The 42,964-nt window shown below is 66.4% G+C and carries 37 protein-coding genes and 1 riboswitch (1 of these 38 only partly in view); of the genes, 24 read left to right on the plus strand and 13 right to left on the minus strand.

What is annotated here, in order from left to right; all coding sequences use genetic code 11:
* Positions 1-198 carry the beginning of a RidA family protein gene (locus PSELUDRAFT_RS00265; protein ID WP_088964957.1) on the minus strand. 294 nt of this gene lie to the left of the window's left edge, so 198 of the gene's 492 nt are visible here — the first part of the coding sequence; the start codon lies at positions 196-198; the stop codon falls past the left edge of the window.
* An 11-nt stretch (positions 199-209) separates the two neighbouring features.
* Positions 210-1,448, minus strand: a complete 1,239-nt coding sequence (locus PSELUDRAFT_RS00270; protein ID WP_088964958.1) for an MFS transporter — start codon at positions 1,446-1,448, stop codon at positions 210-212.
* Between the two features lie 115 nt (positions 1,449-1,563).
* Here PSELUDRAFT_RS00270 and PSELUDRAFT_RS00275 point away from each other — a divergent pair, with 115 nt between their 5' ends.
* The 4 genes from PSELUDRAFT_RS00275 to PSELUDRAFT_RS00290 all read left to right on the plus strand — a co-directional run bounded on the left by PSELUDRAFT_RS00275 (position 1,564) and on the right by PSELUDRAFT_RS00290 (position 4,986).
* The gene (locus tag PSELUDRAFT_RS00275) at positions 1,564-2,463 is read left to right on the plus strand and encodes a LysR substrate-binding domain-containing protein (RefSeq protein ID WP_088964959.1); all 900 of its coding nucleotides are present in this window, start codon (positions 1,564-1,566) and stop codon (positions 2,461-2,463) included.
* 33 nt (positions 2,464-2,496) lie between these two features.
* The gene (locus tag PSELUDRAFT_RS00280) at positions 2,497-3,558 is read left to right on the plus strand and encodes a PLP-dependent cysteine synthase family protein (RefSeq protein WP_088964960.1); all 1,062 of its coding nucleotides are present in this window, start codon (positions 2,497-2,499) and stop codon (positions 3,556-3,558) included.
* 196 nt (positions 3,559-3,754) lie between these two features.
* The gene (locus tag PSELUDRAFT_RS00285; RefSeq protein WP_088964961.1) at positions 3,755-4,444 is read left to right on the plus strand and encodes an ABC transporter substrate-binding protein; all 690 of its coding nucleotides are present in this window, start codon (positions 3,755-3,757) and stop codon (positions 4,442-4,444) included.
* Between the two features lie 290 nt (positions 4,445-4,734).
* Positions 4,735-4,986 carry a hypothetical protein gene (locus PSELUDRAFT_RS00290; RefSeq protein ID WP_088964962.1) on the plus strand — a complete coding sequence of 84 codons (252 nt, stop codon included), beginning with the start codon at positions 4,735-4,737 and terminating at the stop codon, positions 4,984-4,986.
* Positions 4,987-5,058: 72 nt separating this feature from the next.
* Here PSELUDRAFT_RS00290 and PSELUDRAFT_RS00295 read toward each other — a convergent pair whose 3' ends face one another.
* Both PSELUDRAFT_RS00295 and PSELUDRAFT_RS00300 read right to left on the minus strand, forming a co-directional pair.
* Positions 5,059-7,938: an adenosylcobalamin-dependent ribonucleoside-diphosphate reductase gene (locus PSELUDRAFT_RS00295; protein WP_088964963.1), complete on the minus strand. Its 2,880-nt coding sequence runs from the start codon at positions 7,936-7,938 to the stop codon at positions 5,059-5,061.
* Positions 7,939-8,244: 306 nt separating this feature from the next.
* The gene (locus PSELUDRAFT_RS00300; RefSeq protein WP_088964964.1) at positions 8,245-11,529 is read right to left on the minus strand and encodes a DUF748 domain-containing protein; all 3,285 of its coding nucleotides are present in this window, start codon (positions 11,527-11,529) and stop codon (positions 8,245-8,247) included.
* Between the two features lie 192 nt (positions 11,530-11,721).
* Between PSELUDRAFT_RS00300 and PSELUDRAFT_RS19110 the strand changes: the two genes are divergently transcribed.
* The 6 genes from PSELUDRAFT_RS19110 to PSELUDRAFT_RS00325 all read left to right on the plus strand — a co-directional run bounded on the left by PSELUDRAFT_RS19110 (position 11,722) and on the right by PSELUDRAFT_RS00325 (position 16,712).
* Positions 11,722-11,883: a hypothetical protein gene (locus PSELUDRAFT_RS19110; protein ID WP_157724975.1), complete on the plus strand. Its 162-nt coding sequence runs from the start codon at positions 11,722-11,724 to the stop codon at positions 11,881-11,883.
* Between the two features lie 13 nt (positions 11,884-11,896).
* Positions 11,897-13,237 (plus strand): glutamine synthetase family protein, encoded by a 1,341-nt coding sequence (locus PSELUDRAFT_RS00305; protein ID WP_088964965.1) that lies wholly within the window; start codon positions 11,897-11,899, stop codon positions 13,235-13,237.
* A 115-nt stretch (positions 13,238-13,352) separates the two neighbouring features.
* The gene (locus tag PSELUDRAFT_RS00310) at positions 13,353-14,039 is read left to right on the plus strand and encodes a ParB-like protein (RefSeq protein ID WP_088964966.1); all 687 of its coding nucleotides are present in this window, start codon (positions 13,353-13,355) and stop codon (positions 14,037-14,039) included.
* Between the two features lie 59 nt (positions 14,040-14,098).
* Complete coding sequence (earP, locus tag PSELUDRAFT_RS00315) at positions 14,099-15,250, plus strand: elongation factor P maturation arginine rhamnosyltransferase EarP (protein ID WP_088964967.1); 1,152 nt, start codon at positions 14,099-14,101, stop codon at positions 15,248-15,250.
* Positions 15,251-15,308: 58 nt separating this feature from the next.
* The gene (gene efp / locus PSELUDRAFT_RS00320) at positions 15,309-15,872 is read left to right on the plus strand and encodes an elongation factor P (protein WP_088964968.1); all 564 of its coding nucleotides are present in this window, start codon (positions 15,309-15,311) and stop codon (positions 15,870-15,872) included.
* Between the two features lie 99 nt (positions 15,873-15,971).
* Positions 15,972-16,146: riboswitch (yybP-ykoY riboswitch) on the plus strand.
* Between the two features lie 5 nt (positions 16,147-16,151).
* Complete coding sequence (locus PSELUDRAFT_RS00325; protein WP_179947563.1) at positions 16,152-16,712, plus strand: TMEM165/GDT1 family protein; 561 nt, start codon at positions 16,152-16,154, stop codon at positions 16,710-16,712.
* A 61-nt stretch (positions 16,713-16,773) separates the two neighbouring features.
* On the opposite strand, the gene PSELUDRAFT_RS00330 is transcribed toward PSELUDRAFT_RS00325, so the two are convergent.
* The 8 genes from PSELUDRAFT_RS00330 to PSELUDRAFT_RS00365 form a co-directional block, all read right to left on the minus strand.
* Complete coding sequence (locus tag PSELUDRAFT_RS00330) at positions 16,774-18,585, minus strand: methyl-accepting chemotaxis protein (RefSeq protein ID WP_088964970.1); 1,812 nt, start codon at positions 18,583-18,585, stop codon at positions 16,774-16,776.
* 112 nt (positions 18,586-18,697) lie between these two features.
* The gene (locus tag PSELUDRAFT_RS00335; protein ID WP_197693912.1) at positions 18,698-19,297 is read right to left on the minus strand and encodes a methyltransferase domain-containing protein; all 600 of its coding nucleotides are present in this window, start codon (positions 19,295-19,297) and stop codon (positions 18,698-18,700) included.
* A gap of 86 nt (positions 19,298-19,383) precedes the next feature.
* The gene (locus PSELUDRAFT_RS00340) at positions 19,384-19,785 is read right to left on the minus strand and encodes a DUF1289 domain-containing protein (protein ID WP_088964972.1); all 402 of its coding nucleotides are present in this window, start codon (positions 19,783-19,785) and stop codon (positions 19,384-19,386) included.
* Positions 19,786-19,857: 72 nt separating this feature from the next.
* Positions 19,858-20,718 (minus strand): YgcG family protein, encoded by an 861-nt coding sequence (locus PSELUDRAFT_RS00345; RefSeq protein ID WP_088964973.1) that lies wholly within the window; start codon positions 20,716-20,718, stop codon positions 19,858-19,860.
* Complete coding sequence (locus tag PSELUDRAFT_RS00350; protein WP_088964974.1) at positions 20,715-21,311, minus strand: LemA family protein; 597 nt, start codon at positions 21,309-21,311, stop codon at positions 20,715-20,717. The genes PSELUDRAFT_RS00345 and PSELUDRAFT_RS00350 overlap by 4 nt, the downstream gene beginning before the upstream one ends.
* A gap of 89 nt (positions 21,312-21,400) precedes the next feature.
* Positions 21,401-22,054 (minus strand): response regulator transcription factor, encoded by a 654-nt coding sequence (locus tag PSELUDRAFT_RS00355; RefSeq protein WP_088964975.1) that lies wholly within the window; start codon positions 22,052-22,054, stop codon positions 21,401-21,403.
* Between the two features lie 107 nt (positions 22,055-22,161).
* Entirely contained in the window at positions 22,162-22,482 is a 321-nt protein-coding gene (locus PSELUDRAFT_RS00360) for a c-type cytochrome (RefSeq protein WP_088964976.1), read from the minus strand.
* Positions 22,483-22,537: 55 nt separating this feature from the next.
* Positions 22,538-24,310, minus strand: coding sequence for a PQQ-dependent methanol/ethanol family dehydrogenase (locus PSELUDRAFT_RS00365; RefSeq protein WP_088964977.1), 1,773 nt, complete (start codon positions 24,308-24,310; stop codon positions 22,538-22,540).
* 218 nt (positions 24,311-24,528) lie between these two features.
* Between PSELUDRAFT_RS00365 and PSELUDRAFT_RS00370 the strand changes: the two genes are divergently transcribed.
* From PSELUDRAFT_RS00370 to PSELUDRAFT_RS00385, 4 genes are read left to right on the plus strand one after another with little or no spacing between them, the layout of a single operon-like run.
* Positions 24,529-25,704, plus strand: coding sequence for an ABC transporter substrate-binding protein (locus tag PSELUDRAFT_RS00370; RefSeq protein ID WP_088968330.1), 1,176 nt, complete (start codon positions 24,529-24,531; stop codon positions 25,702-25,704).
* Positions 25,705-25,758: 54 nt separating this feature from the next.
* Positions 25,759-26,727, plus strand: a complete 969-nt coding sequence (locus tag PSELUDRAFT_RS00375) for a YVTN family beta-propeller repeat protein (RefSeq protein WP_088964978.1) — start codon at positions 25,759-25,761, stop codon at positions 26,725-26,727.
* Entirely contained in the window at positions 26,724-27,449 is a 726-nt protein-coding gene (locus PSELUDRAFT_RS00380) for an ATP-binding cassette domain-containing protein (protein WP_088964979.1), read from the plus strand. Before PSELUDRAFT_RS00375 ends, PSELUDRAFT_RS00380 begins: the two co-directional genes overlap by 4 nt.
* Positions 27,446-28,219, plus strand: a complete 774-nt coding sequence (locus PSELUDRAFT_RS00385) for an ABC transporter permease (protein ID WP_179947564.1) — start codon at positions 27,446-27,448, stop codon at positions 28,217-28,219. The genes PSELUDRAFT_RS00380 and PSELUDRAFT_RS00385 overlap by 4 nt, the downstream gene beginning before the upstream one ends.
* Before the next feature lie 158 nt (positions 28,220-28,377).
* Here PSELUDRAFT_RS00385 and PSELUDRAFT_RS00390 read toward each other — a convergent pair whose 3' ends face one another.
* On the minus strand, positions 28,378-28,926 hold the full coding sequence (locus tag PSELUDRAFT_RS00390) for a PQQ-dependent catabolism-associated CXXCW motif protein (protein ID WP_088964981.1): 549 nt from the start codon (positions 28,924-28,926) through the stop codon (positions 28,378-28,380).
* Positions 28,927-29,071: 145 nt separating this feature from the next.
* Here PSELUDRAFT_RS00390 and nosP point away from each other — a divergent pair, with 145 nt between their 5' ends.
* The 10 genes from nosP to PSELUDRAFT_RS19550 form a co-directional block, all read left to right on the plus strand.
* Entirely contained in the window at positions 29,072-30,229 is a 1,158-nt protein-coding gene (gene nosP / locus PSELUDRAFT_RS00395; RefSeq protein ID WP_088964982.1) for a nitric oxide-sensing protein NosP, read from the plus strand.
* Positions 30,222-32,771, plus strand: a complete 2,550-nt coding sequence (locus tag PSELUDRAFT_RS00400) for a NahK/ErcS family hybrid sensor histidine kinase/response regulator (RefSeq protein WP_088964983.1) — start codon at positions 30,222-30,224, stop codon at positions 32,769-32,771. The genes nosP and PSELUDRAFT_RS00400 overlap by 8 nt, the downstream gene beginning before the upstream one ends.
* Before the next feature lie 175 nt (positions 32,772-32,946).
* Positions 32,947-33,732, plus strand: a complete 786-nt coding sequence (locus tag PSELUDRAFT_RS00405; protein WP_088964984.1) for a hypothetical protein — start codon at positions 32,947-32,949, stop codon at positions 33,730-33,732.
* A 293-nt stretch (positions 33,733-34,025) separates the two neighbouring features.
* Positions 34,026-35,546, plus strand: a complete 1,521-nt coding sequence (gene adh, locus PSELUDRAFT_RS00410; RefSeq protein ID WP_088968331.1) for an aldehyde dehydrogenase — start codon at positions 34,026-34,028, stop codon at positions 35,544-35,546.
* A 283-nt stretch (positions 35,547-35,829) separates the two neighbouring features.
* Entirely contained in the window at positions 35,830-36,219 is a 390-nt protein-coding gene (locus PSELUDRAFT_RS00415) for a DUF779 domain-containing protein (RefSeq protein WP_088964985.1), read from the plus strand.
* Positions 36,216-36,650: a cytochrome c-550 PedF gene (gene pedF, locus PSELUDRAFT_RS00420; protein WP_088964986.1), complete on the plus strand. Its 435-nt coding sequence runs from the start codon at positions 36,216-36,218 to the stop codon at positions 36,648-36,650. The genes PSELUDRAFT_RS00415 and pedF overlap by 4 nt, the downstream gene beginning before the upstream one ends.
* A gap of 4 nt (positions 36,651-36,654) precedes the next feature.
* Positions 36,655-37,482 carry an ABC transporter substrate-binding protein gene (locus PSELUDRAFT_RS00425; RefSeq protein ID WP_088964987.1) on the plus strand — a complete coding sequence of 276 codons (828 nt, stop codon included), beginning with the start codon at positions 36,655-36,657 and terminating at the stop codon, positions 37,480-37,482.
* Between the two features lie 2 nt (positions 37,483-37,484).
* A complete protein-coding gene (locus PSELUDRAFT_RS00430) occupies positions 37,485-38,258 on the plus strand; it encodes a quinoprotein dehydrogenase-associated SoxYZ-like carrier (RefSeq protein ID WP_088964988.1) in 774 nt (257 codons plus the stop codon).
* Positions 38,255-39,190, plus strand: coding sequence for a quinoprotein relay system zinc metallohydrolase 1 (locus PSELUDRAFT_RS00435; protein ID WP_088964989.1), 936 nt, complete (start codon positions 38,255-38,257; stop codon positions 39,188-39,190). The genes PSELUDRAFT_RS00430 and PSELUDRAFT_RS00435 overlap by 4 nt, the downstream gene beginning before the upstream one ends.
* 312 nt (positions 39,191-39,502) lie before the next feature.
* A partial coding sequence (locus PSELUDRAFT_RS19550; protein ID WP_162291233.1) for a retention module-containing protein occupies positions 39,503-42,964 on the plus strand: 3,462 nt, incomplete at its 3' end.

Consider the following 42,964-nt stretch of genomic DNA (forward strand, 5'->3'; position numbering starts at 1 on the left):
GGCTGCCTCTTCGCTGCAGTCGTCGCCCACCTTCCCGGTGACTACCACCGTGTCCCCCACCCGCGGCACCTGGCCACTGATGAAGACTTCGTTGTCATAGCGCAGCACCGGTGTGTACTGGCCGCCGATCTTCAGTGTTTCGGCCGGGTCCAGCCCGACTTCCGCGCAATATGCGGCCAACGTTTGCTGTTGTGACATATCCCTCCCCATTAAACAGTTCGCGGCAGCGGCTCCACCCGGCGCAGCTGCCAGGTAAGCCACAGGCACAGCGCCAGCAGCGCGGCGATCAGGCCGGCCACACCCAGCCAGCCGTCCAGCCGCCACATCAGGCCGGAGCCGGAGCCGATCAGTGCCGAGCCCACGTAGTATGAGGTGAGATAGAACGCCGAGGCCAGGCCGCGAGCGTGGCTGGCCCTGCGGCCAACCCAGCTGGCCGCCACCGCGTGGGCGGCAAAGAAGCCGAAGGTGAACAGGCCGACGCCGATCACCACCAGCCACAGGCTGTTGGCCAGCGTCAGCGCCAGTGCCGGCAGCATCAGCGCCACCATCTTCCACAGCACCTCGCGGCGGCCCAGGCGGTCGGCCATGCGCCCGGCAATGGTCGAGGCGGCCATGCCCACCACGTACAGCAGGAAGATCAGGCCGATCACACTCTGGCTCAGCGAGAACGGCGCTGCCTGCAGGCGGAAACCCAGGTAGTTGTACAGGCTGACAAAGCCGCCCATCAGCATGAAACCCAGCACGAACAGCCGCGCCAGCCCGGCATCGCGCCAGTGGCTGCGGCTGTCGGCCAGCACGCTGGCCAGCGATACCGGCCGCGGCACGAAGCGGCGCGATTCCGGCAGCAGTTTCCAGAACAGCAAGGCGGTCAGCGTGCCCAGCACTGCCTGCGCCAGCATGCCGTTCTGCAGCCCGGCGGCATCGGCCACCACCGCGGCCAGGTAGCGGCCGCTCATGCCGCCCAGCGCATTGCCGGCGATATACAGCCCCACCGAACGCCCCAGCGACTCCGGCTCCAGCTCCTCCGACAGATAGGACAGCGCCAGCGCCGGCAGGCCGGCCATCACCACGCCGAACAGCCCGCGCCACAGCAGCAGCCAGCCGTAGCTGTTGCTGAATGCCGCAAACCACGACAGCAGCACGCCCAGGAACAGCGACACCACCATCATGCGGGTGCGGCCGAAGCGTTCCGCCAGCAGGCTGGCCGGAATCAGCATCAGCGCCATCGGCAGCGTGGCCACCGACAGCACGCCGCTGGAAGCCGCCGGCGACAGGCCGTAGTGCGCAGCCAGCATCGGCATCAGCGGCTGCACGCCGTACAGCAGGGAGAAGGTGGCAAAGCCACCGGTGGCGGCAGCCCAGGTGGCGCGCCACCAGGCGCTGGAGCCACCGGAGTGCGGTTGGGCGGAAAGGTTGGCCGCAGGGGCGGCACAGCTGGCAGTAGACATCGCGTCTCGGTCTGGTGCAGTGGGTACCTTGCCAGACTAGGCTCGCCAGATGGCAACGTCCAATATATATTTACTTGGCAATTAAGACGAAATTCATATCAATCAGGATTACCCCATGGAACTGCGTCACCTGCGCTACTTCGTTGCCGTGGCCGAAGAGCTGCACTTCACCCGTGCCGCCGAACGGCTGCACATCGCCCAGCCGCCGCTGAGCCAGCAGATCCGTGCACTGGAGCAGGAACTGGGCGTGCAGCTGCTGGAGCGCCACCAGCGCGCGGTGCGGCTCACCGCCGCCGGCGAGCGCTTTCTGCAACGCGCCCGCGCGCTGCTGGCCGACAGCCGCCAGGCCGCCGACGAAGCGCGGCGCGTGGCGCGCGGCGAGCTGGGCGAGCTGCGCATCGGCTTCACTTCCTCGCTGCCGCTGATGTCGGTGCTGCCGGCCACCCTGTTGCAGTTCCGCCAGGCGCGGCCGGATGTCACCCTGCACTTTCACGAGCTGTTCACCCGCGAGCAGTTCCAGCAGCTGCGCCAGCGCAAGCTGGACGTGGGTGTGGTGCGCTTCAACCGCGACGAGGACACCCCGGGGCTGGAAGTGCGCGCAGTGCGCCGCGACCGGCTGTGCGTGGTGCTGCCGGCCGGCCACCCGTTGGCCGCACGCGATGCGCTGCGCATCGCCGAGCTGGCCGCCGAACGGGTGATAGGCTACCCGGCCGGCAACGGCAACTGGCTGAACAATCGCCTGCACAGCCTGGCGCGGCAGAACGGCTTCGAATGGCAGGTGCACCAGCTGGCCGGCGAAGCCACCACCCAGATCGGCCTGGTGGCCGCCGGCCTCGGCATCGCCGTGCTGCCGGCGCCGCTGCAGTGCGTGCAGCTGCCGCAGATACGCTATGTGCCGCTTACCGACGAGGATGCCTACATGACACTGGCGGTGGCGTGGCGAAGCGGGGACAATTCTCCGCTGGTCGCCGCCTTCGTCAGCACGCTGCTGGCGGTGGGACAACAGGCTCCGTAAGGCACGAGACAACACAGAACAAAAGGAAACACCATGCGCACCTGGCTGATGGAGGCCGTCCGCAAGATCGAGGCCGATTTCAACCGCTCCAGCGACACCCACCTGATTCCGCTGCAGATCCCCGGCGCGCCGGGCATCCAGCTGTATTTCAAGGACGAATCCACCCACCCCACCGGCAGCCTGAAACACCGGCTGGCGCGCTCGCTGTTCCTGTACGCGCTGTCCAACGGCTGGATCCGCGAAGGCACCCCGGTAATCGAGGCCTCCAGCGGCAGCACCGCGGTGTCGGAAGCCTACTTCGCCCGCCTGCTGGGCCTGCCCTTCATCGCGGTGATGCCGGCCAGCACCTCCAGCGAGAAGGTCCGCGCCATTGAGTTCTACGGCGGCCGCTGCCACCTGGTGAACGACCCGGCCACCATCTACGACGAATCCATGCGCCTGGCGCGCGAACTGAACGGCCACTACATGGACCAGTTCACCTACGCCGAGCGCGCCACCGACTGGCGCGGCAACAACAATATCGCCGACACCATCTTCAAACAGATGCAGCTGGAACCCCACCCGGAGCCCACCTGGATCATCAACGGCGCCGGCACCGGCGGCACCAGCGCCACCATCGGCCGCTACGTGCGCTACCAGCAGAAAAACACCAAGGTATGCGTGGTGGACCCGGAAAACTCGGCGTTCTACACCAGCTATGAAAGCGGCGACGCCGACTGCACCTGCGAAGGCGGCTCCGGGGTGGAAGGCATCGGCCGCCCGCGGGTGGAGCCGTCGTTCATCCCCAGCGTGATCGACCGCATGATCCGCGTGCCCAACGTGGCCAGCTACGCCGCCATCCACTTCCTGGAAGAAGTGCTGGGCCGCAAGTGCGGCGGCTCCACCGGCACCAACTTCTACGGCGTGTGCGTGCTGATGGACGAGATGCTGCGCCGTGGCGAGAGCGGCAGCATCGTCACCCTGATCTGCGACGACGGCAACCGCTACCTGAACAGCTACTACGACGCCGGCTGGCTGGCCGCCGGCGGCTACGACATTCAGCCGTGGCTGCAGCGCTACCGCCAGTTCTTCGACCACGGCCAGTGGCAGGGCTGAGCGCCACGGGCGGCAAACCGGTCTAACGGGGGCCTAGAAACCCTGATTTCCAAGCAACACAGTATCGCGACGCAAGCGGGAGTTTTTCGAAGTTCCCAACGGTGTGCCGCCAGCGCGAATGCCTGTAGCATGGACAGTGGCTGGCAGCCCGGGCATCGCCCCACCCGGGCCAGCCGCCGCCTGTCGAGGATGAGGAATGCTGCGCCGTCTGCTTGCCACGCTATGCCTGTTCGCTTGCCTGCTTACGGCGTCTGCCCTGGCGCAGACGCCACAGCTGCGTGTCGCCATCGACGCCAACAATCCGCCCTTCATGTACGCCGACAGCAGCGGCCGCCCGGCCGGCATCTACGCCAAGCAGCTGCAAACGCTGGCACGCCGCAGCGGCATTGTCATCAGCGTCGAAGCCATGCCGTGGAAACGCGCGCTGGCCTACCTGGCGCTGGGCACCCACGGCGTGGCCGGCATCTACAGCAACCCGGAGCGGCAAAAGCGCTATCTCTACAGCCAGCCGCTGTACAACGAGGTGCTGGCGGTGTACGGCCGCAAGGCGGACCACCGCGCGCGCTACAGCGATGTCAGCACCTTCGGCGGCCTGCGCGTGGGCGTGTTGTCCGGCTGGTTCTATTCCGAGGCGTTCAGCCATGCGCGTGCGCAGGGCTGGCTGCAGGCCGACGAGGCCAGCCGTGATGCGCAGAACGTGGAAAAACTCAGGCTGGGCCGGCTGGACTACCTGATCGGCATTCGCGAAAGCATCGCGCCGCTGATGGGCGACCAGCTGGAAGAACTGGGCGTCTTCTCCGTCAACCACACCTACCTGGCGCTGCCACGCACTGCGGCCAACCAGCAGCTGTTGCTGCGCATCAACCAGGCGCTGACGCCCCCGTAAGCGCCGCTCCACCGCCCGCCGTCACCAAGCACACACAAGCTTAATAATCCTTAGCAGCATTCAACTAGGGATAGTCGCCCGCTTCGCTTATGCTCGTAGTGCCTGCGCCATCGGTTGTGCAGTCCGCCTGCCAGGCGGCCGCGCTGCCGGGCATGGCGGCAACAAGCGGCACCCTTGCTGTCGCCACCCCACCCGCCAACCCGGTTTACAGTCACTGCCCCGCTCGCCAGGCACCAGATAACTCGACATGCCCATCCCACCGGTGGTGCATGCCTGTACGGAGAAGAAGCATGAAAGCCCTGTTGTTTGCCCTGATTGCCGCCGGCAGCCTGTCCGCCTGTGTGGTGGAACCCGCTCGGGTACAACTGCGCTCACCCGTCGTGCTGGAACCACCACGCATCGTGCTGCCGGTCTATGAGTACGAAGGCGACTACTATCGCCACCACCACTGGCGTGGCGACGATGACGAACGTGGTCACTACTATTACGATGACCGCGGCGGCTTCTGCCCGCCCGGCCAGGGTATGAAGGGCCGCTGCTGAGTCTGTGCGGCAGTTGGCCGCAAGCAGCAAAAAGCCGCCCCTTGGGGCGGCTTTGTCATATGGCAAACCTGCTCAGCCGCAGGCGCCCACGTGGCCGCAGGCGGTGCAGAACTCGCAGCCGTCCTTCTTGATCAGCGCGCGGTTGCCGCATTCCGGGCAGGCCTTGCCGGCCATCGGCGCCGCTGCCACGTTCACCACCGCGCTTTCAAACAGATCGCCCTGCTCCGGCACCATCACCCCCATTTCCTCCACCGGCACGCCGTCCTCGCTGAGGATGCCCAGCATGGCATAGCGATGGATTACCAGCCGCGCGAGGTAGGCCTCGGTGGACGGCCAGCTCTGCGATTTGTCGCTGCCCGGGGTGCGGGCGAAGAAGTCGGCCTGCGGCTCGGCATAGCTCAGCAGCTTGCGTAGCTTCATGCCTATCCACGCCGGGTCGATCACCCGCATGTCGAGGCTGAGCATCTTGCACAGCCCGTCCAGCTCGCGCGGGTAGTGGCCGGCCAGCCACAGCGAGTACGGCCGGCGCTGGCCGTTGGGCAGCACCAGTTCCTTCACGAACAGCACGAAGTCGTCGCCAGTCTGCGGGTTGTTCACATCCACCGACCAACTGATAGTGCCGTCGGTGCCGGATTTCGGCTCCTTGCGCGCGAACAGTGCGTCCATCACCGGAGTGGCGTCGCCGTCGGCCAGGCTCAGCGCGCCCAATTGCTCGACGCGGAATTTCACCACCCGGCCCAGCGCGGCGGCAGCGGCGCTGCTGCCCACCGGGCCGTCCCCCAGCTCGGCGCGGTAGTGGCGGTCGCCGCGGGTGGCGGCCAGCGCGTCCAGCTTGGCGGCCAGCCAGGCGCGGTCGCGGCAGCGCATGTCCATCGACAGCGTCTTGGCAATCGCCCCCAGGCCGCGCGGCACGTCGCCGTTGACCCAGCATTCGAACGGCAGCGGCGCTTCGCCCGGCTGCTGGCCTTCGATATGGCCGACCATCACCGCGAAGTCGCCCTCCTCGCCTTCCACCATAAAGGTCCACGACGGGTTGCCGTGCTTGAGCTTGGGGCGGTGCGGCCACTTCAGGCTGGCCAGCGCCGGGCTGGGTGCGGTGTTCAGCGTGATGCGGCGGTCCGGGTCGTTCTGGTTGCCCAGGTCCTGCGGCAGCTGCTGGCTGGGCGCAGGGTTGGCCGCAGGCGTCGGCTCCACCGACAGCACCGAGCCCAGCACGCTGTTGGGGCGATAGGTGGTGATGCCCTTCAGCCCGGCGCGCCAGGCCTCCAGGTACAGGCTTTCGAAGTCGGCGAACGGGTAATCGGCCGGCACGTTCACGGTCTTGGAGATGGCGGTATCCACGTACGGCGCCACCGCCGCCACCATGCGCATGTGGTCCAGCGCACTCATCTGCAGCGCGCTGACGAAGTAATCCGGCAGCGCATTGGTGTCGCCGCCCTGCATGCGGTACACGCGGTAGGCGTGGTCTTCCACCAGGTATTCCTGCTGCGTGCCGTCCGCCATGCGCTTCTTGCGGGTGTAGTACCAGCTGAACGGCGGCTCGATGCCGTTGGAGGCATTGTCGGCGAAGGCCAGCGAGATGGTGCCGGTAGGCGCAATGGACAGCAGGTGCGAGTTGCGGATGCCGTGCTTGCGGATGCGCGCCTTGAGCTTGTCCGGCAGGCGGCTGGCGCAGTGCGGCGCCGCCAGGTATTTGTCGGCATCGAACAGCGGGAAGGCGCCCTTCTCGATGGCCAGGTCCACCGAGGCATCGTAGGCGGCATCGCGCATGTGTTCGGAGATGCTTGCGGCCAACCTGCGGCCCTGTTCGCTGTCGTAGCGCACCTTGAGCATGATCAGCGCATCGCCCAGGCCGGTGAAGCCGAGGCCGACGCGGCGCTTGTTCTGCGCCTCGCGCAGCTGCTCCTGCAGCGGCCACACGGTGAGGTCCAGCACGTTGTCCAGCATGCGGATCGACGTGCGCACCACCTTCTCGAACGCCTTGTAGTCGAAGCTCGGCGCCTCGCCGAACGGCTGGCGCACAAATTTGCACAGGTTGATGGAGCCCAGGTCGCAGCAGCCGTAGTCCGGCAGCGGCTGTTCGCCGCAGGGGTTGGTGGACTCGATCACCTCGCAGTAGGACAGGTTGTTGTCGGCGTTGATCTTGCTCATGAACAGCACGCCCGGCTCGGCGTGGTCATAGGTGGAGTGCATGATCTGCTGCCACAGCTCGCGGGCGCGCAGCTTGCGGTACACCCACAGCCCGTCGTCACGCTGGTAGCTGCCGGGGAAGGCGTCGGACGCCGGCGCCACCGCATGGGTCAGCTCCCAGTCGCCATCGGCATCCACTGCCTGCATGAAGGCGTCGGACACACCCACCGAGATATTGAAGTTGGCCAGGTCGCCCTGGTCCTTGGCGTGGATGAAGGCTTCGATGTCCGGGTGGCTCACGTCCAGCACGCCCATCTGCGCGCCGCGGCGCGCGCCGGCGGATTCCACCGTCTCGCAGCTGCGGTCGAACACGCGCATATACGACACCGGGCCGGAGGCGCGGCTGTTGGTGCCCTTCACCCGCGCACCCTTGGGGCGGATGCGGCTGAAGTTGTAGCCCACACCGCCGCCTCGGCGCATGGTCTCGGCCGACTGCAGCAGCGCCTCGTAGATGCCGACCTTGCCGTTCTCGGCTTCCGACACCGCATCGCCCACCGGCTGCACGAAGCAGTTGATCAGCGTGGCCTTGAGGTCGGTGCCGGCGGCGGAGTTGATGCGCCCGCCGGGGATGAAGCCGCCATCCAGCGCCTCGTAGAACAGCGGGGCGAAGCGCTGCGGGTCCTGCTCCAGCGCGGCCAGTGCCTGCGCCACGCGCAGGCGCACTTCACTTACTGATTGTTCGCCGTTCTTGGCGTACTTTTCCAGCAGTACTTCGCGCGAAATATCCTGTTCCGCAAACACGGCGCTGTTGTCCCGGTTCATGCCATCCCCGCTAGATGTGGTGTCAGAAAAATTGAAATATAACTAGATATAGCGGGCCATGGCATTGATAGCCATCAAAGCTGTACAGCAGGACAGCCTGCGGCCAACCCTTTGCGGCGTGCCTGCAACAGCCCGCAATGCAGCATGCCAAACGACTGCGGCCAGGCGGGTTTCCCAGCCTGGCCGCATGCACTACACGCAGATAGTTGCAGGGCAGGTTAAGCCGAAACTTCATACCCGCATGGTTAGCCCGCTTCGCGCGGGTATGGCTTACAGCCAACCCGCCCTACAGGGCTGCCCGCGCCATTATTTCAGTTTCACCAGCAGCGGCACCCCATCCTTCTCTGCCTTCACCTTGTCCGGCTCCTGCACGCTGACGCGCGCCTCCAGCTCCGGCTTGTCCTGCAGCAGCAGCTTGCGCGCCGCCTCGCCGCGCGCCTTGGCCAGTGCCGCCAGCGCCGCCTGATCCACTTTCTGCGCCGCCAGCAGCTCCTTGCGCATGGCCTGCGCACGCTCGGCAGTGTCTTTCTCGGTGGCCACGCGTTTGAGCCAGGCAAAGCGCCCCAACTGCGCGGCGTAGACATCGCCCACCGCCTTGCGGATCGCCGGGTCGCCCATGTCCGGCAGCGGCAGCGGCTCATCCGGCTGCAGCTGGTAGGCCGCACGCTTGAGGATGTCGCTGTCCACGCGGTAGCGCGCCAGTTCGCGGCTATCCAGCTCCGGGTCGTAGCCACCGCCGATGGCCAGTGCCAGCTTGGGTCGCTTCAGCATCAGATCGGCCAGCTTGCCCAGCTTCTCGCGCTCCGGCGGCGGAATACGCGCATCGCCGGCATCGGTGTAGATGGCATCAAAGCCCTGGCCGCCGAACAGCGCGCGGAACGGCGCGGTAACGATCTTGGTCAGGATGTTGCGGAAGGCCTGCCACACCAGGTGGCCGTAGGAGAAGTCCGGCTGATCCAGGCTGCCGGCCACCGGCAGCGCCAGGTCGATGCGGCCGTCGCTGTCTTCCAGCAGTGCCACGGCGAGGCGCAGCGGCAGGCGGGTGCCCTGGTAGTTGGGCACTTCATTGCCCAGCTGGATGTGGTCGATCACCACGCGGTTGTCGCCGTTAAGCTGGCGATCCTTCAGCAGGTAGCGCAGATCGGTGGTCAGCCGGCCATCGGTGATCTGCCAGCCGGCAAAGTTGATCGAATACGGGTTGAGGCTGCCCAGCGGGATGTTGCGGAAGCTCAGCGTCATGTCCAGGTCGCGCGTTACCTCGAACGGCGACAGCGCGCCGCGGATGCGCACGTCGCCAAACTGGTCGACGCGGCCATCCAGCGTTACCGTGCCGCGGCGGCCCGGCTTGCTGGACAGGCCTAGCACGGTACCGGACAGCGAGTGGATGCGGGTGCCGAAGCTCGGCTGCATGCCCATGTCGGCAAAATCCATGCGCGCATCGCGCACGCGGATGGCGCGTACGTCCACCACCGGCGCCGCGCTGGCAGCGGCCGGTTTACTGGCGGCCACCGGCTTGGCGGTGGCCGGCGCCGGCTTCATCAGGTGCGCAAAATTGGGCACCCGCTTTTCGTCCAGGATCAGCCGCAGCTGTGGCGCCACCAGGCGCACATCGCCAATGGCGACACGCTCCGGCTGCGCCTTGATGCCGCTGATGGCCAGCTGCTGCCAGCCCAGCAGCGGCTCACGTCGCCCCGGCTCGAACAGGGCGAGCCGGTTCAGCGCCGCCTTGCCGTCCGCCTGCCAGCGCTTGCCATTGACGGCAAAGCCCAGATCGGTGGACAGCTCGCCGCCGCCAAAGCGCAGCACGGTGCTGTCCAGCGCATACGGCGCCACCCCCTGCAACGGCAGGCCGCTGGATTGCAGCTTGCCCTTGATGTCCTGCAGGTTGGCCGCAGCGGTAGCGTCCAGCTGCAGCTTGCCCTTGCCGAGCGCGCCGCCAAACTGCAGCGCCCAGCCCTGCTGCGGGTCGCCGCTGGCCTTGGCGGCAAGGTCAGTCAGCTGCAGCGCCACCGGCGTGCTGGTGGTGGCATCCTTCCAGCCGATATCGCCGCCGGCCAGGGTCACGCTCGGGTAGCGCAGCTGCCAGGTCGGCGCGGCGCTGTCACTCGCCGCGGCGGCCGCCGGCTTGCCGCTGCCGGAGGTTTGACGCAGCGCTTCCAGCACGTCGATGCGGCCCTGGCGGTCGCGGTTGGCGGCCAGCTGCAAGCCCTGCAGGCTGATGTCACCCGGGGTGATGCGATGCGCCGCCAGGTCCAGCTCGCTGCTGGCCAGTTGCAGGCTGCCCAGGCGGGCGAACGGCTGCTGGCTGCCGCTGGCTACAGCCAGTTGCGACAGCGCCAGCGTGGCAGCATTCACTTTCAGCGCGCCCTTGGCATCCAGATTGATGCCGGCCTGCAGGCTGTCCAGCTTCAGGCGGGCCGCCAGCGGGGCGGCAAAACCGCGATGGGTGGCTCCCAGCTGCCAGTTTTCCAGCCGCAGCTGCGGCACGCTCACCTGCCAGCCCGGCTCTGCCTTGGCGGCGGGTTTGCTGGCCGCAGGTACCGTAGCGGCCGGCGCCGGCGGCAAGGCTGCCAGCCAGTCCGGCTGGTTGCTGCCATCCAGCACGGTAGCGAATTCACCACCGGCCAGGGTGACCTTGCCCAGCTTCAGCTGTTTGCCGATCAGCGCGAACTGGCCGTCACTCACCGTCAGGCTGGCCAGTTTGAACGGGCTGCCGGTTTTCGGCGCCGCCAGCGCCAGGCCATCCAGCCGCGCACTGAAATTGCGCGACCAGACACTGGCCGAGAAGCCGGCCAGGTCGAAGTGATACGGCAGGTTCAGCGCCAGCTTGCCCTGCGGCGCGTCCAGCTGCAGGTAGGGATGCACATAGGGCCAGATGCCCTTCAGCGTCAGGCCGTCCACCTTCAGCACGCCGTCGGACTGCACCGGCTGCAACAGCAGGCTGCCCTGCCAGGCCAGGCGGGTGCCGTCATCCAGTTCCGCCGCCAACTGGTAGCGGCCCTGGTTCTGCGGCAGGGTGGACAGGTTCTGCAGGTGGAAGTCCAGCGGCAGTACCTGGCGCTGCAAGTTGCCGGCCAGCGCATCCTGCACGTGCACCTGCCCCTTGTTCAGCGCCAGCATGCGGATCAGCAGCTTGGGCGGCTGCGAGGGTTTCTCTTCCTTCGGCTGCGGCGGGCCGCTGGCGTCCTGCACCAGCCGGCTCCAGTTCCACACCCCCTGGCTATCGCGCGCCGCCCACACGTGCGGCGCATCCAGCGAGATGTCGGAGAACTGGAAGCGGCCGATCAGCAGCGGCAGCCCTTCGGCATCCACGTTCAGCCGCGCGGCGCTGAACATATTGCTGCCGTCACGGTCGCGCAGCGCCACATCGTGCAGGGTGAGGCGCAGCGCCCACGGCGCGAACTCCACCTTGCCCAGCGTCAGCTTGCGGCCAACCTTTTGCGCCCAGTTGCCGGCGGCGTAGTCCACCGCCTTGGGCACGCCGGCCCACAGGCCGGCCATCAGCACGGCAATACCACCGGCGGCCCAGGCCAGGCGGCGTGGCCAGCGCGAGCGCGTCAATGGCGGTTTGGGGGCGTCGGTATCATTCATATTTAAACAGTTCCGCAATTGTCGGCAGGGTGTGGGTTTTCCTCCACAGCTGCCGCCAGTAAAAGTAGGACGGGAGTTGCCGCCGGGTGGCCGCCACTCTTAGCATGGCGAGCCAGCCGATGATGATTTTAAACATCAGTGGCGAATGGCAATTTTTCACCCTTCATTTTATATCCAGAAAGGAAACGCATTTTGATTGATCTGAACGGGCTTGGTTTCCAGCGCCAGCCTCTGCCCCGCCACCCCAGCGACCAGCGCCTGTGCGCCACGCTGGCTTTCCTGACCCTGGCACAGCGCCGCAAGACGCTGCTGAACCACGAACGCCGCTGCACCAGCTCCGGCGCGCATACCTGATTTCGAGACACCCATGACCCACAATGCCCAAGCTATCCAGCAATGGCTGGACGACCATCACATCACCGAAGTGGAATGCCTGATTCCGGACATGACCGGGCTGGCTCGCGGCAAGATCGTGCCGCGCCACAAATACAACCCCGCCGAAGGCCTGCGCCTGCCGGAAGCCGTGCTCAGCATGACCGTGACCGGCGACTACCCGGAGCGCGAATTCACCTCGGTTGCCGACCCCGACATGCGTCTGATTCCGGACGCCAGCACCATCCGCCCGGTTCCCTGGGCGAAGGAACCCACCGCCCAGATCATCCACGACTGCGTCAATTTCGACGGCAGCGACGCCGACCTGGCGCCACGCAATGTACTCAAACGCATCCTCAAGCTGTATGAGCAGGAAGGCCTGTCCGCCATCGTGGCCCCGGAAATGGAGTTCTACCTGGTAGAGGTGGAACCCGATGAAGACATCCCGCTGCGCCCGCCGGTTGGCCGCACCCGCCGCACCGAGGCCGGGATGCAGAGTTTCAGTATCGATGCGGTCAACGAGTACGACGACATCTTCGACGTGATGTACGACTGGTGCGAGGCGCAGGGCCTGGCGCTGGATACGCTGATCCACGAGATGGGCACCGCGCAGATGGAGATCAACCTGGACCACGGCGACCCGCTGGCGCTGGCCGACCAGGTATTCCTGTTCAAGCGCACCGTGCGCGAGGTGGCGATCCGCAACAATATGTACGCCACCTTCATGGCCAAGCCGATGCAGGGCCAGCCGGGCAGCGCCATGCACATACACCAGAGCGTGGTGGATGCCGACGGCCGCAATATCTTCAGCAAGCCGGACGGCAGCGCCTCCGACGCCTTCCTGCATTTCATCGGCGGCCTGCAGACCTATCTGCCGGCGGCAATGCCGTTCTTTGCGCCGTACGTAAACAGCTACCGCCGCCTCAGCCGCTTCACCTCGGCGCCGATCAACCTCAGCTGGGGTTACGACAACCGTACCTGCGGCCTGCGCGTGCCGCATTCCGGCCCCGAGGCGCGGCGAGTGGAAAACCGCCTGGCCGGAGTGGATGTGAACCCCTACCTGGCGCTGGCCGCCAGCCTGGCCTGCGGCTACCTGGGCATGCAGCAGCGCATCGCCCCCAGCCAGCCGCTCACCGGCAGCGCCTACGAGCAGCCACACCAGCTGCCGCGCCACCTGGACGACGCCGTGGACATGCTGCTCAAGTGTCAGCCGCTGGCCGACATCTTCGGCGAGCATTTCATCCAGACCTATGGCGCCATCAAGGAGGCCGAGTACAGCGAGTTCTTCGACGTGATCAGCCCGTGGGAGCGCCGCTTCCTGCTGCTGCACGTGTAAGCACCAGTACCGTCAGCACCATGCAGGCCGGGCATGCGCCCGGCCTTTTTGTTTGCCACTTGCCAGACGATGGCGCCACCGCTTAGCGTGCGGTTTTTGCCACCGGAATACCGCCATGCGCCTGCTGCCGCTTGCCCTGCCGCTACTGCTTGCCGCCCGCCTTGTCGGCGCCGCGCCCTGCCAGCCGGATACGCCGGCAGGAGACTGGTGCGACACCCCGTTGGCCGCATTGCACCCCACCCAGGGCGGGGTGGGCATGCTGCAAGTGGCAGACGAAGCGGAGGCGCTGCGCGGACTGTCCGCCGACAAGCTGGCGGCGAAGATCCGCAAGAAGGTGATTCCGGTGGTGATCGGCCCGCAAGGCCGGCTGTACCTGGTGGACCGCCACCACTTCGCCAGCGCGCTGCTGCGCATCGGTGTCAGCACTGCCAGTGTGCAGGTAATCGGCCACTTGCCACGCGCCGACGACTTCTGGCAGCAGATGCAGGCGCAGCACTGGGCCTGGCTGCGCGACGAACACGGCCAGCCGCTGGCGCCGGCCGCCCTGCCCGCCACGCTGGCGGCCCTGCCGGACTACCCCTATCGCAGCCTGGCCGGCCAGCTGCAGGACAAGGGCTACTTCCGCAAACGCGACGCGGTGTACTTCGTGGAGTTCGCCTGGGCCAGCTGGCTGGGGCAACGCATGGGCTGGGCGCCGGTGGACCGCGCCAGCCTGCCGACCCGGCTGAAGCAGGCGGAAAAGCTGGCCTGCACCCGGGATGCCAGCCAGTTGCCGGGCTACCCCGGCAAGGCCTGCCCCTGAGCGGCTTTGAGCTGCGCTACCAGCTGCGCTATGCTGCCCGCCCATTCAAGGAGACCGACATGCCGCCGCTGCGCTGGGACATTTTCTGCACCGTCATCGACAACTTCGGCGACATCGGCGTGACCTGGCGCCTGGCGCGCCAGCTGGCGGCCGAACACGCCGCCGCCGTAACGCTGTGGGTGGACGACCTGGCGAGCTTTGCGCGCATCGCGCCGGCGCTGGATACCAGCCAGCCGGAACAGATGCTGGGCGACATCCGCGTACGCCACTGGGGCAAGCCGTTCTGCAGCGACTTCGACGTGGCCGACGTGGTGATCGAAGCGTTCGCCTGCGAGCTGCCGGCGCCTTACCAGCAGGCGATGGCGGCACGGGCAAAAAAGCCGGTGTGGCTGAACCTGGAATACCTGTCGGCGGAAGACTGGGTGGCCGGCTGCCACCGCATGGCCTCGCCGCATCCGCGGCTGCCCTTGACCAAGTATTTTTTCTTCCCCGGTTTTGACGAAAACAGCGGCGGCCTGCTGTGCGAAGGCGGGCTGTTGGCCGCGCGCGACGCCTGGCAGGCAGACCGCGCCGCGCAGGACACCTACTGGCAGGCACGCGGCGTGCCGCCCTGCCCCGCCGGCGGCCTGCGCATCAGCCTGTTCGCCTACGACACCCCGGCGGCGGCGCAATGGGCGGCAACGTTGGCCGCAGGCAACACCCCGGTGCAGCTGCTGGTGCCGCAGGGCCGCGTGCTGCCGGATGTGCTGGCCGGCATCGGCATCAGCCAGCCGGCACAGGCCGGCGACAGCTTCCGGCACGGCGCGCTGCAGGTCTGCGTACTGCCGATGACCGACCAGGACGGCTACGACCGCCTGCTGTGGAGCTGCGACCTGAACATCGTGCGCGGCGAAGACAGCTTCGTGCGTGCGCAGTGGGCCGGCCGGCCCTTTGCCTGGCACATCTACCGCCAGGAAGAGGACGCGCACATGGAAAAACTGGTGGCCTTCCTGCAACGCTATCTTGCCGCGCTGCCGCAGGCCGAAGCAGCCGCCATCCGCGACTTCAACCTGGGCTGGAACCGCGATGCGCTGGCTCCCGACGCCTGGCCGCGGCTGCTTGCCGCACTGCCCGCCTGGCAGGCCCATGCGCTGGCGTGGCCACAGTCGCTACTGGCTCACGGCGACCTGGCAAGGAATCTGGTGCAATTTGCCAAAAAGCAGCTACAATAGCGGGTTTTCCGGAAACCCGTTTCCGATTCTGATTCAAGACTTTAGGACTTAAAGACGCATGAAAACCGCTCAGGAACTCCGCGCTGGTAACGTATTCATGGTAGGTAGCGACCCGATGGTCGTGCAGAAAGCCGAATTCTCCAAATCCGGCCGCAACTCCTCCGTTGTCAAAATGAAGATGAAGAACCTGCTGACCGGTTCGGCTTCCGAAGCCGTTTACCGTGCAGACGACAAGTTCGACGTTGTGGTACTGGAAAAGCGCGAGTGCACCTACTCCTACTTCGCCGACCCGATGTACGTGTTCATGGACACCGAGTTCAACCAGTACGAAGTTGAAGCCGAGAACATGGAAGAAGTTGTGCCGTTCATCATCGACGGCATGGAAGACAAGTGCGAAGTGACCTTCTACAACGGCAAGGCCATCTCCGTTGAACTGCCGACCACCGTGGTACGCGAAGTGGAATACACCGAGCCGGCCGTACGTGGCGACACCTCCGGCAAGGTACTGAAGCCGGCACGCATCAAGGGCACCACCCTGGAAATCCCGGTTCCGGCCTTCGTTGAAATCGGCAACCTGATCGAAATCGACACCCGCACCAACGAATTCAAGAAGCGCGCCTGATCGCCCGCCTCTGTTAGAAAAACCGGCAGCCCTGCGCTGCCGGTTTTTTTTTGTACCACCGCTGCGGCCAACCTTGCCGGCGCCTGCCATTGCCGGTAACATGCGCCGGTCCTGAGGGAGTAGCCGACCCGCGAGAAAGCGGGGGTCTGCGTCAACATACTTGGCGGTTCCGCCATGGCGCAGACGACACACTGTCTGGCAAGACTCATGATTCGTTGTGACCGGCGGGGGCTGCGTCATGGCGGGTCATGCGTCGCGTGCAGCCCCCTCGGAGTCATCATGCTTTCCCAAGCCTTCCTGCTGTCCACCGGCGTTGTCGCCCTGGCCGAAATCGGCGACAAGACCCAACTGCTCGCCCTGTTGCTGGCCACCCGCTTCAAGAAACCGGTGCCCATCATTGCCGGCATTTTCGTCTCCACCATCTTCAACCACTTTGCCGCCGCCTGGCTGGGGCAGTACGCCAGTGGCTTCCTCAATACGCAGGTGCTGAAGTGGCTGCTGGCCGCCTCCTTCGTCGGCATGGCGATCTGGATGCTGATTCCGGACAAGCTGGACGATGACACCCGCCTGCGCAACAAGCTGGGCGTATTCGGCGCCACCGTGGTGGCCTTCTTCATGGCCGAGATGGGCGACAAGACCCAGATCGCCACCATGGCGCTGTCCGCCCGCTACCACGACACGCTGTCGGTGGTGATGGGCACCACGCTGGGCATGATGATCGCCAACGTGCCGGCCGTGCTGCTGGGCGAGGTGGCCACCCGCAAGCTGCCCATCGCGCTGGTACACCGCGTGGCCTCGGTACTGTTCCTGGTGATTGGCGCGCTGACGCTGATGATCTGATGCCGGCGGTTTGCTAGATAAAACAAGGGCCCCGACGGGGCCCTTGTGCTTGCTGCAGCGCCTACTTCGCCCTGCCGCTGTCTTCCAGCATCACCATCGGGTCAAAGCCGACGCGCAGCGCACCCCAGTGGCGGCTGTTCAGGAAGATGGGCAGCGCAATTTCCGACAGCACTTCGCCGGTGTCGCGGGTGTAGGTCTGCAGCAGGAAAGGCTGCTGGTTGCGCGCCGACTTGATGCCGGTGGGGTCGTTGAACATGCGCTTGTCGCGGCTATTCACCAGGTCGGTGGCGGCATCGCCGCTTAGCGGCTTGGAGTAGAAACTGTTGTGGGTGGGTGCATAGCCGTTGTTGTCCACCATCACGCAGAAACGGCCGCCGCGCACCTGCTGCACCACGCGGTCGTACAGCTGCTGCAGGGTCTTTTCCAGCTTGGTGTCGTAACTGGTGTGATATTTCGGCGGCTGGGTGCCGGCTATCGGCTGGTAGCGCTGGTCGAACACATCGCTGCCTTCCTTGCCGGCGGTCAGCAGCATGCCCTGCAGCTGGTCGCGCGCCTTCTTGGCTACGGCAATGGATTCGTCCAGCACGCCTTCGCCCAGCACGAAGCGCGCCACCAGCTCCTGCACTTCCTCCGCCGCGCGCGACAGCTCCACCGAAACGTCCTCGGACACTTTCAGGCTGCTGGACACGCCCTGGCTCAGAGTGTGGATCTCCCCCACGTTGGCGGTGATCTGCTGGTTGGCACTGGCAAAGTCGTTCATGGTGCTGGCGATCTGCGTCATGCTGTGCGCGGTGGTTTCGAAGTCGCCCATCATGCGGCCGAAATGCTGCGAGGAACGGTTCACCACTTCGCGCGCCAGCGAGGTGTCGCCGGTAATCAGGTTGGTTTCGTCCTTGGTGTTCTTCACCAGGCCCAGCATGCCGTCGATATTGCCGGAGATTTCGTCGGTGGCCACCTTCACCCGCTCGGCCAGCTTGCGCACCTCGTCGGCCACCACGGCAAAGCCGCGGCCAGCCTCGCCGGCACGCGCCGCCTCGATGGCGGCATTCAGCGCCAGCAGGTTGGTCTGCTCGGACACTTCCTTGATCAGGTCGACAATGGCCTTGATGCTGGCCGAACGACTGGACAGCTCGTCCACCGTCATATTGAACTGCCCCACCCGCTCGCTGACGCTGCCGATACGGCTGGCGGCATCCTGCAGCTCGGCGTAGGAGGCGCGCGCGATATCCAGGTTGCTGAGGGTGGTCTGCGAAATCTGCTGCGTGTCGGCGGATACCTGGGTAACGCCGCTGCTGGAGCGCTCGCTGGCCACGCTCACCTGGCTGGCGAGGCTGGCCTGCTGGCCGGCGCTTTCCACCGATTCGTGGATGGTCTTGCGGGTGCGCGCGGAATCCATGGCAATGCGCATGGTCATGGTGCGCACATTGCTGATGATCTCCCGCATTTTCTTCAGGAATTCGTTGTAGGACTGCGAAAGGTCGCGAATCTCGTCGTGGGTGATGGTGGGAATCTCGCGCGACAGGTCGCCTTCGCCGGCGCCGATCTCGCGGAAGATGCTGATGATCATGTTCAGCGGCCGCACGATGAGGAAGCGCAGGTACCACACCATGAAGGCGATGAACAGCAAGGACACGCCCCAGATGACGAAGGACCACAGGATGGTGCGATCCAGCAGCGCGTGAATCTGCGCCAGCCCGGCACTGGTGATGCTCTGGCTGCCCACCAGGGCGCGGATGTCGTTCAGCGCAAAGTAGACGTAGGCGATCAGCACGAGCTGGAACAGGCTGATGAAAAAGAATGCGCACAGTTTCTTGGTCAGAGAGTTCCAGAAGGTTCTCTCTATCAGGTCGTAGCTCTTCCAGAACCAGTCCATGTGTGTCTTCTCCTGTGATTTATTGTTCTACCCGGTGCAGCGGGAGCCAGCGTAGATAATCGATGGTATCGATAAATTCTGGCAGTGACTATTCGACCTTGGTTGATAGTAATCAAGCTTCCTGCGATCTGCGCCACACCATCCAGTGCTCGCCATCGCCGAACACCGGCAGGCTGCCAAGCGGCTTCAGCTGGCGCTCCAGCACGAAGTACCGCCCCAGCAGCGCCTGCAAAGCGGCGGGTGCGATGGTGTAAGGCGGCCCGCCGCGTTTGTCTCCGAGATAAAAATAGCCCGCCAGCACCGCGCCGGCCGGCAAGATAGCGGCCATGCGCGCCGCGTACGCCTCGCGCATGCGCGGCGGCAGTGCGCACAGGAAGGCGCGCTCGTACACCCAGTCCCACGGGCCGTCGGTGGCGGCGGAGAAGAAATCGGCCTGCTGGATGAGGTGGGCAAGCTCGGGGTGCAGCTCGCGGGCGCGCGCCACGGCCGGTGCACTGAAATCCACCGCCAGCACCTGGCAGCCCTGCTGCGCCAGTGCGGCGACTTCGTAGGCAGAGCCGCAGCCCGGCACCAGTACGCGGCGGCTGCCCGCCTGCAGCAGCCGGCCTGCCTCGTCGGCAAAGCTGCCGGGCAGCCCGGCGGTATCCCACGGTGTGCTGTGCTGTTGGTAGCGCTGGTCCCAGAACCCTGCGTCGCCGCTGTCTGCCGTCATGCTGTCTGCCCTGTCATGCCTATTCCGATGGCCTGAACATAGCAGCGCACCCATCCTGCGGCAATGCGATTGTCAATCAGCGTCAGCTAGCGGGTGGCCTGCAGAAACTCGCGCAAGGCCTGCGGCCAACCTTCGTCCGACACCAGCAGCGCGCAGCGGTGGCCATCCAGGGTCAGCGGCACTTCGCGGCGCTCGCCCTGCTGCTGCGGCAGGGACATCTGCAGCAGGCGGCCGTCGTGCAGTTGCAGCTCGGCGTATTCGCCCTGTGCGCCATCTTCGATGCGCAGATGGCCGCCGGCCATCCTGGCCAGCGCCTGCCACACCCGGCGGCGTGGCAATGCAGCCCACACCCGTGCCTTGTGCCCGGCGTCCAGCTCGTACCAGCAGCTGATTTCGGTGAAAGTGCGCGCGCAGCCCTGGCATACGTCGTCACCGATGGCGGTGGAACATACGCCGATGCACGGGGTTTCTGCGGTGGGCTGCGGCATGGAGAACCTGTGAAATGAAAGGGAGCGCCGCAGTGTAACGTCTGCGTACACGATGGCAAGTCCGGTGCAGTGCTACCAGCGACCGGAGGCGCCGCCACCGCCAAAACCGCCGCCACCACCACCAAAGCCACCGCCTCCCCCGCCGCCGCCGCGGCCTCCACCGAAGCCGCCGCCAAAACCGCCACGGCCCGGGCCGCCGCGCCCCGGGCGCAACAGCAGGGTAAGGAGGAACACCACCGCGCCGGCCAGCAGCGACTGCCATACCCAGCCCAGCTGGTACCACAGCATGGCACCGGCAGCCGCGCCGCTGCCGAGGGCGCCCAGCCAGCGGCCCAGCATCTGCCGCATGCCCTGGCCGAGGATGGTGGCGAACACCAGCACGAAGGGCAGGAAGGTCCAGCTGTCATCGGCATTGCCGCCAGGGTTGGCCGCAGGCGGCGGCAAGGGCTCACCGTTGATCACGCCGATGATGCGCGTCACCCCGGCATCCACAGCGCCATAGAAGTCGCCCTGCTTCAGGCGCGGCACCATGATCTCGCTGATGATGCGCTTGCAGGTGGCGTCGTTAAGCGCGCCTTCCAGCCCGTAGCCCACCTCGATGCGCAGCGCGTGGTCATCCTTGGCGATCAGCAGCAGTGCGCCGTCGTCCACCTTCTTGCGCCCCAGCTTCCACTGTTCCACCACGCGCAGCGAGTACTGCTCGATGGCTTCGCCGCCGGTGGTGGGCACGATCAGCAGCGCCAGCTGGCTGCCCTTGGCCTGCTCCAGCGCCTGCAGTTTCTGTTCCAGTGCCGCCTGCTGCTGGCTGTTCAGGCTCGCGGTGAGGTCGGTAACGCGGGCATGCAGCTCCGGCACCGCCAGCTGCGCCAGCGCCAGGCAGCTTGCCAGTGTCAACCACAGCGCCAGCAGGCCGTGTCGCAGTACGCGGCTCATTGCGCGGCCGAGGCGGAGAAGTCGACACGCGGCGGCGTGGCCAGCGCCTTTTCGTTATCGACGGTGAAGTTGGGCTTCACCGCGAAGCCGAACATCCGCGCGGTAAGGTTGGACGGGAAGCTGCGCACCGTCACGTTGAACTCCTGCACCGACTGGATATAACGGTTGCGCGCCACGGTGATGCGGTTCTCGGTGCCTTCCAGCTGCGCCTGCAGGTCGCGAAAGCCGGCATCGGCCTTCAGCTGCGGGTAGTTCTCGGACACCACCATCAGCCGCGACAGCGCGCCACCCAGCTGCGCCTGCGCGCTCTGGAACTGCGCCAGCGCCTGCGGGTTGGCCGCAAGCTCCGGGGTGACCTGCAGGCTGCCTACCCGGGCACGCGCGGCAGTAACCTGCTGCAGCACGGTCTGCTCGTGAATGGCATAGCCTTTCACGGTATTCACCAGGTTGGGCACCAGGTCGGCACGGCGCTGGTACTGGTTCAGCACCTCGGACCAGCTGGCCTTGATCTGTTCGTCACCGGCCTGCAGGCTGTTGTAGCCGCAACCGGACAGGCTGCCGACCAGCAGCAGCGAAAGCACGAGTTTGCGCATGGGGAATCCTCAGGAATGGGAAAAACTGCCGCCTTGCGGCCAACCATCCCACTATGCCATCGCCCTGCCCGCCCGGCCAAGCCCGCCGGCTACACCCGCAGCAGCGGCCCCACCTTGATCACCGCCTGGGTGCGGCTGGATACCTTGAGCTTGCGCAGTATCGCCGACACATGCGCCTTCACCGTGCTTTCGGCGATGTTCAGCTCGATGGCCACCACCTTGTTGGACTTGCCGTTCACGATGTAGTCCAGCACCGTGCGCTCCTGCTTGGTGAGCAGCGCCAGGCGGCTGGCCAGGTCCTGCAGCTGCTCCGGGTTGCTGGCCGGCGCGCCGGTGTCGCGGTCGGCCAGAGCCGGCGGCAGGAAGATCTCGCCATCCAGCACCGCGTTCACCGCCTCGCTCATCAGCTCGCGGGAGAAGGATTTGGGAATGAAGCCGGAGGCGCCCACCGACATCACCGATTCCACGGTATGGATGCGCTCGTCGGCGGATACCACGATGAAGGGCAGCGTGGGCGCCTGCTGCCGCAGGCGGGCAAGGCCGGTCAGCCCGTCCATGCCCGGCATGTTCAGGTCCAGCATGGCCAGTTCGATGGCCGGGTTGGCGCGCACCGCATCCAGCACCGCCTCCAGCCCCTCGCACTCGACGATCTCGCAGCCCTCGCCCAGCGCGCTGGACACCACCAGCCGCATCGCCTCGCGAAACAGCGGGTGGTCGTCCGCAATCAGTACCGTCGCTTCCATGCTGTTACCCACACAGTGAGAAAACCGGCAGGCGCCGGTTGTCGGATTGGTTTGATCGGCCACGCCTGGCGGCGCGGCCCTGCGGGCGCTGGCATATTGCTGGCGGCTTATTTCAGCCCCAGCACCCAGGTGACGATGGTGCGGATGTCCTCATCCTTCAATTGCGGATGCGGCGGCATGCCGGCCGGGCCCCACACGCCGCTGCCGCCATCCTTCACCTTGCGCACCAGCTTGTCCACGGCGCCCTTCTCTCCATCATAACGGTCTGCCACGTCGATGTAAGCGGGGCCGATGATCTTGCGCTGCACGCTGTGGCAGGCAAAACAGCCGCTTTTCTTGGCCAGGGTTTCGGCGGCGGACGGCTCGGCGCGGGCGATGGCCGGCAGCAGCAGTGCGGCAGCCAGCGCCAGTTGCATGATTTTGAACATGATTGCTCCCACGGGCGGCCAGCCACAGCTGCCGCCCCTTGCTATGCGTTGACGATTACTGGCTCAGCTTGAACACCCACAGGCTGCCGCCCTGGGAGATATTGGTGATGCGCTTGGCGACTTCGCCGCCCCACAGCGGCACCGCGCCGCCCCAGCCGGACACCACCGCCACGTACTGCTGGCCGTCCATCTCCCAGGTCACCGGGCTGCCGACGATGCCGGAACCGGTCTGGAACTGCCACAGCTGCTTGCCGCTCTGCGCGTCGAACGCCTTCAGGTAGCCTTCCGGCGTGCCGGTGAACACCAGGTTGCCGGCAGTGGTCATCACGCCAGCCCACAGCGGGGCCGGGTTCTTGTATTCCCACTTGATCTTGCCGGTTTTCGGGTCCATGGCGCGCAGCACACCGATGTGGTCGTCATACAGCGGCTTGATGGTGAAGCCCGCGCCCAGGTAGGCGCCGCCCTTCTTGTAGCTGATCGGCTCGTTCCAGATATCCATGCCCCACTCGTTGCTGGGCACGTAGAACAGCTCGGTCTTCGGACTGTAGGCCATCGGCATCCAGTTCTTGCCGCCCAGGAAGGACGGCGCGGCGAATACCGGCTTGCCCTTGCCGTCCTCGCCCTGGGTAGCCGGGTCGAACGGGTTGGTCGGGCGGCCTTCGTCGTTGTAGATCGGGCGCTTGGTCTTGAGGTCGAAGCCCTTGGCCCAGGTGATCTTGGACACGAAGGGGTAGGCGCCCAGCAGGTCGCCGTTGGTGCGGTCGGCCACGAAGAAGAAGCCGTTGCGGTCGGCCTTGGCGCCGGCCTTGATCACCTTGCCGTCCTTCTTCAGGTCGAAGGGCACGAATTCGTTCACGCCGTCGTAGTCCCAGCCGTCGTGCGGCGTGGTCTGCAGGTGCCACTTGATCTCGCCGGTGTCCGGGTTCAGCGCCAGGGTGGAGGCGGTGTACAGGTTGTCGCCCTTGCGCGTCCACGAGTTCCACGGCGCCGGGTTGCCGGTGCCCATGAAGATGGTGTCGGTTTCCGGGTCGTAGGTGCCGCCCAGCCAGGTGGCGCCGCCGCCGTGCTTCCACTGATCGCCTTCCCAGCTGGCGTTCAGCTTGCCGGTCATGGTGCTTTCCTTGCCATTGAGCGTGCCCATATGGCCTTCGATCACCGGGCGCGACCATACCAGCTCGCCGGTCTTGGCGTCGCGCGCCTCCACCTTGCCCACAATGCCGAATTCACCGCCGGATACGCCGGTGATCAGCTTGCCTTTCACCACCATCGGCGCGGCGGTGTAGGAATAGCCTTCCTTGTACTCGCCCACCTTCTGCGTCCACACCACCTTGCCGGTGTGGCGATCCAGCGCGATCAGCCGCGCGTCCAGGGTGCCGAAGTACACCAGGTCGCCATAGATGGCCATGCCGCGGTTGATCACGTCACAGCACGGCATGATGCCGTCCGGCAGGCGCGCGTTGTATTCCCACAGCTTGCGGCCGGTGCGGGCATCCACCGCGTAGGCGCGGGAATAGGAGGCGGTAACGTAGATCACCCCGTCGACCACCAGCGGCTGCGCTTCCTGGCCGCGCTGTTTTTCGCCGCCGAAGGACAGGCTCCACGCCGGCACCAGCTTGGCCACGTTCTTGCTGTTGATCTTGCTCAGCGAACTGAAACGCTGTGCCTGCGGGCCCATGCCATAGCTCACCACGTCGCCCGGGGTGCGGCTGTCATTGACGATGTCCTGGTCGCTTACCGCGGCGCCGGCCACCGGCGCCAGCAGGGCTGCGGCCAACAGGGATGACAGCGCGCTCAGGCGCCAGTACCGCTGTGTCTGGGTGTTTCTCATCTCGCTCTCCTGATGTTGTAGTGGGTGCCGGTTGCCGGGCGGTCTGGGGCTACCGCTGCCAGGCGTGGTGGGCACGACTGAATTCTGGAAAGCGAACGCGCTCAGGCCAATTCGACTTAAGTCGCAAATTGCCCGCCACAGCATGCGACTTAAGTCGAATGGACGCTCCCGGTCCGCTGCGCCACGCTGCAGGCAACCACCTTGTGATTGCCGCCACCATGACTGCCAACCGTACCGTCATCGCCCGCACGCTCATCGCCGGCTCCGCCCTGCTGCTGAGCCTGACGGCGCAGGCGGCAAACACCATCCGCATCAGCTACCTGGAAGAAACGCGCCCGGCCGAAACCGCGCTGGCCAACCTGGCTCCGCGCCCGGCCGACCTGGGCAGCGCCGGCGCCCTGCTTGCCATTACCGACAACAACACCACCGGCCGCTTCGTGCAGCAGCGCTTCGAGCTGACCCGCCTCCAGGTACCGCAGGGCGCCAGCGGCGCCGACATGCTGGCCAGGCTGGCAAAGGCCGGCAGCAGCCTGGTGGTGCTCAATGTCAGCGCCAGCGCCATCGACCGCCTGCTGCAGCAGCCTGCGGCCAAGCAATACCTGTGGTTCAACGCCGGCGCGCCGGACGACCGCCTGCGGCAGAACCAGTGCCGCCCCAACCTGCTGCACCCGCTGCCGGGCCGCGCCATGCAGGCCGACGCGCTGGCGCAGTACCTGGTCAGCCGGCGCTGGCAGAAGTGGTTCCTGGTGACCGGGCCCAAGCCGGAAGACAAGCTGTACGCCGCCGCCATCCGCCGCGCCGCCAAGCGCTTTGGCGGCCGCATCGTGCTGGATAAAAACTGGAATTTCGGCCCGGATGCGCGCCGCACCGCGCAGGCCGAGGTGCCGGTGTTCACCCAGGGCGGTGATTACGACGTGCTGATCGTGGCCGACGAGGCCGGCGACTTCGGCGACTACCTGCCCTACCGCACCTGGCTGCCGCGCCCGGTGGCCGGCACCCAGGGCCTGGTGGCCGAAGGCTGGCACGGCAGTGCCGAGCAATGGGGCGCGGTGCAGCTGCAGAACCGCTTTCGCGCGCAGAGCAGGCGCGATATGCAGTCGGTGGACTTTGCCGCCTGGGCGGCGGTGCGCAGCGTGGGCGAAGCCGCCACCCGCACCGCCAGCGCCGATGCCGGCAAGCTCGCCAACTACATCCACAGCGCCGACTTCCAGCTGGCCGGCTTCAAGGGCCGCACGCTGTCCTACCGGCCGTGGAACGGCGAGTTGCGCCAGCCGATGCTGATCGCCCAGCCGCGCGCACTGGTGAGCATGTCGCCGCAGGACGGCTTCCTGCACCCGCGCACCGACCTGGACACCCTGGGCTTCGACGCACCGGAAGTGCGCTGCAGCAAATAGAGGCACGCTGCGGCAAATAGAGGCGCGCGGCAGCAAACAAACAAGGAGACCACCATGCCCCATCACCCCCACCGCCTGGCGCTGGCGCTGCTGGCCGCCAGCCAGTGCAGCCTTGCGGCCAACGTCTACGTGTCCAACGAGAAGGACAACACCCTGTCGGTGATCGACAGCAACAGCCTGCAGGTGGTGAAGACCATACCGGTGGGCAAGCGCCCGCGCGGCATCACGCTGTCCAAGGACGGCAAGTCGCTGTACATCTGCGCCAGCGACGACAACACCGTGCAGGTGATGGACCTGGCCAGCGGCAAGATCATGCACAACCTGCCCTCCGGCGAAGACCCGGAGCAGTTCGCGCTGACGCCGGACGGCAAGACGCTGTACATCGCCAACGAGAACAACAGCGTGGTGACCATGATCGACGTGGCCAGCCGCCGCGTGAGCGGCCAGGTGGACGTGGGCGTGGAGCCGGAAGGCATGGCGGTGAGCCCGGACGGGCGCTGGGCGGTGAACACCTCGGAAACCACCAATATGGCGCACTGGATCGACACCCGGACCCGCCAGCTGGTGGACAGCACCCTGGTGGACCAGCGGCCGCGCTACGCGCGCTTCAGTGCCGACGGCAAGCTGCTGTGGGTGAGCAGCGAGGTGGGCGGCACGGTGTCCATCATCGACGTGGCCAGCCGCAAGCGCATCCACACCATCCATTTCGCCATCACCGGCATCCCGAAAGACCGCATCCAGCCGGTGGGCATCCGCCTGTCGCGTGACGGCCGCTACGCCTTCGTGCCGCTGGGGCCGGCCAACCACGTGGCGGTAATCGACGCCAAGAGCTTCCAGCCGCTGAAGTACCTGCTGGTGGGGCGCCGGGTGTGGCAGGCCGAATTCGGCCCGGACGAAAAACAGTTGTGGGTGACCAACGGCATCAGCAACGACGTATCGGTGATCGACGTGGGCGAGCTGAAGGTGATCAAGTCGATACAGGTAGGCCGCTACCCCTGGGGCGTGGCGGTGAGCGGCACATGAACCCGGTGCTGGCCATCCGCGGGCTGGGCCACCGCTACGGCCAGCGCCAGGCGCTGGCCGGGCTGGATCTCACCCTGGCGGCGGGCGAATGCTGCATCCTGCTCGGCCCCAACGGCGCCGGCAAGAGCACGCTGTTCGGCCTGCTCACCCGCCTGCTGGCGCTACAGCAGGGCAGCATCGAGCTGTTCGGCCAGCGCTTGCGGCCAACCCTGCTCGGCCGCGTCGGCGTGGTGTTCCAGCAGCCGACGCTGGACCTGGACCTGACGGTGGAACAGAACCTGAGCTACTTCGGCGCGCTGCAGGGCCTGCACGGCAAGGCGCTGGCACTGCGCATCGGCGCCGAGCTGGAGCGGCTGCAGCTGGCAGAGCGCCGCCGCGAGCGGGTACGCGCACTGAACGGCGGCCACCGCCGGCGGGTGGAAATCGCCCGCGCGCTGCTGCACCAGCCAGCGCTGCTGCTGCTGGACGAGCCCACCGTGGGGCTGGACCTGCCCACCCGCCAGCAGCTGATCGTCCATCTGCACGCGCTGGCGCGCGACGATGGCCTGGCGCTGCTGTGGGCCACCCACCTGATAGACGAGATCGACCCGGCGCACGACACGCTGGCGCTGCTGCACCGCGGCCAACTGCTGGCGCACGGGCCGGTTGCACCGCTGCTGGCCGCCAGCGGCAGGGACGACCTGGCAGGCTGGTTTGATCATCACACCGGGGCATTATCATGAAATGGCTACTGGTCCTGCAGGCGGTGATCCTGCGCGAGCTGCGCCGCTTCCTGCAGCAGCGCTCGCGCTTTTTCGGCGCGCTGGTGCGGCCGCTGATCTGGCTCTTGGTCTTTGCCGCCGGCTTTCGCGCCGCGCTGGGCATCGCCATCACCCCGCCGTACGAAACCTATATCACCTACGACGTGTACATCGTGCCGGGGCTGGTGGGCATGGTGCAGTTGTTCAACGGCATGCAGAACTCGCTGTCCATGGTGTACGACCGCGAGATGGGCAGCATGCGCGTGCTGCTGACCTGCCCGCAGCCGCTGCCCTTCCTGCTGTTTGCGCGCCTGTTCGCCGGCATGTGCGTGTCGCTGCTGCAGGCCTACGCCTTTTTGCTGATCGCCCGCCTGTACGGTGTGGACCTGCCGTGGCAGGGCTTTGTCAGCGTGCTGCCGGCGCTGGTGCTCAGTGGCCTGCTGCTGGGCGCCGCCGGCATGGTGCTGTCGTCGTGGGTGGCGCAGATCGAGAATTTTGCCGGGGTGATGAATTTCGTGGTGTTCCCGCTGTTCTTCCTGTCCTCGGCGCTGTACCCGCTGTGGAAAATGCAGGAAGCCAGCGAGGTGGTGTACCGGCTGTGCAGCCTCAACCCGTTTACCGATGCGGTGGAGATGATCCGCTTCGCGCTGTACGGCCAGTGGCAGCAGGGCGCCATCGTCAACACCCTGCTCGCCACCGCGGTGTGCATGGCGCTGGCGCTGTGGGGCTACCGGCCGCGGCAGCGGGCCTAGGGTTAGCCGCAAGGTATTCCCTTGGCGGGCGGAGGCCCTTGGTAGGGCGGAAGCCCCGCCACAGGGGCGTTCCGCCAGTGTGCGGCCAACTTGGTGTCGGATCGCCCCGTTGGGGCATCCGCCCTACTGCTTGAGCCGGGCAACGACAGGGAGGAAACCTACAGCGGCACCGGCTGCGCCACTACCAGCGGCAGGCCGGCCTCGGCCCAGCCGTCGCTGCCGGACGGGTACCAGTACACCTGGCGGTAACCCAGGCTCAGTGCGCGGCGGGCGGCGTTCCACGACATCCAGCAGTCGCGCAGGCAGTAGAACACCAGTGGCTGCTCGAAGCGGCCGCCACTGAGCCGCGCCAGCTCGCGCTGGAAGTAAGCGGCCATGGCCGGGGCCAGTTCGCCGTAGCCGACATTGGGCAGCCACACGCTGCCCGGCAGGTCCTGCCGCTCGTGGGCCGGCAGCCAGTGGCTGCTGCCGTCGGCAGCGGTGACCTGGCCGGCGGCCATCACGTCCAGCAACAACGGCTGGCGTGCGGCCAACAGTGTCTGCAGCGCGGCGGTGTCCAGCACCGTGGCGCCGGGCAGGGTGTCGGGGGTGGGGGCGCGGTAGTGCTGCAGGCGGTAACCGTCCGGCAGCGCCACCGGCCCGGCATGACATAGTTGATGGCTGCCCAGCAGCAGCAACAGGGCAACACTGATACGGGACAGGCTCATGACAGGCACTCCGCGGCGATACCGCTGCCAGCATGGCAAGGCGACAGGGGTGCCGCCATACGACTTTCGTTTTATGCTGCAGAATTCGATAGAAGAAATGTGCCCACAGAGGCATCGGGATACAAAGCAATATGGATGGAGAACCATGATTGCCAACCAGACACAGCCGGTGCGCCGCTGCCATGTATACAGCGCCGACCCGGAACAGGCCGCCGACGAACTCTACCAGCAGCTGTGGCAGCCGGATTGCTCGCTGGTGCTGCTGTTCGTGGCGCCGGACTACCAGCTGGACAAGCTGGCCCCCGCCCTCGCCCGCCGCTTCGGCGAGGTACCGGTGGTGGGCTGTACCACCGCCGGCGAGATCAGCCCGGACGGCTACCGCTGCCATTCCATCGTCGGCGCCAGCTTTGCCGCACCGGATTTTTTCTCGGTGGTGAAGCGCATCGACGCGCTGCCGGATTTCGACCTCTCCGACGCACTGGGCACGGTGATGGCGGCGCGCTACGCGCTGGGGCAGAAGGCGAGCTTCCCGCTGGAGCGGCGCACCTTCGCGCTGCTGCTGGTGGACGGGCTGTCGGCACGCGAGGAACAACTGGCCGGCCGCCTGGCGCGCGCGCTGGGCGATATTCCGATCTGCGGCGGCTCCGCCGGCGACAATATGCGCTTCGAGCGCACCCATGTGCTGGTGGACGGCGAGTTCGTCAGCGACAGCGCGGTGCTTGTGCTGGTGGCCACCCGCCACCCGTTCGAGGTGTTCAAGTCCGAGCACAGCGTGCGTAGCGGCGAACGGCTGGTGGTGACCGAGGCCGACAGCGAGCGCCGGCTGGTCACCGAGATCAACGCCGAGCCGGCCGCCGCCGAGTACGCGCGCATGCTGGGCGTGGCGCCGGAAAAACTGTCGCCGCTGTCCTTTGCCGCCCACCCGCTGGTGCTCAATGTCGGCGGCGTGCCCTATGTGCGCTCCATCCAGCGCATCAACCCCGACCTGAGCCTGAGCTTCTTCTGCGCGGTGGACGAAGGCATCGTGCTGTCCGGCACCCGCGCGGTGGACATCGTGGACAACCTGGCGCACACCTTCCGCGATTTGCGCGGCCGGCTGGGACAGTTCCAGGTGGTGCTGGGCTTCGACTGCATCCTGCGCACCCTGCCGCTGATGAACTCGGACGCCATCGCCCGCCTGTCCGGCCTGCTGGCGGCCAACGCCGTAGTGGGGTTTTCCACCTACGGCGAGCAATACCAGGCCATGCACGTGAACCAGACTTTCACCGGCATCGCCATCGGCTACGGACACGGCGATGACTGAACACGACACCGACAGGTTGGCCGCACTGGAGCGCGACAACGCCAAGCTGCGCAAGATCAACGAGGCGCTGATGCGCCGCGTGGAGCTGGGCCTGGCCGACAACGGCAACTCCTTCACCTTCTTCCAGGTGGCCGCCGAGCTGGAAACCCGCATCCAGGAACGCACCCGCGCGCTGGAAAAGGCCATGGCCGATCTGGAGGCCAGCAACTTCGCGCTACAGGAGGCCACCCGCGCCGCCGAGCTGGCCAAGAACCAGCTGCACGTGGCGGTGGAAACCATTGCCGACGGCTTTGCGCTGTGGGACCGCGACCACCGCCTGCTGCACTGCAACCGCAAGTTCGCCGAGATGTTCCCGCCGCTCAAGCAGCTGATCGCGCCGGGCCTGCCGTTCGAAACCCTGGTGCGCGCCGCGGTGGCGGCGCGGCTGATCCGCGATGCCGAGGCCGACCCGGAAGCCTGGATCGCCATGCGCCTGGCGCAGCAGCAGGCACCGCAGGACAGCCTGATCCTGGCGATGAGCGACGGCAGCTGGCAGCGGGTGAGCGAGCGCGCCATCGCCGGCGGCGGCCGGGTGGCGATCTACACCGACATCACCGAAATCAAGCGCCAGGAAACCCTGCTGCGCGAGCGCGACCTGGCGGCGCATTCGCAGCTGCTGCACGCCACCATGAACAGCATCCGCCAGGGCCTGGCGGTGTTCGATGGCGACGGCCGGCTGATGGAATGGAACCAGCGCTTCGTGGAGCTGACCCAGCCGACACAGGCCGAACTGGACAGTGGCCAGCTGGCGGAATGGGCGCGCTGCTGCCCGCTGGGCGGCACGCTGGAACACGCCACGCCGGCCGGGCTGATGCTGGAAGTGCAGTACAACCCGATGCCGGGCGGCGGCTTCGTGATGAGTTACACCGATATCAGCGAGCGCAAGGAGGCGGAGCAGGCGCTGCGCGACAGCGAAGCCAAGATCCGCCTGGTGACCGACGCCATGCCGGCGCTGATCGCCTACGTGGACAACCACCAGATCTACCGCTTCACCAACCTCAGCTACGAAAGCTGGTTCGGCATGCCGCGCTCCGAGATCAACGGTCGCACCATGCGCGAAGTGCTGGGGCCGGAGCTGTTCGACGCCCGCAGCCACTACGTGGAACGGGCACTGGCCGGCGAAGCCTCGGTGTTCGAGCTGACGCTGCCGGCGCCGCGCCAGCACATCGAATTCGCCCACGCCACCTTCATCCCGCACTTCGCCAGCGACGGCAGCGTGCTGGGCTTCTTCGCGCTGATCCAGGACATCACCGAAAGCCGCCGCGCCGCGCTGGAGCTGCAGCAGGCCAAGGAACAGCTGGAAGTACGGGTGGAGGAGCGCACCACCGAGCTGTCGGTGGCCAACGGCCGCCTGCGCGAGGCGATACGCACGGTGGAAGATGCGCAGCAGAGCAAGACGCGCTTCTTTGCCGCCGCCAGCCACGACCTGCTGCAACCGCTGAACGCGGCGCGGCTGTTCCTCGCCTCGCTGGCCGGCCAGGCGCTGCCGCCCACCGCGCGCGGCCTGGCGGAAAAAACCGGCACCGCGCTGGAGGCGGTGGACGACCTGATCAACACCCTGCTGGAAATCTCGCGGCTGGATGCCGGCGCGGTGGAAACCGAGCTGCGCCACTTCCCGGTGGCACAGCTGCTGGACCAGGTGGCGGAGGAATTCGCCCCGCTGGCCGAGGCCAAGTCGCTGCGGCTGCAGCTGCACGCCGGCCACGCCATCGTGCACAGCGACTGGGTGCTGCTGGGGCGCATGATCCGCAACTTCCTGTCCAACGCCATCCGCTACACCCGCGAAGGCGGCATCCTGCTGGGCTGCCGGCCACAGCCGGACGGGCTGCTGATCGGCGTGTGGGACCAGGGGCTGGGCATTCCCGGCGACAAGCTGGCGCAGGTGTTCCACGAATTCCAGCGCCTGCCGGAACACCACAGCCTGTGCCCCAAGGGCATGGGCCTGGGGCTGGCCATCGTCAGCCGCCTGGCGCGGCGGCTGGGCTACCGCATCGTGGTGCAGTCGCAATTCGGCCGCGGCTCGCTGTTCGGCGTGGTGGTGCCCTATGGCGATGCCGCCGCGGTGGCCGCCGCGCCACAGCTGGAGGCGCCGCAGCCGCAGGCGCTGCCGCCACAGCGCCAGGGCGCCACCATCCTGCTGATCGACAACGAGGCCAGCATCCTGGAAGGCATGTGCACGTTGCTGAGCGACTGGCACTACCGGCCGCTGCCCGCCGCCTCGGCCAGCGAGGCCATCGCCCTGCTGCAGCAGCAGAACGTGGTGCCGGATGCGATCCTGGCCGACTACCATCTGGATCACGGCTCCACCGGCGTGGACGCCATCCGCAGCATCAACCACCACCTTGGCCGCACCTTGCCGGCAGCGCTGATCACCGCCGACCGCAGCGACGAAGTGCGCCAGCTGGCGGAACAGGGCGGCTGGGCCTGGTTGGGCAAACCGGTGCGCCCGGCACGGCTGCGCACGCTGCTGGCGCACCTGACGCAGCCTGCGGCCAACCTTTGAACCGGCGGCAGGCACAGCGCTGCGCTTGAACCTTGCCGAACCCGGCCAGGCCATGACATTGGCAGCCTTGCTGTTGACATTCGCCGGCAGAATGCCGATGGGGGCATTATCATGAAATTCATATCGCATACCCCACCCCGGCTGGCAGCCTTGCCGGCCAGCTGCGAGAAAGATCATGACCCAGCCCCCCTACCGGCAGTTATGCCAGCTGATCTGGCTTGGCAGCGCCCTGCTGCTGGCCATGCCGGCCGCGGCGCAGGCCGGCACCGTGCTGAAAGTATGCGTGGATGAAGTGCCCTGGCTGCCCTACACCGTGCCCGACGACCGCCGGCCGGGCACCATGCAGCAGTTGCTGCAGCTGACCGCCACCGAGCTGGATGTTCAGGTGGTCTCCAGCTACAAGCCGTGGAAACGCTGCCTGCAGGAAGTGAGCAGCGGGCAGCAGGATGCCCTGCTCGGCGCCGGGCCGGCGCCGCTCAACCTCGGCCTGTCGGTGTTTCCACTGCGCTACGGCAAGGTGGACCCGGAGCGGGCGCTGGGCGCGGCGCGGGTGGTGGCCTTCCGCCGCATCGCCAGCAACGTCGATTGGGATGGCCACCACTTTCAGCACCTCACCCGCCCGGTGGCCGTGCCCAGCAGCTACCCGCTGCTGATCGACGCCGCACGGCGTGGCGGCGCCCAGGTGGACGATGGCGGCAAAAGCTCGGAACAAAACCTGGGCAAGCTGCTGGCGGAACGGGTGGACCTAGCCATCGGCTATGAAAACGATCTGAAGGACGCCACCGACAAGCACTTCCGCGGCCTGGTCACCCAGCTGCCGCTGGCCATCAGCGAAGACTTCTACTACCTGAGCTTTTCCCGGCGCTTCTACACGGCACACATCGCCCTGGCCGAGCAGCTCTGGGCCGCCCTGCCCAGGCTGCGCAAGAGCGACCAGTACCTGCAGCTGATCTCGCACTGATGCCGGCCCCGTAGCCCGGCTGTCCAACCGCCATATCCGGGAACTGCACGACAAAGGCGTTCCGCCACAACGTTGGCCGCATAAGCGGCGGATCGCCCCTGCCGGGGCATCCGCCCTGCCAGGCCCAGACTCTGCACGGCCCGAAAACACCCGCCAAAACCCCGCCAAGCCGCGCCCCGCCTAGATCTGCGACCAAAGTAGCATGGCCGAACCTCCATCCGATTCGCACAATGCAATCACTGCCAGGCCACTGATCCACATTGCCGGCACGTCACCAGAACCCGGAGGAAATCATGCTGCAACAGACCCTTAGCACCATCCAGAACACCATCCCGCTGCGCAGCCAGTACGACAACTTTATCGGCGGCAAATGGGTGGCCCCGGTGCGCGGCCAGTACTTCACTAACCTCAGCCCGGTAACCGGCAAGGCATTGTGCGAAGTAGCCCGCTCCACCGCCGAAGACATCGAACTGGCTCTGGATGCCGCCCACAACGCCGCCGACCGCTGGGGCCGCAGCTCGCCCACCGAGCGCGCCAATGTGCTGCTGCGCATCGCCGACCGCCTGGAGCAATACGCACCGTTCATCGCCGCCGTGGAAACCGCCGACAACGGCAAGCCGCTGCGCGAAACCAACGCCGCCGACATCCCTCTGGCCATCGACCACTTCCGCTACTTCGCCGGCTGCGTGCGGGCACAGGAAGGCAGCCTGAGCGAGATCGACGAGAACACCATTGCCTACCACTTCCACGAGCCGCTGGGCGTGGTGGGTCAGATCATTCCGTGGAACTTCCCGCTGCTGATGGCCGCCTGGAAACTGGCCCCGGCCCTGGGCGCCGGCAACTGCGTGGTGCTGAAGCCGGCCGAGCAGACCCCGATGGCCATCATGGTGCTGATGGAGCTGATCGGCGACCTGATCCCGCCGGGCGTGCTGAACGTGGTGAACGGTTTCGGCCTGGAAGCCGGCAAGCCGCTGGCCACCAACAGCCGCATCAACAAGGTGGCCTTCACCGGTGAAACCAGCACCGGCCGCCTGATCATGCAGTACGCCTCCGAAAACATTATTCCGGTCACCCTGGAGCTGGGCGGCAAATCGCCGAACATCTTCTTCGAAGACGTGATGAACGCCGACGACGAGTTCTTCGACAAGGCACTGGAAGGCTTTGCCATGTTCGCGCTGAACCAGGGCGAAGTGTGCACCTGCCCGAGCCGCGCACTGGTACAGGAATCCATCTACGACGCCTTCATCGAGCGCGCCGTGGCCCGCGTGAAAGCCATCAAGCAGGGCAACCCGTACGACATGAGCACCATGATCGGCGCCCAGGCTTCCAGCGATCAGCTGGACAAGATCCTGTCCTACATCGACATCGGCCGCCAGGAAGGCGCCGAGGTGCTGACCGGCGGTCGCCGTGCGCAACTGGGTGGCGATCTGGCCGGCGGCTACTACGTGGAACCGACCATCCTGGCCGGCCACAACAAGATGCGCGTGTTCCAGGAAGAAATCTTCGGGCCGGTGGTGGCGGTTACCACCTTCAAGACCCGCGAGGAAGCGCTGCAGCTGGCCAACGACACCACCTTCGGCCTGGGCGCCGGCGTGTGGACGCGCGACGGCTCGCTGGCCTACCGCATGGGCCGTGGCATCAAGGCTGGCCGCGTATGGACCAACTGCTACCACCTGTACCCGGCGCACGCCGCCTTCGGTGGTTACAAGAAGTCCGGCATCGGCCGCGAGACCCACAAGATGATGCTGGATCACTACCAGCAGACCAAGAACCTGCTGGTGAGCTACAGCCCCAACGCGCTGGGCTTCTTCTGAGCGGCAAGCATTCTGCTGCGCGGCGCAATCTCGCGGCTGTGATGCTCGCGGTACTAGCTGTACCGCTGCGCTTCTCGCGCCAGCCACGACCCGCTCGCGACGCACGCCACCGCAGATGGGCGCCGTAGGGCGGAAGCCTCGCAAGAGGCGTTCCGCCGCAATGTGAACCACCCAACCGGTCGGCGGATCGCCCCGGCTTGCCGGGGCATCCGCCCTACCGATCCAACCGCAGCACTCATCACCCAACACACAGGCACCCCGGTGCCAGGCCACGGAGGCTCGCATGGTCAGCCGCGTAGACATCACCCCCGCCGCAGCGGAAATGGTGCAGAAACTTACCGCCCGCCATGGCCCGCTGATGTTCCACCAGTCCGGCGGCTGCTGCGACGGCAGTGCGCCAATGTGCTACCCGCAGGGTGAATTCCACCTTGGCGAGCAGGACGTGCTGCTGGGCGAAATCGCCGGCGCACCGTTCTACATGAGCGCCTTCCAGTTCGAGTACTTCCGCCACACCCACCTCACCATCGACCTGGTGGCCGGCCGTGGTGCGAGTTTTTCGGTAGAGGCGCCGGAAGGCATGCGTTTTCTCACTCGCTCGCGGCTGTTCAGCGACGAGGAGCTGGCCGAACTGGCCAAGGATTCACCCACCACATCGCAAGGAAGCACATCATGAAAGCCGTTACCCTCCGTCTGTTGACCCTGTCGCTGCTGGCTGGCGCAGGCAGCCTGGGCCTGTCCGGCCTGGCTGGCGCCCATGGCGACGTTATTCCGCAACCGGTGGATACCGGCAACCTGAAAAAACTCGGCCCGGAATGGCTGGACAGCAACCCCTACCGCGGCAACCCGGAAGCCATCCATATCGGCCATTCCGCCTTCGCGCAGAACTGTGCCCGCTGCCACGGCATCGACGCCATCTCCGGCGGCATCGCCCCGGACCTGCGCCAGCTGCCGGCCGGCGAGGAAGGCGATGCCATCTTCCAGGGCCGCATCCGCCATGGCTCCATCCGCAACGGCGTGACCTATATGCCGCCGTTCGAGAACTTCCTGTCGCAGGAAGCGGCCTGGGCTATCCGTTCCTGGCTCGATACCGTGCACCAGGAGTAAACCCATGCGCCGCCGTCAGCTGCTGGCCGCCCTGTTGCTGGCCCCCCTGCTCGCCCTGCCGGCCGCGCGTGCGGCCAGCCTGGACGACATCCGCGCCACCGGCACGCTGAAGGTGGCGGTGTATCGCGACTTTCCGCCGTTCTCCTTCGTGCAGGGCGGCGAGCTGGTGGGCATCGATGTCGAGCTGGCGCGCGCCATCGGCAAGAAGCTGGCGCTGCCGGTGAGCTTCATGACCATCACCCCGGCCGATGACGTGGACGGCGATCTGCGCAACGCAGTGTGGAAAGGCCACTACCTGGGCGGTGGCACCGCCGACCTGATGCTGCACGTGCCGTTCGACCCGGAGCTGGCGCGCCGCAACGACAACGCCGTGCTGTTCGGCGCCTACTACCGTGAACAGCTGGCCTGGGCCGGCAACAAGCTGCCCGCTTCGGTGCAGCAGATCGACACCCAGCGCGTGGCGCTGGAAAACGACAGCCTGGGCGACTTGTACCTGTCCGCACTGCAGGGCGGCCGGCTGCGCGGCCAACTACAGCACTACCCCGACACGAGCACCGCCTGCCGTGCGGTGGCCGATGGCCGCGCCGAAATCGCCTTCGGCACCCGCAGCGAGCTGGAATGGGGGCTGTATGGCAGCCAGGTGCAGCTGGGCCAGCCGCAGCTGCCCGGCGTCATCAAGCCCAGCTGGGAAATCGGCATGGCTACCAAGGAGAGCCTGCATGATCTGGCCTGGGCGGTGGGCGATGCCCTGACCGAACTGCGTAGCAGCGGCGAACTGGCGGCGATCTTCCAGCACTACCACGCCAGCTACCGGCCGGCGGACGAGCACTAGCCATGCTGCGCCTGCTGCCAGCCCTGCTCTGCCTGCTGCCCGCCTGCGTGCTGGCCGCCAGCCAGGCAGCCAATCAGCACAATGACCCGCTGCACTCGGTGATGTGGGACGTGATGCAGCACACCGTCTTGCAGGACCAGCCGACGGTGTTCGACAGCCGCGTGGTAGTGAGCCTGCCGCGGCAGGTGGAAGACGGCCAGCGCGTGCCGGTCAGCGTGGATGCCAGCGCGCTGGGGCAGGTGGAGGAGCTGCTGCTGTTCGCCGATTACAACCCGCTGCCGCTGGCGCTGCGTTTTCGCATTGGCAGCCTGCGGCCAACCCTGGCGGTGGCCATGCGCGTCAACCAGGCCACGCCGGTACGCGCCGCGGCCCGCACCGCCGACGGGGTATGGCATGTCGGCGGGCAGCTGGTGGATGCGCCCGGTGGCGGCTGCGCACTGCCCACCCCCACCCGCAACAGTACCGACTGGGCCACGCTGCAAGGCCGGCTGTACGGCAAGCTGTGGCCACAGGATGGCCGGCTGCGCGCGCGGCTGCGCATCATGCACCCGATGGATACCGGCCTGGTGGGCAACACGCCGCGCTTCCACCTGAACACCCTGCAACTGGCCGATGGCAACGGTGCGCCGCTGGCCAGCCTGACACTTGAGCCGCCGCTGGCGGAAAGCCCGCTGTTCACCTTCGAGCTGCCGGCCGATACCCCCGGCCCGCTGCGCATCAACGCCGGCGACAGCGACGGCAACCGCTACCAGGCACTGCTGCGGAGCCTGCCATGATGCGCTGCGGCCAACGTTTATCCTTGCTACTGGCCCTGCTGGCGGCCAGTGCCCACGGCCAGGACTACCCGATCCAGCCACAGCAGATTGCACCGGACAGCTGGGCGGTAATTGCCGACACCGGCTACTTCACCCCGGCCAACGGCGGTTTTCTGGTCAACAGCGCCTTCATTGCCAGCGGCGACGGCGTGGTGGTGATAGGCAGCGGCCCGTCGCGCGCCTTTGGCGAGCAGTACCGCCGCGTGATCCAGGGCACCGCCGGGCAGCCGGTGCGCGAGCTGATCATTACCCACAAGCACCCGGATCATTTCCTCGGCAACCAGGCGTTTGCCGATGTGCCCGTCCTGGCCGAAGCCGGCACCAGCGCCATGCTGCGCACCGAGGCCGATGGCCTGGCGGAAAACCTGTACCGGCTGGTAGGCGATCGCATGCAGGGCACCGAGCCGCGCCTGCCCGACACCCTGCTGCAGCCGGGGCCGCACCCGGTGGGCAGCCACCAGCTGGAATTCATCGCCGTGCCCGGCCATACCCAGCACGACATCGCGGTGTTCGACCACAGCACCGGCGTGCTGTACGCCATCGACCAGGTATTCAACGGCCGCACCCCCACCCTGCCCAATGCCGACATCGCCAGCTGGCTGCAGTCGCTGGACCGGCTGGAGGCGCTGCCCTTCAAGCTGCTGGTGCCCGGCCACGGCCCGGTGGCGCGCGATGCCGGCCCGATCCGCGCCACCCGCCGCTACCTGCAATGGCTGGACACCACGCTGCGTGATGCGGCCAACCATGGGCTCACCAGCAACGAAGTCATGGCGCTGCCGCTGCCGGCCGAGTTCGCCAGCTGGGCCGAGGCGCGCGACGAATGGCGCCGCAGCGTGGGCTTTCTGTATGGCCGCTACGAACAGGCGGCGCTTGCCGCACTGGATGGTTCTTGATAGCCGCCAACAAAACTCGCAGAGCACCTGGGCCACGGCGCGCCGGCTGACAGTGCAAGTAGTACGGCCAGGAGGCGCACCGCAAAATCAGGGGTTTTGTCAGTGGCGCATGACCCGCGCCATCCTCCTCCCCGGGCATTACCGTTCGGGTTTCCACCTGCCATGCCGGCAGGTGTTTTTTTATGCAAAAAGCGTATTTGCATCAACCACTTGAAAAGCCCCCACCCCTCCCTTCAGTACAATAGAGAAAGCGCCAATGCCCTCCTAGAGTAATCACTATCAATAATCCGTCGTCAGACTCAGGAGCACATCATGGCTGCCAGCACCACACCGAACATTGCCCAGGGCAAAGTCGTCGCAGTTACCGGCAAGATCATCGCTGTCATGCCCGATGGCAGCCAGCACGTGGTCCAGCTTGGCGAAGTAATCGCCACCGGCGTGCGCCTGATCATCCCGGCCGATGCCACCATCGAACTGCAGGCCGGTAACGGTGAGATTCTGCATATCGCCGAACCGCGCGATCTGACCATTACCGATGATGTGTTCGGCGTTCATACCGCCGGTGCTGGCACAACAGGCACCGATGCCACCGACGCGGCCCTGGCACCTCTGCAGCCGGAAGCCCAGCAAGTACTGGCCTCTCTGCAAAACGGCCTTGACCCGCTGTCCCAGCTGGAAGCCGCCGCCGCCGGTCTGGGCGGGGGCGCAGGGGGTGAGGCCGACAGCGGCATCACCTACGTGATCCTGGGCCGCGTGGCAGAAAGCATCACCCCGGCATCCTTCGAACTGGGCATTACTTCATCCGGCTTTACCGGCACCTCGCTGCCGGTCAGCACACCGCACGACAACCCGCCGAGCATTACCGTAACGGAGCCGACCAACGACGGCCCGGATGCCCATGCGCAAGACGGCCTGGTTTACGAAGCCGGCCTGAACACCCAGACCAGCCAAGGCACCCATGCCGGTGACGGCTCGGCCATGGCTACCGGCACCTTCACCCTCAGCGACCCCGACGGCCTGGGCGACATCGCCAAAGTCACCATCAATGGCCACGACATTCCCCTCGGCCAGCTTGTCGGCACGGTTCTGGGCACCCCGCTGGGCCAGTTCACCATTACCGGTTTCAATACCACGACCGGCGTGGCAACGTATGTTTACACCCTGAATTCGCCGTCCAATGCCGACGGCCCGCACGGCACCACCAGTGAGAACTTCACGCTGACGGTGACCGACAGCGCCGGTAACACCTCCGGCCCGGCACAGATCGTGGTCACCATCGTGGATGATGCACCGCAGATCCATGCGACCAACGGTGAAACGCCGATTATGCTGGTTGACGAAAGCGCCCTGCCAGGCGGCAACGCCTCGCCCGGCGACTCGACCACCGACCATGCGAATTTTTCCGGTGCCTTCAGCAGCCAATACGGTGCCGATGGCGCAGGCCACATCGACTACGCCCTGTCGGTCACCTCCGGCAGCGACAGCGGCCTGATCGATACCGCCACCAACCAGCACGTGCTGCTCTCCGTGAACAGCAGTGGTGTGATTGAAGGCCGCACGGCTGGCAGCGGGGATCTGGTATTCACCGTGCAGGTAGACAGCAGCAGCGGCGAAGTCACCCTTCAGGAATTCCGCGCGGTAGAACACCCGAACGCCAGCGACCCGAATGATTCTGTTTCGCTCTCCTCCGGCCTGGTAGCGCTCAATGCCACCATCACCGATGCCGATGGCTCGCAGGCAAGCGCCAGCATGGATCTCGGCACTTCGCTTTACTTCCGCGATGATGGCCCGGTAATCGAGATCAATCGGGAGGCATTTGCTGCCCTCAACGTGGACGAAACCGCGCTGCCCACCGGCAACCCGGACCTCACCCCGTCCTACGGCACCTCGGATACCGAAAGCTTCTCCGGCCTGTTCACCTCGCACTACGGTGCCGACGGCGCCGGCAGCCTGGTCTACAGCCTGAATGTGACTGCCGGCCCGAGCGGCCTGGTGGATACCGCCACGCATGAAGATGTGATCCTGAGTGTCAACGGCAGTGGCGTGGTGGAAGGCCGCACCGCTGGCGGCGACCTGGTATTCACCGTAGCGGTCGATGGCAGCGGCAATGTCACCCTCGACCTGCTGCGCGCCGTTACCCACAGCGATACCAGCAACCCGAATGATGTCACTTCGCTGGCCAACAATCTGGTGACCCTCACCGCCACCATCACCGATGCCGATGGCGATCACAGCGCCGCCACCGCCAGCATCGGCTCGTCGCTGCACTTCTACGACGACGGCCCGACCGTGAGCCTGAACCAGGATGCCTCTGCATCCCTCAACGTGGACGAAACCGCGCTGCCCACCGGCAACCCGGACCTCACCCCGTCCTATGGCACCTCGGATACCGAAAGCTTCTCCGGCCTGTTCACCTCGCACTACGGCGCCGACGGCGCCGGCAGCCTGGTCTACAGCCTGAATGTGACTGCCGGCCCGAGTGGGCTGGTGGATACCGCCACGCATGAAGATGTGATCCTGAGCGTCAACGGCAGTGGCGTGGTGGAAGGCCGCACCGCTGGCGGCGACCTGGTGTTCACCGTGGCGGTCGATGGCAGCGGCAATGTCACCCTCGACCTGCTGCGCGCCGTCACCCACAGCGATACCAGCAACCCGAATGACGTCACTTCGCTGGCCAACAATCTGGTGACCCTCACCGCCACCATCACCGATGCCGATGGCGACCACAGTGCCGCCACCGCCAGCATCGGCTCGTCGCTGCACTTCTACGACGATGGCCCGACCGTGAGCCTGAACCAGGATGCCTCCGCATCCCTCAACGTGGACGAAACCGCGCTGCCCACCGGCAACCCGGACCTCACCCCGTCCTACGGCACCTCGGATACCGAAAGCTTCTCCGGCCTGTTCACCCCGCACTACGGTGCCGACGGCGCCGGCAGCCTGGTCTACAGCCTGGGCGTGGTCGCCGGCCCGAGCGGGCTGGTGGATACCGCTACTGGTCAGAACGTGATCCTGAGTGTCAACGGTAGTGGCGTGGTGGAAGGCCGTGCTACCGGCGGTGCCCTGGTGTTCACCGTGGCGGTCGATGGCAGCGGCAATGTCACCCTCGACCTGCTGCGCGCCGTTACCCACAGCGATACCAGCAACCCGAATGATGTGACTTCGCTGGCCAACAATCTGGTGACCCTTACCGCCACCATCACCGACAAGGATGGCGACCATAACAGCGCCACCGCCAGCATCGGCTCGTCGCTGCACTTCTACGACGATGGCCCGACGGTAGACCTGACCCATGCTTCGGTCGCCCTCAACGTGGACGAAACCGCGCTGCCCACCGGCAACCCGGACCTCACCCCGTCCTACGGCACCTCGGATACCGAAAGCTTCTCCGGCCTGTTCACCTCGCACTACGGTGCCGACGGCGCTGGCAGCCTGGTCTACAGCCTGAATGTGACTGCCGGCCCGAGCGGCCTGGTGGATACCGCCACGCATGAAGATGTGATCCTGAGCGTCAACGGCAGTGGCGTGGTGGAAGGCCGCACCGCTGGCGGCGACCTGGTGTTCACCGTGGCGGTCGATGGCAGCGGCAATGTCACCCTCGACCTGCTGCGCGCCGTTACCCACAGCGATACCAGCAACCCGAATGACGTGACTTCGCTGGCCAACAATCTGGTGACCCTTACCGCCACCATCACCGATGCCGATGGCGACCACAGCGCCGCCACCGCCAGCATCGGCTCGTCGCTGCACTTCTACGACGATGGCCCGACCGTG

Origin of the sequence: Vogesella sp. LIG4, assembly GCF_900090205.1 — a bacterium.
Lineage (GTDB): Bacteria > Pseudomonadota > Gammaproteobacteria > Burkholderiales > Chromobacteriaceae > Vogesella.

What these genes read in the sequence shown, in the direction of transcription:
- PSELUDRAFT_RS00415 (WP_088964985.1), top strand. Translation starts at nt 35,830, where the DNA reads ATGGTCAGCCGCGTAGACATCACCCCCGCCGCAGCGGAAATGGTGCAG.
- efp (WP_088964968.1), top strand. Translation starts at nt 15,309, where the DNA reads ATGAAAACCGCTCAGGAACTCCGCGCTGGTAACGTATTCATGGTAGGT.
- pedF (WP_088964986.1), top strand. Translation starts at nt 36,216, where the DNA reads ATGAAAGCCGTTACCCTCCGTCTGTTGACCCTGTCGCTGCTGGCTGGC.
- PSELUDRAFT_RS00290 (WP_088964962.1), top strand. Translation starts at nt 4,735, where the DNA reads ATGAAAGCCCTGTTGTTTGCCCTGATTGCCGCCGGCAGCCTGTCCGCC.
- PSELUDRAFT_RS00355 (WP_088964975.1), bottom strand. Translation starts at nt 22,054, where the DNA reads ATGGAAGCGACGGTACTGATTGCGGACGACCACCCGCTGTTTCGCGAG.
- PSELUDRAFT_RS00345 (WP_088964973.1), bottom strand. Translation starts at nt 20,718, where the DNA reads ATGAGCCGCGTACTGCGACACGGCCTGCTGGCGCTGTGGTTGACACTG.
- PSELUDRAFT_RS00385 (WP_179947564.1), top strand. Translation starts at nt 27,446, where the DNA reads ATGAAATGGCTACTGGTCCTGCAGGCGGTGATCCTGCGCGAGCTGCGC.
- PSELUDRAFT_RS00435 (WP_088964989.1), top strand. Translation starts at nt 38,255, where the DNA reads ATGATGCGCTGCGGCCAACGTTTATCCTTGCTACTGGCCCTGCTGGCG.
- PSELUDRAFT_RS00300 (WP_088964964.1), bottom strand. Translation starts at nt 11,529, where the DNA reads ATGAATGATACCGACGCCCCCAAACCGCCATTGACGCGCTCGCGCTGG.
- PSELUDRAFT_RS00335 (WP_197693912.1), bottom strand. Translation starts at nt 19,297, where the DNA reads ATGACGGCAGACAGCGGCGACGCAGGGTTCTGGGACCAGCGCTACCAA.
- PSELUDRAFT_RS00380 (WP_088964979.1), top strand. Translation starts at nt 26,724, where the DNA reads ATGAACCCGGTGCTGGCCATCCGCGGGCTGGGCCACCGCTACGGCCAG.
- PSELUDRAFT_RS00330 (WP_088964970.1), bottom strand. Translation starts at nt 18,585, where the DNA reads ATGGACTGGTTCTGGAAGAGCTACGACCTGATAGAGAGAACCTTCTGG.
- PSELUDRAFT_RS00295 (WP_088964963.1), bottom strand. Translation starts at nt 7,938, where the DNA reads ATGAACCGGGACAACAGCGCCGTGTTTGCGGAACAGGATATTTCGCGC.
- PSELUDRAFT_RS00350 (WP_088964974.1), bottom strand. Translation starts at nt 21,311, where the DNA reads ATGCGCAAACTCGTGCTTTCGCTGCTGCTGGTCGGCAGCCTGTCCGGT.
- PSELUDRAFT_RS00305 (WP_088964965.1), top strand. Translation starts at nt 11,897, where the DNA reads ATGACCCACAATGCCCAAGCTATCCAGCAATGGCTGGACGACCATCAC.
- earP (WP_088964967.1), top strand. Translation starts at nt 14,099, where the DNA reads ATGCCGCCGCTGCGCTGGGACATTTTCTGCACCGTCATCGACAACTTC.
- PSELUDRAFT_RS00405 (WP_088964984.1), top strand. Translation starts at nt 32,947, where the DNA reads ATGACCCAGCCCCCCTACCGGCAGTTATGCCAGCTGATCTGGCTTGGC.
- PSELUDRAFT_RS00390 (WP_088964981.1), bottom strand. Translation starts at nt 28,926, where the DNA reads ATGAGCCTGTCCCGTATCAGTGTTGCCCTGTTGCTGCTGCTGGGCAGC.
- PSELUDRAFT_RS00280 (WP_088964960.1), top strand. Translation starts at nt 2,497, where the DNA reads ATGCGCACCTGGCTGATGGAGGCCGTCCGCAAGATCGAGGCCGATTTC.
- PSELUDRAFT_RS00340 (WP_088964972.1), bottom strand. Translation starts at nt 19,785, where the DNA reads ATGCCGCAGCCCACCGCAGAAACCCCGTGCATCGGCGTATGTTCCACC.
- PSELUDRAFT_RS00275 (WP_088964959.1), top strand. Translation starts at nt 1,564, where the DNA reads ATGGAACTGCGTCACCTGCGCTACTTCGTTGCCGTGGCCGAAGAGCTG.
- PSELUDRAFT_RS00325 (WP_179947563.1), top strand. Translation starts at nt 16,152, where the DNA reads ATGCTTTCCCAAGCCTTCCTGCTGTCCACCGGCGTTGTCGCCCTGGCC.
- PSELUDRAFT_RS00400 (WP_088964983.1), top strand. Translation starts at nt 30,222, where the DNA reads ATGACTGAACACGACACCGACAGGTTGGCCGCACTGGAGCGCGACAAC.
- PSELUDRAFT_RS00360 (WP_088964976.1), bottom strand. Translation starts at nt 22,482, where the DNA reads ATGTTCAAAATCATGCAACTGGCGCTGGCTGCCGCACTGCTGCTGCCG.
- PSELUDRAFT_RS00310 (WP_088964966.1), top strand. Translation starts at nt 13,353, where the DNA reads ATGCGCCTGCTGCCGCTTGCCCTGCCGCTACTGCTTGCCGCCCGCCTT.
- PSELUDRAFT_RS00430 (WP_088964988.1), top strand. Translation starts at nt 37,485, where the DNA reads ATGCTGCGCCTGCTGCCAGCCCTGCTCTGCCTGCTGCCCGCCTGCGTG.
- PSELUDRAFT_RS00425 (WP_088964987.1), top strand. Translation starts at nt 36,655, where the DNA reads ATGCGCCGCCGTCAGCTGCTGGCCGCCCTGTTGCTGGCCCCCCTGCTC.
- adh (WP_088968331.1), top strand. Translation starts at nt 34,026, where the DNA reads ATGCTGCAACAGACCCTTAGCACCATCCAGAACACCATCCCGCTGCGC.
- PSELUDRAFT_RS00270 (WP_088964958.1), bottom strand. Translation starts at nt 1,448, where the DNA reads ATGTCTACTGCCAGCTGTGCCGCCCCTGCGGCCAACCTTTCCGCCCAA.
- PSELUDRAFT_RS00365 (WP_088964977.1), bottom strand. Translation starts at nt 24,310, where the DNA reads ATGAGAAACACCCAGACACAGCGGTACTGGCGCCTGAGCGCGCTGTCA.
- PSELUDRAFT_RS00375 (WP_088964978.1), top strand. Translation starts at nt 25,759, where the DNA reads ATGCCCCATCACCCCCACCGCCTGGCGCTGGCGCTGCTGGCCGCCAGC.
- nosP (WP_088964982.1), top strand. Translation starts at nt 29,072, where the DNA reads ATGATTGCCAACCAGACACAGCCGGTGCGCCGCTGCCATGTATACAGC.
- PSELUDRAFT_RS00370 (WP_088968330.1), top strand. Translation starts at nt 24,529, where the DNA reads ATGACTGCCAACCGTACCGTCATCGCCCGCACGCTCATCGCCGGCTCC.
- PSELUDRAFT_RS00285 (WP_088964961.1), top strand. Translation starts at nt 3,755, where the DNA reads ATGCTGCGCCGTCTGCTTGCCACGCTATGCCTGTTCGCTTGCCTGCTT.